General features: G+C 71.8%; 48 protein-coding genes, 2 rRNA genes and 1 pseudogene (2 of these 51 running past the window's edge). 11 read left to right on the top strand and 40 right to left on the bottom strand.

Features of this window, described 5'->3' with window-relative positions; all coding sequences use genetic code 11:
- The 3 genes from ACSU6L_RS29720 to ACSU6L_RS29710 all read right to left on the bottom strand — a co-directional run.
- Positions 1-903 carry the 5' portion of an FAD/NAD(P)-binding protein gene (locus tag ACSU6L_RS29720; protein ID WP_437061718.1) on the bottom strand. Its footprint begins 855 nt before the window's first position, so only the first 903 of its 1,758 coding nucleotides appear in the window; it begins with the start codon at positions 901-903; its stop codon lies off the left edge, out of view.
- Positions 900-1,748, bottom strand: a complete 849-nt coding sequence (locus ACSU6L_RS29715; protein ID WP_437061716.1) for an amino acid ABC transporter permease — start codon at positions 1,746-1,748, stop codon at positions 900-902. Before ACSU6L_RS29715 ends, ACSU6L_RS29720 begins: the two co-directional genes overlap by 4 nt.
- A 353-nt stretch (positions 1,749-2,101) precedes the next feature.
- A complete protein-coding gene (locus tag ACSU6L_RS29710; RefSeq protein ID WP_437061714.1) occupies positions 2,102-3,286 on the bottom strand; it encodes a DUF5685 family protein in 1,185 nt (394 codons plus the stop codon).
- Between the two features lie 291 nt (positions 3,287-3,577).
- On the opposite strand from ACSU6L_RS29710, the gene ACSU6L_RS29705 reads away from it, so the two are divergent.
- On the top strand, positions 3,578-4,015 hold the full coding sequence (locus ACSU6L_RS29705) for a cell division protein SepF (RefSeq protein ID WP_073942162.1): 438 nt from the start codon (positions 3,578-3,580) through the stop codon (positions 4,013-4,015).
- A gap of 39 nt (positions 4,016-4,054) precedes the next feature.
- Here the strand turns inward: ACSU6L_RS29705 and ACSU6L_RS29700 are convergent, their stop codons facing one another.
- Together ACSU6L_RS29700 and ACSU6L_RS29695 are read right to left on the bottom strand one after the other, a co-directional pair.
- On the bottom strand, positions 4,055-5,245 hold the full coding sequence (locus ACSU6L_RS29700; RefSeq protein WP_437061712.1) for an acyl-CoA dehydrogenase family protein: 1,191 nt from the start codon (positions 5,243-5,245) through the stop codon (positions 4,055-4,057).
- 123 nt (positions 5,246-5,368) lie between these two features.
- Positions 5,369-6,973 carry an MFS transporter gene (locus ACSU6L_RS29695; protein ID WP_437061710.1) on the bottom strand — a complete coding sequence of 535 codons (1,605 nt, stop codon included), beginning with the start codon at positions 6,971-6,973 and terminating at the stop codon, positions 5,369-5,371.
- 285 nt (positions 6,974-7,258) lie between these two features.
- On the opposite strand from ACSU6L_RS29695, the gene ACSU6L_RS29690 reads away from it, so the two are divergent.
- The gene (locus tag ACSU6L_RS29690; RefSeq protein ID WP_437061708.1) at positions 7,259-8,599 is read left to right on the top strand and encodes a mannosyltransferase family protein; all 1,341 of its coding nucleotides are present in this window, start codon (positions 7,259-7,261) and stop codon (positions 8,597-8,599) included.
- A gap of 239 nt (positions 8,600-8,838) precedes the next feature.
- The gene (locus tag ACSU6L_RS29685; RefSeq protein ID WP_437061706.1) at positions 8,839-9,858 is read left to right on the top strand and encodes a phosphatase PAP2 family protein; all 1,020 of its coding nucleotides are present in this window, start codon (positions 8,839-8,841) and stop codon (positions 9,856-9,858) included.
- Between the two features lie 53 nt (positions 9,859-9,911).
- Here the strand turns inward: ACSU6L_RS29685 and ACSU6L_RS29680 are convergent, their stop codons facing one another.
- Positions 9,912-10,127, bottom strand: coding sequence for an I78 family peptidase inhibitor (locus tag ACSU6L_RS29680; protein WP_073942167.1), 216 nt, complete (start codon positions 10,125-10,127; stop codon positions 9,912-9,914).
- Positions 10,128-10,490: 363 nt separating this feature from the next.
- On the opposite strand from ACSU6L_RS29680, the pseudogene ctaD reads away from it, so the two are divergent.
- A pseudogene (ctaD, locus tag ACSU6L_RS29675) lies at positions 10,491-12,167 on the top strand (aa3-type cytochrome oxidase subunit I); the annotation flags it as partial.
- Here the strand turns inward: ctaD and ACSU6L_RS29670 are convergent.
- The 3 genes from ACSU6L_RS29670 to ACSU6L_RS29660 form a co-directional block, all read right to left on the bottom strand.
- Complete coding sequence (locus ACSU6L_RS29670; protein WP_437061703.1) at positions 12,061-13,104, bottom strand: helix-turn-helix transcriptional regulator; 1,044 nt, start codon at positions 13,102-13,104, stop codon at positions 12,061-12,063. The pseudogene ctaD and the gene ACSU6L_RS29670 overlap by 107 nt on opposite strands.
- A 127-nt stretch (positions 13,105-13,231) precedes the next feature.
- The gene (locus tag ACSU6L_RS29665; protein WP_437061701.1) at positions 13,232-13,780 is read right to left on the bottom strand and encodes a transglycosylase family protein; all 549 of its coding nucleotides are present in this window, start codon (positions 13,778-13,780) and stop codon (positions 13,232-13,234) included.
- 113 nt (positions 13,781-13,893) lie between these two features.
- Positions 13,894-14,547, bottom strand: coding sequence for a transglycosylase family protein (locus ACSU6L_RS29660; RefSeq protein ID WP_437061699.1), 654 nt, complete (start codon positions 14,545-14,547; stop codon positions 13,894-13,896).
- Positions 14,548-15,098: 551 nt separating this feature from the next.
- Here ACSU6L_RS29660 and ACSU6L_RS29655 point away from each other — a divergent pair.
- Positions 15,099-15,881 carry a hypothetical protein gene (locus tag ACSU6L_RS29655; protein ID WP_437061697.1) on the top strand — a complete coding sequence of 261 codons (783 nt, stop codon included), beginning with the start codon at positions 15,099-15,101 and terminating at the stop codon, positions 15,879-15,881.
- An 82-nt stretch (positions 15,882-15,963) separates the two neighbouring features.
- On the top strand, positions 15,964-16,338 hold the full coding sequence (locus ACSU6L_RS29650) for a hypothetical protein (RefSeq protein WP_437061695.1): 375 nt from the start codon (positions 15,964-15,966) through the stop codon (positions 16,336-16,338).
- A gap of 71 nt (positions 16,339-16,409) precedes the next feature.
- Here the strand turns inward: ACSU6L_RS29650 and der are convergent, their stop codons facing one another.
- The 15 genes from der to ACSU6L_RS29575 form a co-directional block, all read right to left on the bottom strand.
- Entirely contained in the window at positions 16,410-17,894 is a 1,485-nt protein-coding gene (gene der, locus ACSU6L_RS29645) for a ribosome biogenesis GTPase Der (RefSeq protein WP_073942174.1), read from the bottom strand.
- Between the two features lie 80 nt (positions 17,895-17,974).
- Entirely contained in the window at positions 17,975-18,622 is a 648-nt protein-coding gene (locus ACSU6L_RS29640) for a lysophospholipid acyltransferase family protein (protein ID WP_437061693.1), read from the bottom strand.
- Positions 18,619-19,314 (bottom strand): (d)CMP kinase, encoded by a 696-nt coding sequence (gene cmk / locus ACSU6L_RS29635; RefSeq protein WP_437061691.1) that lies wholly within the window; start codon positions 19,312-19,314, stop codon positions 18,619-18,621. Before cmk ends, ACSU6L_RS29640 begins: the two co-directional genes overlap by 4 nt.
- A gap of 151 nt (positions 19,315-19,465) precedes the next feature.
- On the bottom strand, positions 19,466-20,551 hold the full coding sequence (locus ACSU6L_RS29630; protein ID WP_437061689.1) for a prephenate dehydrogenase: 1,086 nt from the start codon (positions 20,549-20,551) through the stop codon (positions 19,466-19,468).
- On the bottom strand, positions 20,548-20,910 hold the full coding sequence (gene aroH, locus ACSU6L_RS29625; protein ID WP_437061687.1) for a chorismate mutase: 363 nt from the start codon (positions 20,908-20,910) through the stop codon (positions 20,548-20,550). Before aroH ends, ACSU6L_RS29630 begins: the two co-directional genes overlap by 4 nt.
- A gap of 100 nt (positions 20,911-21,010) precedes the next feature.
- Entirely contained in the window at positions 21,011-22,030 is a 1,020-nt protein-coding gene (locus ACSU6L_RS29620; RefSeq protein WP_437061685.1) for an ADP-ribosylglycohydrolase family protein, read from the bottom strand.
- Between the two features lie 67 nt (positions 22,031-22,097).
- Positions 22,098-23,183: a pseudouridine synthase gene (locus ACSU6L_RS29615; protein ID WP_437061683.1), complete on the bottom strand. Its 1,086-nt coding sequence runs from the start codon at positions 23,181-23,183 to the stop codon at positions 22,098-22,100.
- The gene (scpB, locus tag ACSU6L_RS29610) at positions 23,183-23,821 is read right to left on the bottom strand and encodes an SMC-Scp complex subunit ScpB (protein WP_437061681.1); all 639 of its coding nucleotides are present in this window, start codon (positions 23,819-23,821) and stop codon (positions 23,183-23,185) included. The genes ACSU6L_RS29615 and scpB overlap by 1 nt, the downstream gene beginning before the upstream one ends.
- Entirely contained in the window at positions 23,821-24,891 is a 1,071-nt protein-coding gene (locus ACSU6L_RS29605; RefSeq protein ID WP_437061679.1) for a segregation and condensation protein A, read from the bottom strand. Before ACSU6L_RS29605 ends, scpB begins: the two co-directional genes overlap by 1 nt.
- An 18-nt stretch (positions 24,892-24,909) precedes the next feature.
- The gene (locus tag ACSU6L_RS29600) at positions 24,910-25,419 is read right to left on the bottom strand and encodes a hypothetical protein (protein WP_437061677.1); all 510 of its coding nucleotides are present in this window, start codon (positions 25,417-25,419) and stop codon (positions 24,910-24,912) included.
- Between the two features lie 41 nt (positions 25,420-25,460).
- The gene (locus ACSU6L_RS29595) at positions 25,461-26,597 is read right to left on the bottom strand and encodes a ParA family protein (protein WP_073942184.1); all 1,137 of its coding nucleotides are present in this window, start codon (positions 26,595-26,597) and stop codon (positions 25,461-25,463) included.
- Between the two features lie 402 nt (positions 26,598-26,999).
- Positions 27,000-28,115 (bottom strand): alanine dehydrogenase, encoded by a 1,116-nt coding sequence (gene ald / locus ACSU6L_RS29590; RefSeq protein WP_437065115.1) that lies wholly within the window; start codon positions 28,113-28,115, stop codon positions 27,000-27,002.
- Between the two features lie 138 nt (positions 28,116-28,253).
- Complete coding sequence (locus ACSU6L_RS29585) at positions 28,254-30,341, bottom strand: tetratricopeptide repeat protein (RefSeq protein ID WP_437061675.1); 2,088 nt, start codon at positions 30,339-30,341, stop codon at positions 28,254-28,256.
- 162 nt (positions 30,342-30,503) lie between these two features.
- Positions 30,504-31,130 (bottom strand): NUDIX domain-containing protein, encoded by a 627-nt coding sequence (locus ACSU6L_RS29580; RefSeq protein WP_437061673.1) that lies wholly within the window; start codon positions 31,128-31,130, stop codon positions 30,504-30,506.
- A gap of 150 nt (positions 31,131-31,280) precedes the next feature.
- Positions 31,281-32,930 (bottom strand): CTP synthase, encoded by a 1,650-nt coding sequence (locus tag ACSU6L_RS29575; protein ID WP_365517690.1) that lies wholly within the window; start codon positions 32,928-32,930, stop codon positions 31,281-31,283.
- A 496-nt stretch (positions 32,931-33,426) separates the two neighbouring features.
- Between ACSU6L_RS29575 and ACSU6L_RS29570 the strand changes: the two genes are divergently transcribed.
- Together ACSU6L_RS29570 and ACSU6L_RS29565 are read left to right on the top strand one after the other, a co-directional pair.
- The gene (locus ACSU6L_RS29570; protein ID WP_437061671.1) at positions 33,427-35,229 is read left to right on the top strand and encodes a glycoside hydrolase family 15 protein; all 1,803 of its coding nucleotides are present in this window, start codon (positions 33,427-33,429) and stop codon (positions 35,227-35,229) included.
- Positions 35,230-35,338: 109 nt separating this feature from the next.
- Positions 35,339-36,721, top strand: a complete 1,383-nt coding sequence (locus ACSU6L_RS29565) for an FAD-binding oxidoreductase (RefSeq protein ID WP_437061669.1) — start codon at positions 35,339-35,341, stop codon at positions 36,719-36,721.
- Between the two features lie 27 nt (positions 36,722-36,748).
- Here ACSU6L_RS29565 and ACSU6L_RS29560 read toward each other — a convergent pair whose 3' ends face one another.
- Positions 36,749-38,344 (bottom strand): flavin monoamine oxidase family protein, encoded by a 1,596-nt coding sequence (locus tag ACSU6L_RS29560; protein WP_437061667.1) that lies wholly within the window; start codon positions 38,342-38,344, stop codon positions 36,749-36,751.
- An 11-nt stretch (positions 38,345-38,355) separates the two neighbouring features.
- Entirely contained in the window at positions 38,356-39,909 is a 1,554-nt protein-coding gene (locus ACSU6L_RS29555) for an APC family permease (RefSeq protein WP_437061665.1), read from the bottom strand.
- A 222-nt stretch (positions 39,910-40,131) separates the two neighbouring features.
- Here ACSU6L_RS29555 and ACSU6L_RS29550 point away from each other — a divergent pair, with 222 nt between their 5' ends.
- Positions 40,132-41,763 carry a PucR family transcriptional regulator gene (locus ACSU6L_RS29550; RefSeq protein ID WP_437061663.1) on the top strand — a complete coding sequence of 544 codons (1,632 nt, stop codon included), beginning with the start codon at positions 40,132-40,134 and terminating at the stop codon, positions 41,761-41,763.
- On the opposite strand, the gene ACSU6L_RS29545 is transcribed toward ACSU6L_RS29550, so the two are convergent.
- From ACSU6L_RS29545 to ACSU6L_RS29520, 6 genes are all read right to left on the bottom strand, one after another.
- Positions 41,760-42,896, bottom strand: coding sequence for a glycosyltransferase family 4 protein (locus tag ACSU6L_RS29545; protein WP_437061661.1), 1,137 nt, complete (start codon positions 42,894-42,896; stop codon positions 41,760-41,762). The two genes, ACSU6L_RS29550 and ACSU6L_RS29545, sit on opposite strands and share 4 nt — an antisense overlap.
- Before the next feature lie 343 nt (positions 42,897-43,239).
- A complete protein-coding gene (locus ACSU6L_RS29540) occupies positions 43,240-44,001 on the bottom strand; it encodes a hypothetical protein (protein ID WP_437061659.1) in 762 nt (253 codons plus the stop codon).
- Between the two features lie 39 nt (positions 44,002-44,040).
- Entirely contained in the window at positions 44,041-45,762 is a 1,722-nt protein-coding gene (gene recN, locus ACSU6L_RS29535) for a DNA repair protein RecN (protein WP_437065114.1), read from the bottom strand.
- 174 nt (positions 45,763-45,936) lie between these two features.
- On the bottom strand, positions 45,937-46,842 hold the full coding sequence (locus ACSU6L_RS29530; protein ID WP_437061657.1) for an NAD kinase: 906 nt from the start codon (positions 46,840-46,842) through the stop codon (positions 45,937-45,939).
- Positions 46,839-47,654, bottom strand: coding sequence for a hemolysin (locus ACSU6L_RS29525; RefSeq protein ID WP_437061655.1), 816 nt, complete (start codon positions 47,652-47,654; stop codon positions 46,839-46,841). The genes ACSU6L_RS29530 and ACSU6L_RS29525 overlap by 4 nt, the downstream gene beginning before the upstream one ends.
- 7 nt (positions 47,655-47,661) lie before the next feature.
- A complete protein-coding gene (locus ACSU6L_RS29520) occupies positions 47,662-47,997 on the bottom strand; it encodes a hypothetical protein (RefSeq protein ID WP_437061653.1) in 336 nt (111 codons plus the stop codon).
- Positions 47,998-48,039: 42 nt separating this feature from the next.
- Here ACSU6L_RS29520 and ACSU6L_RS29515 point away from each other — a divergent pair, with 42 nt between their 5' ends.
- Positions 48,040-48,387 carry an SCP2 sterol-binding domain-containing protein gene (locus ACSU6L_RS29515; protein ID WP_437061651.1) on the top strand — a complete coding sequence of 116 codons (348 nt, stop codon included), beginning with the start codon at positions 48,040-48,042 and terminating at the stop codon, positions 48,385-48,387.
- Here ACSU6L_RS29515 and ACSU6L_RS29510 read toward each other — a convergent pair.
- The 4 genes from ACSU6L_RS29510 to ACSU6L_RS29495 form a co-directional block, all read right to left on the bottom strand.
- Positions 48,371-49,243, bottom strand: a complete 873-nt coding sequence (locus tag ACSU6L_RS29510) for an ABC transporter ATP-binding protein (protein WP_437061649.1) — start codon at positions 49,241-49,243, stop codon at positions 48,371-48,373. The genes ACSU6L_RS29515 and ACSU6L_RS29510 overlap by 17 nt on opposite strands.
- Positions 49,240-50,313, bottom strand: a complete 1,074-nt coding sequence (locus ACSU6L_RS29505; protein WP_437061647.1) for a FecCD family ABC transporter permease — start codon at positions 50,311-50,313, stop codon at positions 49,240-49,242. Before ACSU6L_RS29505 ends, ACSU6L_RS29510 begins: the two co-directional genes overlap by 4 nt.
- 8 nt (positions 50,314-50,321) lie before the next feature.
- Positions 50,322-51,365: a FecCD family ABC transporter permease gene (locus tag ACSU6L_RS29500; protein WP_437061645.1), complete on the bottom strand. Its 1,044-nt coding sequence runs from the start codon at positions 51,363-51,365 to the stop codon at positions 50,322-50,324.
- A gap of 157 nt (positions 51,366-51,522) precedes the next feature.
- Positions 51,523-52,551 carry an HAD-IIA family hydrolase gene (locus ACSU6L_RS29495; RefSeq protein WP_437061643.1) on the bottom strand — a complete coding sequence of 343 codons (1,029 nt, stop codon included), beginning with the start codon at positions 52,549-52,551 and terminating at the stop codon, positions 51,523-51,525.
- Between the two features lie 83 nt (positions 52,552-52,634).
- Here ACSU6L_RS29495 and ACSU6L_RS29490 point away from each other — a divergent pair, with 83 nt between their 5' ends.
- Positions 52,635-53,927, top strand: coding sequence for a DUF1015 domain-containing protein (locus ACSU6L_RS29490; RefSeq protein WP_437061641.1), 1,293 nt, complete (start codon positions 52,635-52,637; stop codon positions 53,925-53,927).
- Positions 53,928-54,027: 100 nt separating this feature from the next.
- On the opposite strand, the gene ACSU6L_RS29485 is transcribed toward ACSU6L_RS29490, so the two are convergent.
- The 4 genes from ACSU6L_RS29485 to ACSU6L_RS29470 form a co-directional block, all read right to left on the bottom strand.
- Entirely contained in the window at positions 54,028-54,759 is a 732-nt protein-coding gene (locus ACSU6L_RS29485) for a hypothetical protein (protein ID WP_437065113.1), read from the bottom strand.
- Entirely contained in the window at positions 54,651-55,799 is a 1,149-nt protein-coding gene (locus ACSU6L_RS29480; protein ID WP_437065112.1) for a hypothetical protein, read from the bottom strand. Before ACSU6L_RS29480 ends, ACSU6L_RS29485 begins: the two co-directional genes overlap by 109 nt.
- A 146-nt stretch (positions 55,800-55,945) precedes the next feature.
- A 5S ribosomal RNA gene (gene rrf, locus ACSU6L_RS29475) occupies positions 55,946-56,062 on the bottom strand.
- A 105-nt stretch (positions 56,063-56,167) separates the two neighbouring features.
- Positions 56,168-57,671 (bottom strand): 23S ribosomal RNA (locus ACSU6L_RS29470) (it continues 1,618 nt past the right edge of the window).

Raw genomic sequence — 57,671 nt, 5'->3', positions numbered from 1 at the left:
CTCCACCAGCGGCCACACGTCCCGCCGGAAGTCGATGCCGCCCGGCCGGGCGAGCAGCGCGTCGGCCTCGGCAGGGCCGAAGAACCGGGGCAGCGGCGGCGGGGCGCCGTCCAGGCCGTAGCCGAGCTTCGCGTGGTACGGCACTCCGCGCCGCGAACCCACGTACAGCACCGGCTCCTTGCCCGAGGGGACGTAGGTGTCCCCGTCGTACCGCCCGCCCCGCCCCTCGGTGAGCAGCACCATCAGGTCGACGAAGGCGAGCCCGAAGCCGCGCACGACGACGGGCTCGCCGGGCCGCAGCGGGCTCAGGTCGCTGTCGGCGGTGAAGTCCGGCGGCAGGTGGACGAGGTCGTGGGCGCGGGCGTACTCGCTCAAGTGGGTCTGCTCGGCGTCGGGTTCGGCGTCGAGGTGGCCGAGGGTGAGGATCACCAGGTCGGCGAGGAGGGGGCTCGGTCTGCCCTCGAGCCACACCCGCTGCCGGCCCTCGCGGGGTCCCGAGACCCGCAGGGCCCGGCACGGGTGGTGGTGCACGGCGACTCCGGGCGGCAGCGCGGCGACCGCACGTTCGTAGGCCCAGCGGAGGTAGGTGCCCTGGACCCGCCGGCCGACGAAGGCGTCGCCGGCGAGCCCGGCCCACTCGTGCAGGGTGGGTCCCTCCTGGACGGGTCCGGCCATCTCCACGGTGTCGTCGGTGAACACGGTGACGTCCTCGGCGCGGGAGTTCATCCACAGCAGGGGTGACTGCGCGGTGCGCCAGATCCGGCCGGGGCCCGGCGGGTACGGGTCGACGAGGTGGATGTCGAGGCCGGTGCCGGGCACGGAGCCGGCGGCGTTGGCGGCGATCCGCTCCAGGACCCCGGTCCCGCGCGGTCCCGCTCCGACGATCACCAGGGACGCTCTCATCGGGCGGTCTCCGCACCGCGCGCGTAGCGCTTCTCGACGTAGTACTGGCCCACGCTCAGCAGCGAGGTGACGACGGTGTACCAGACGGTGGCCACCATCAGCAGCGGGATGACCTGGTACGTCTGGTGGTAGACGAGCTGCGTCGAGTACAGCAGGTCCTGGACGGCGATGACGCTGACGATTGAGGTGCCCTTGAGGGTGCCGATCAGCATGTTCCCGGCGGGCGGCACGATGGAGCGCATCGCCTGCGGCAGCACGATCCGCCACCAGCGCCGCAGCCGGCTCAGCCCGAGCGCCTGCGCGGCCTCGATCTGCCCGGTGCCGACGGACAGGATCCCGCCGCGCACCACCTCGGCGGCGTACGCGGCCTCGTGCAGGGTCAGGCCGATGACCGCGACGGCGACCGGGCCGAGCAGGTCGACGGTCCGCACCCCGAGGATCTGCGGGTAGAGCGCCCCGATGTTGAACCACAGCAACAGCTGCACCAGGATCGGGATCGACCGGAACAGCCAGACGTATCCCCAGCTGACGGCTCTGAGCACGGGGTTGGCGGAGAGCCGGGCGGCGGCGAGCAGGGTGCCCAGCGCGAAGCCGAGCACCATCACCACCGCGGTCAGCCACAGGGTGAGCCACAGTCCGCGCAGCACCGCGGTCGAGGTGAAGTAGTCGGCGACGACTCCCCACTGGAAGGCGTCGTTGCGCAGCACCGAGTCGACGACGAGTCCGAGCAGTACGAGAACGCCCGCGGCGGCCGCCCACTGGCCGTACCGGCGCTGCGGGACGATGCGGTCGGTCTCGGCGGGGACGGGGGGCGCGGGGGCTTTGGCAAGGGTGTCGGAGGACATGGGAAGGCTCCGTGATGTGTGTGGAACACGGTGATGCCTTCACACGGGACGGCCAAGCCCCTCAGCAGGGCCGTCGGTCGAGAGTACGGGCCCGATCGGCCGGACTGTCAAGGCCGTCCGGATGGTGAGCGGGGAATCTCATTTTTCCGAGGCCTGGTTGACGGGTCGTCCGGACGCCTGTTCCACTTGGCCCATGCATCCGCAGCAGTGGCTGGTCACGCGCTCCCACATCGACTTCGGTCGAGTGTGGTCCTCTTCCTGTTGAGCCGACTCCCTGCTCGCCTTCCCTTTATCTCTTTCCTTCTTCTCCCTTTCCTGCCTTCACACGCGCGCTCACCCCTCCCCTCAGTGCGTCAGCCGCAGCCGCAGTCGCAGTCGCAGCCGTCGCAGCAGCCGTCCTCACCACAGCAGTTGCAGCACTCGCAGCAGTTGAAGCAGTCGCCGCATCCGCTGCAGTCGCAGTTGGCGCAGGGCCCCTGCCGGTGCTCCCTGCTCCACGGGTCCTCGTACTCACCGCAGCACAGCCGGCACGTACAGGCCAGCCCCAGCCACACCGCGCATCCCGCGAGCAGCCCCCGCCGGTCCCGGCGCGGCGGCTCCGGGGGCATCGGCGCGCCCGGTCCGCCGGGAGTGCCGGGCGGGGCGTAGGGCCCGGCCGCCTCCGGCCGGTGCCCGCAGGAGGAGGTGCCGAAGGCGCGGTCGACCGAGGCGGGCAGCTCGTGCACCAGCAGCCGGTGCGCCAGCCGCCCCTCGGTGAACTCGACCTCGCGCAGTGCCAGCCGGATGCCGTGCACGGCGTCGTCGGCGAGCCGCCGGGCCTCGGTGAGCGGGGTGCCGGTGGCGGTGAGCGGGTTCCAGGCGCCGGACGCGGCGTCAGCCTCCTTGTCCTGCACGGCGTCCAGCAGGTGCGCGAGCCGTCCGAAGAGACGTCCGGCCTCGGCCAGCGGCTCGGCGTTGCCCGGCCGCCCCGCCAGCACCGCGGTGTGCGCGAAGGCGGCGGCGGTGGCGGTCTCGGTCGGCTCGGTGACGGTCAGGATCGGGGTGCCCGGCCCGGCCAGCGCCTCGATGCCGAGCTGCCGGTCGACGGCGTCGACCAGGACGGCGGTGTCGAAGCCGACGGCCGATCCGGTGCGGGCGCCGGCCCGTCCCCAGCCGTCGGCGACCCGGCGGGCGGCGAGCGCCACCGGGCGGCGGGCCAGCAGTCCGTCGCCGTCGGCGACGTGGTCGCGGACCTTGGCGGAGGCGAGCACCAGCGACACGGCGGCGGCGAGCCGGGCGCCCTCACCCTGCGCGACGGAGGCGGTGCGCATCCCGCGCAACGGGCACGGCCCGGCCGTACGCCGCCAACGGCCGCCCTCCCGTTCGCCCTGAGCTTCTGTCAGAACCGAGACGAGCAGGCCGTCGTAGTTGGTGACGACCCGGGCGAACTGGCCGTGGTCGGCACGCAGAGCGAGGCAGAGACCGCACAGATGCGCCATCCACTCGGACTTGAGGCGTTCGCCGAGACGATGACTGCAGGGCCGGACTATTCCGAACAAGAGGCTCCCCCGTGGGCCGTGTGACGCGGATTCGGCCGCATCGTATCGGCCACTTTGTTCACCCGTACGCAGTGCCCGTCACCCGTCCGCCGGGAAGAATCATATTTCACTCACAGTCAGCAGCCGCATACGACGGGACCCTTGGGGTAACCGGCCTCTCGACGGATTCGCTGTGCACCAGTACCGTCACAAACCCCCCGCACGGCGTCTATCCACTTGGCGCGACATCCGCATCATGGACGACCATGGGGATGCGGAAAGGAAGAAAGACCGCTGCGAGAGGAGGCGTCCATGGGATCGGTGCGCAAGGCGAGTGCCTGGCTCGGCCTCGTCGACGACAACGATGACGAGCGCTATTACGACGACGAGTACTCCGAGGAGAACGAGTCCGGGGACGCCTGGGTCACGGACCCGCGGGTGAAGGTGGCCACGGACACGGCCGAGGAGCGGGGCCGCCGGATCGGCACGGTCACCCCGGACAGCTTCCGGGACGCACGGGTCATCGGCGAGCTGTTCCGGGACGGCGTCCCGGTGATCATGAACCTGACGGCGATGGAGCCCGCCGACGCCAAGCGCGTCGTCGACTTCGCGGCCGGCCTGATCTTCGGGCTGCGCGGCTCCATCGAGCGGGTCTCCACCCGCGTGTTCCTGCTGACCCCCTCCAACACGGAGATCGTGAGCGGCGACCCGGCCGCGCACCGCTCGGACGGTTTCTTCAACCAGAGCTGAGGCAGGGCCGCCCACCGGCCCCGCCTCGGCCCCACCGGCTCACCGGAAGGCGTCGAGCCCGGTGAGTGCCTTGCCCAGCACCAGCTGGTGCATCTCCACGGTGCCCTCGTAGGTGAGCACCGATTCCAGATTGGTCGCGTGCCGCATCACGGGATATTCGAGCGAGATCCCGTTGGCACCGAGGATCGTCCGGGCCGTACGGCAGATCTCGATGGCCTCCCGGACGTTGTTGAGCTTGCCGAAGCTGACCTGCTCGGGACGCAGGCGGCCGGCGTCCATCCGCCGCCCCAGATGATGGGCGAGCAGAATCCCCTTGTGCAGTTCCACCGCCATGTCGGCGAGCTTGGCCTGGGTGAGCTGGAAGCCACCGAGAGGCCGGCCGAACTGCTCACGCGTCCTGGCGTAGTCGACGGCGGTCTCGAAACAGCTCCGCGCCGCGCCCATCGCGCCCCACACGATGCCGTAGCGGGCGTGCGACAGACAGCTGAGCGGGCCGCGCAGCCCGGTCGCGCCGGGCAGCACCGCGTCGGCGGGCAGCCGTACGTCGTCCAGGACCAGTTCGCTGGTGACGCTGGCCCGCAGCGACCACTTGTGCTTGATCTCGGGCGCCGAGAACCCGGGGGTGTCGGTCGGCACGGCGAAGCCGCGGATGCCCTCGTCGGTCTGCGCCCAGACCACGGCGACCCCGGCGACGGAACCGTTGGTGATCCACATCTTGCGGCCGTTGAGCACCCAGTCGGTGCCGTCATTCTTGGCGTACGTCCGCATGGAGGCGGGGTCGGAGCCGTGGTCGGGCTCGGTGAGCCCGAAGCAGCCGATGACCTCGCCGGCGGCCATCCTGGGCAGCCAGGTCTGCTTCTGCTCCTCGCTGCCGAAGCGGTGGATGGCGTACATGGCCAGGGAGCCCTGCACGGAGACCAGAGAGCGGATGCCGGAGTCGGCGGCCTCCAGCTCCAGGCAGGCGAGGCCGTACTGCACGGCGCTCGCGCCCGCGCAGCCGTACCCGTCGAGGGACATGCCGAGCGCGCCGATCGCGCCGAGTTCCCGGGCCAGCTCGCGGATCTGCGGCAGCTCGCCCTTCTCGTACCACTCGGCGACGTACGGCAGCACCCGGTCCGCCGCCCAGCCGCGCACGGTGTCGCGGACGGCCAGGTCCTCGGGTTCGAGGAGGTCGTCGAGGCCGAGCGGGTCGGCGGGATCGAACGGCGGCAACTTCGCGGACGTGGACACGGGGCACCCTCCGGCGGCTCTGGAGCGGCGGCACCAGCTTTTAACTAGCACCGCTAGTCTCGGATTCAGGGCGACGCTACGACGCAGTCTCCCCCACGTCCACCCACCCGCCGTGCCGGACGCTCAGGCGGAGACCCGGGACTCCGCGACCTCGCGCGGCGCGGGCAGCTCCACCGGGCCCGTCGCCTCGCAGTGCATCACCCTCGGCAGCCGCAGCGCCATCACCGCGCCGAGCAGCAGCAGACCCGCGCTGACCAGCAACGTCACATGCAGTCCGTGAACGAAGCAGTCCCGGGCGGCGTTGCGCAGGGCCGTGCCCGCCTCGCCGCCGAGCCGCCCGGCCACGTCGTAGGCCTCGCCCAGGGAGTGGCCGGCCGCGGCCGACGCGGACGCCGGCACGCCCGGCACCGAGGTGAGGCCGGGCGCGTACGCCGCGTTCATCACGCTGCCGAGCAGCGCGATGCCGATGCCCGCGCCGAGCTGGTAGGAGGTCTCGCCGATCGCGGCCGCGCCGCCGGCCTGCTCCTGCGGGGCCTCGCTCAGCATGGACTCGTACGCCCCGAAGAGAGTGGTCTCCAGACCGAATCCGAGCAGCACGAAGCCGGACAGCATCAGCGCGGCGTTGTCCTCCCGGCCCAGCGCGGTCAGCAGCACCACCGCGGCCGCGGTCAGACAGAACCCGGAGACCACCATCCGGCGCGGCCCGAACCGGCGCAGCATCCGCGCCCCGAACAGGCCCGCCGCCATCGCCGCTATGGTCAGCGGCAGCAGCCGCAGCCCGGTCTGCAGCGGGGACAGCCCGAGTACGAGCTGGAGGTACTGCGCCGCGATCAGCTCCAGCCCGACCAGCGCGAGCATCGCCAGCACGATGCAGCCGACGGAGGTGCTGAACGCCGCGCGGGCGAACATCCCCAGGTCGACCAGCGGATACGCCCGCCGCCGCTGCCGCCGCACGAACAGCGCCAGCAGGGCGGCGCCGGCCAGCAGCGGCAGGACGGTGAACGGGCCCGTCACGTCCTGCCCGCCGCCGAGCCGCTTCACGCCGAGCACCACGCCGAACAGTCCGGCCGCCGCCATCAGCGCGCCGCCCACGTCCCACGGGCCGTTGCCGTCGCCCTTCGACTCGGGCAGCAGCAGCCGCCCCACCGGCAGGCTGACCAGCATCAACGGGATGTTGACGAGGAAGACCGAGCCCCACCAGAAGTGTTCCAGGAGAAACCCGCCGAGCAGCGGGCCGACGGCCGCGCCGACCGCGGCGACCGCGCTCCAGACGCCGATGGCGAGCGCCCGCTCCCGCCGGTCCGGGAAGACCTGGCGCAGGATCGACAGCGTCGCGGGCATGATCATCGCGCCGCCGACGCCGAGCAGCGCCCGGGCGGCGATCAGCACCTGGGCGTCGGGGGCGAAGGCGGCCAGCGCGGAGGCCACCCCGAACAGGGCGTACCCGAGGAGCAGGACGCGTCTGCGGCCCACCCGGTCGCCGAGCGTGCCGAACAGGATCAGCAGCGAGGCGCAGACCAGCGGGTAGGTGTCGACGATCCAGAGCAGTTCTATGCCGCCGGGCTTCAGATCCTCGGTGACGGCGGGCACCGCCACGTGCAGCACGGTGGCGTCGACGGCGACCAGCAGCAGGCTGACGCAGAGGACGACGAGGACGACCCAGCGGTTGGCACCGGCCCCGGCCGCCCGACGGCGCGTCCCGACCGCGGCCGTGGTCGTCCCGGACATGTACGTACCTCCCAGATGTTCCCTCGCATCGGCGGGCTCGCGGGGTTGGGGAATCCCCCACGACTCGGCCGGAGGAGCGGTGGTCTCCGGCCCGCGCAACGGATGGCGAGTGACACGTCAGCGTACGCGAGTCCATGCCGGAGTCACGTGGTGGAGCTCTCACACTTCCGGCGGATCCGGTGTGGCGTACACCACTCGCTGAACCGCTCCGTACACCACGTCCGTACTTCACGGAGCACGCCGGGCCCGGCCGCCCGGTTCCCCCTCCCGCCGATACTTGAGCCCGTGACCGACCTCGAAACGCGCCCCAGGCACCTCATAGGCCCCACGCGCCCGACCCTTCGCCGGGCGGCCCCGGCCCTCCTCGGGTACGCCGCCGTCCGCGCCCTGGGTCTGCTCGCGCTGGCCGTGTGGAGCGCCGCGCGCGACAAGAGCGCGTACACCCTGCTGACCGCCCGCTGGGACTCCCTCTGGTACGTCAGGGTCGCCGAGCTCGGTTACGGCTACGAGGTGCGCCTGCCGAACGGCGACATCCACTCCAACCTCGCCTTCTTCCCGCTGCTGCCCTGGCTGGAGCGGCTGCTGCACACGGTGACGCCGCTGTCGTACGCCGACGCGGGTTTCGTCGTCAGCCTGGTCGCCTCGCTCGCCGCGGCCTGGGGGGTCTTCGCGGTCGCCGACCATGTGTACGGCCGCCGGGCCGGGGTCTGCGCGGTGCTGCTGTGGGCGGTGCTGCCGGTCGGCATCGTGCAGTCGATGGCGTACAGCGAGTCCCTTTTCACCGCGCTCGCCGCGTGGTCCCTGTACACCGTCCTCACCGGCCGCTGGCTCACGGCGGGCACGCTGGCACTGCTGGCCGGGCTGACCCGGCCGGTGGGGCTCGCGGTGGTGGCGGCGGTGTGGACGGCGGGGGCGGTGTCCTTCATTACGGCGGGGGCGCGGTCCTCCATGACGGCTGGGGCGCGTTCTTTCGTGGCGGCCGGGGCGCCTTCCTTCCCGCGGCAGTGGCGGGGCCGGGGCGGCGTTGGGCCATCCGCGCGGCCGGGAAGCGCGGCGCCCATCCCCGGCGCGCGTGCCACCGCCCACGCCCCCTCCCCCGCCGACGGCCCCGGCGGGGAGGGCGCACAGGCGTGGCGACGCGCCCTCGGGATGCTGCTCGCGCCCCTGGGCGCCGCGGGCTATGTGCTGTGGGTCGGGCACCACACCGGCAAGGGCCCGCTCGGCTACCTGGACGTCCAGGCGGGCTGGCGCAACGGCTTCGACGGCGGCTACGCCTTCGCCCGCTTCGTCGCGGAGAAGTTCACGTCGCTCCCCTCGGCCCTGGCGGGCGCCGGACTGATCGTCGGGGTCGGGCTGGTGATCCGGCTGTACGTGATCTGCGTCCGGCAGCGCCAGCCGCTGCCGCTGCTGGTGTACACGGGGGTCGTCACCGCCCTCGCGCTGTGCGCGTCGAGCTACTTCGGCTCGAAGCCGCGCCTGCTGATGCCCGCCTTCCCGCTGCTGCTGCCGCTCGCGCTCGCCCTGGCCCGGCCGCGCACCTCCCGGGCGGTGCTGGTCACCGCGGGCGTCGCGGTGGTCTCGGCGGTGTACGGGGCGTTCTGGCTGAACGGCTCGGGACCGCCCTGACCGGCCGCGCGCGCCCGGTGAGCGCCCGGCGAATTCCGCGCCATGCGCCGGTGAACGAATTCATAAGGAGGCCAAAACCAGCCCCTGCGGAATGATCAAAACAATTGAAGGGAACACGTCCTGAGGATTGCGGAATCGCTGGAATAAACGTGTGCCTGAGAGCAATCCCACATCACATCGTCATTACAAACCCGGTGATTCGGCGGGGAAGTGAGCTCACTCGCTGTAACGTCGATTGGGTGCGTACCGAACCAAAGCCGACCCGGCTCGACCGGATCTTCGCCCGACTGGACCGCGAACCGCAGCGGCCGGTCCTCGACGTGCCGCGCATGACGCGGCACCGGGTGGTGCTCTTCGGCGCGACGCTCGCCTTCTACCTCACGATCGTCCTCGCCGTGGTGACCACCTCGTGGCTGGTCCGGCTGGACTGGCAGGCCATGCTCTTCCGGCCCTACCAGCAGTGGCCGGAGATCCACGCCTTCCTGGACTACTGGGTGGTCCTCGGCCAGCGCGGCCCGACGGCCGTGATGGTCGCGGCCTGGCTCGGCTGGCGCTGCTGGCGGCAGCACACCCTGCGCCCCCTGCTCGCCTTCGGCGCGGCGCTGCTGCTGCTGAACGTGACCGTGGGTGCAGTGAAGTACGGGCTGGGCCGCTCGGGGCCGCACTACGCGACCGAGCTCGGCTCCAACGAGATGTGGCACTGGTTCCAGGCCGGCAGCGACATATTTCCCTCCGGCCACACCGCGAACGCGGTGGTGACCTGGGGCATCCTCGCCTATCTGGCGTCCACGCCGCGCGCCCGCCGCTGGCTGTCGGCACTCTCGGCGGTGCTGTCGCTCAGCGTCGGCCTGACCACCGTCTACCTCGGTACGCACTGGCTGAGCGACGTCCTGCTGGGCTGGGCCGCGGGCCTGCTGGTGCTGCTGGCGCTGCCGTGGCTGGAGCCGACCATCGCCGCCGCCGAGGCCTGGCTGTTCACCCAGCGCGACTGGCTGCGCGCCCGCCGCCGCGGCGTGGTCCCGCTGCCCCAGCCGACGCCGCTCGCCCCGGCCGCGCAGGAGGAGCCGGTGCCGGTGCGGGAGACCGTCTCGCCGGCTGCCGCGCGCACCTCCCGGGCGTCGGGGCTGCTGGCCCCGGGCCCGCACACGGCCCGCTCGGAGCGCACCCCGGTCACCCCAGCCGGCAGCCGCCGTCCGCCGCACTCCGACCGCCTCCCCCGCGGTACGGCACCGGCCGCGCGCCCGGTGACGGGCGGCTGAGAGCACATGAGCGAGGCCCCGATCAGCACGATCGGGGCCTCACTCATGCGGTCTCAGCCCTTCCAGGCGCGCGCCACCCGGCCGTCCCTCACCTCGAAGTTCAGCCGCCCGACGCGGTACTCCATGGTGATGATCGCTCCCGGCGGCAGCGCGCGCACCGTCGGCCACCCCCGTTCGCGGGCGCGCCGCTCGGCCGCGTCCGCGTCGAGGCCGACGTAGGCGTCCGGGCTGTCCTGGGGTTCTGCGGAAGGTGTCGGAATCGGTGCCATGCCGCCACGCTAGGCGCTGTCCGGCGGCCGGGGAAGGGGAGGCCGGACACCCTGGGTCACTGATCCCCCTCCGGTCACACTTCTGTCACAGGATCACGACACGCGTTTCGGCCGCCGTGTCATCGACCGCCGTGCGGCGTGCACTCACTCGGACGAGCGGTTCGGTACGCCTTCCGCAGGTATTCGAACGAAATTCCCGCGTGTCGGCACGGCTCGCCGAATTGCCCGGCGGAAAGTTCCGGGAGGACTGTCCCCCGGGTCTCATTCCATTGCCATTCCGGGCGGGCGACGAGGGCCGATTCCGCACACGGAATACACGGTTCCGTCACAGAAACCCCGTACGAGCGAAGGGGCGAGCGAGGCATGGGGACGGAGACCGTACCGGCGGCGGCGCGACGGGTCGGGGCCGGGAGGCGCGGCCGGGTGGTCATCGACTGGCTGACCACCACCGACCACAAGAAGATCGGCCATCTCTACCTGATCACGTCGTTCGGGTTCTTCCTGATCGGCGGGGCGATGGCACTGGTGATGCGCGCCGAGCTGGCCCGGCCGGGGCTCCAGCTGGTCGGCAACCAGGAGTTCAACCAGCTCTTCACGCTGCACGGCACGATCATGCTGCTGCTGTTCGCGACCCCGACCTTCGCAGGCTTCGCCAACGAGCTGATGCCCCTGCAGATCGGCTCCCCGGACGTCGCCTTCCCCCGGCTGAACATGCTGTCGTACTGGCTGTTCCTGTTCGGCGGGCTGATCGTGCTCGGCTCGCTGGTCGTGCCGACCGGGCCCGCGGCCTTCGGCTGGTTCGCCTACGCGCCGCTGAACAGCCTGGAACGCTCGCCCGGGGTCGGCCCCGACCTGTGGATCATGGGACTGGCGCTGGCCGGGTTCGGCACGATCCTCGGCGCGGTCAACTTCATCACCACCATCATCGGGATGCGCGCCCCCGGCATGACGATGTTCCGGATGCCGATCTTCACCTGGAACACCCTGTTCACCTCGATCCTGATCCTGATGGCGTTCCCGGTGCTGGCAGCCACCCTGCTCTGTCTCGAGTCCGACCGGCGGTTCGGCTCGCACGTCTTCGACGCGGCGAACGGCGGCGCGCTGCTGTGGCAGCACCTGTTCTGGTTCTTCGGGCACCCCGAGGTGTACATCATCGCGCTGCCGTTCTTCGGGATCGTCACGGAGATCATCCCGGTCTTCAGCCGGAAACCGATCTTCGGCTACATGGCGCTGGTCGGCGCGACGATGGCGATCACCGGTCTGTCGGTGGTCGTGTGGGCGCACCACATGTTCGCGACCGGCGCGGTGCTCCTGCCGTTCTTCTCCTTCATGAGCTTCCTGATCGCGGTCCCGACAGGGGTGAAGTTCTTCAACTGGAGCGGGACCATGCTCAAGGGCTCGCTGTCCTTCGAGACGCCGATGCTGTGGTCGGCCGGCTTCCTGGTGACGTTCCTGCTCGGCGGGCTGACGGGAGTGATCCTGGCGTCGCCGCCGATGGACTTCCACGTCACCGACTCGTACTTCGTGGTGGCGCACTTCCACTACGTGGTCTTCGGCACCGTCGTCTTCGCGATCTTCGCCGGGTTCTTCTTCTGGTGGCCCAAGTTCACCGGGAAGCTGCTCGACGAACGGCTCGGCAAGATCCAGTTCTGGACGCTGTTCGTCGGCTTCCACGCCACGTTCCTGGTGCAGCACTGGCTGGGCGCGGAGGGCATGCCGCGCCGCTACCCCGACTATCTGGCCGCGGACGGCTTCACCGCCCTGAACACCATCTCGTCGATCGGCGCGTTCCTGCTGGGCCTGTCCACGCTGCCGTTCCTCTACAACGTCTGGAAGACCGCCAAGTACGGCACGAAGGTCGAGGTCGACGACCCTTGGGGATGGGGCCGCTCCCTGGAGTGGGCGACCTCCTGCCCGCCCCCGCGGCACAACTTCACGGCGCTGCCGCGGATCCACACGGATTCCCCGGCGTTCGACCTGCACCACCCGGAGTACGCGTCTCCGGCACCCCGGCACTCCGATCCAGCGCACGACCGAGGCGTTCCCGGGCATCCCTGAGCGCCTCGGTCAGCTCCGCCGGCTCCAGCACCTCGAACTCGAAGCCGAGCAGCAGCACGTGGATCACCATCACGTCCAGGCTCGCGGCCCCGGTGCGCAGCACACAGGCGTCCGGGCCGTCGGCCTCCAGTGTCCCGTCGGACGGCGAGATGTGCGCGGCCGCCTCCTCGACGGGCGCCAGCACCCGGATCACGGCCTGTGCGGCGTACGCGCGCGTGGAGACGCCCTGCGACACATAGGCGGCCAGGTCCTCGGCGGGCGGCGTGCGCGGGGTGAACCGGGGGCCGTGCGGGGGCTTCGGCGTGACGCGGTCGACGCGGAAGGTGCGCCAGTCGTCCCGGTCGAGGTCCCAGGCGACCAGGTACCAGCGCCGCTCGGAGCACACCAGGCGGTGCGGCTCGACGGTACGGCGGCTGCGGGCGCCCTCGTGGTCCGCGTACTCGAACCGCAGCCGCTCCGCGTCCCGGCACAGCGCCGCCAGTTCGGTCAGCACCGCCGGGTCCACGGCCGACGGCTGGGGGCCGCGCAGCATCGGCACGGTGAACGCGTTGAGCGCGCCCACCCGGTGACGCAGCCGCTGCGGCAGCACCTGCTCCAGCTTGGCGAGGGCCCGTACGGAGCTCTCCCCTATGCCCTCCACCCCCTGCCCGGCGGCCGTGCGCAGGCCGACGGCGACCGCGACGGCCTCGTCGTCGTCCAGCAGCAGCGGCGGCAGGGCGGCGCCCGCGCCCAGCTGGTAGCCGCCGCCGGTGCCGGGGCTGGCGTGCACGGGGTAGCCCAGCTCGCGCAGCCGGTCCACGTCCCGGCGGACCGTGCGCGGGGTGACACCGAGCCGTTCGGCGAGTTCGGCGCCGGACCATTCGCGGTGGGCCTGGAGGAGGGAGAGCAGCCGGAGCAGCCGGGCGGAGGTATCGAGCATGGGCTCGAGTATCCAGGGCTCGTACGCCGGGCGGGGGACAGAACAACGGGGAGCGGCGGCTCGCCGCCCGTCCCCGGTGGACGGGCGGCGAGCCGCGACGCCGGACCGGCCCCCGCGAGGACCCTGCCTAGGGCAGGGTGAGCATCTGACCGATCTTCAGCTGGTTGGGGTTGCCGCCGATCGTCGCCTTGTTGGCCTTGTAGAGGGCCTGCCAGCCGCCCTTGACGCCGTACTTGCGGGCGACCGCGGAGAGCGTGTCGCCACGTTTCACGATGTGCATCCGGCCTTTCAGGCCGTATCTCTTCGAACAGACCGGCCAGGCCTCCCAGCCCTGCACCGCCAGCACCTTCTGGGCCACGGCGATCTGCTCCTCGCGGGTGGCGAGGTCCGCGCGGGCGGCGTACTTCAGGCCGCCGTACGCCTCCCAGGTGGGCTGCCAGAACTGCAGGCCCCCGTAGTAGCCGTTTCCGGTGTTGATGTGCCAGTTGCCGCTGCTCTCGCAGTCGGCGACACAGCCCCAGGGCCACTTCTCCTTCGGGCAGTGCTGCGGCGCGTGGGTCGCGGCCTGCGGTCCGGAGGCCGGTGGCCGGGACGCGGCCTGGGCCATGGCGGGAACGGGCGCGGTCAGCACGGCGGCCGCCGCGGCCAGGGTGAGGGTCATCGGGGTGCGCAACATCGGCCCACGCTAAGCAGCACCCGGCGCCCGGCCCGGCGAGCCGCGCCCCACGCGCGCGGGGCCCCACCCGGTCGGCGGACCGGGTGGAGCCCCCGTTCGGCGGCGTCGGCGCGTCAGAGCCGCAGCCGCTGCCCCGGCACGATGACGTCGGGGTCCCCGCCGATGACGGCCTTGTTGGCGGCGTACAGCCGCTGCCACGTGGTCCCGTGCCGGCCGGCGATGGCGCTCAGCGTGTCGCCGTCGCGGACGGTGTAGTCGCCGCGGGAGGCGCCGCGGTCGGTGTGGCCCGCCGTGCGCGCCGGCGTCCCGGCGGGTTTCCCGGCAGGCTTCCCGGCGGGCTTCTCAGCGGGCTCGGCGGGAGCCGCCGCGGGTGCGGGCGCCTCGGGTGCGCTGCCGTACGCGCCGGCGCGTACCGAGCAGGTCGGCCACGCGCCCCACCCCTGGGCGCGCTGGACCTTGGTGGCGACCGCGATCTGCTGGTCCCTGGTGGCCCGGTCGGCGGTCGGCGCGTAGGCGGTGCCGCCGAAGGCGCGCCAGGTGCCGGCGGAGAACTGGAGTCCGCCGTAGTAGCCGTTCCCGGTGTTGATGTGCCAGTTGCCGCCGCTCTCGCACTGGGCGATGCGGTCCCACACTCCGCCGTCCGCCGCCTGGGCGGTGCCGGTCGCGGTCAGCAGCCCGAGCGGGGCGAGCAGGACCGCCCCGGCGAGAGCCGCCGTCGTACGCGTCTTACGGGCGCGGTCGCGGGTGGTATCGGCACATTCGGACATGTAATTCCCTCTCGACGGACCCGGGGTCCCCCAAGAGACGGGGCTCGCTTCCCGCGTGGGATCGCGGTCGGCGCGCTCCGCCCCCGTCCGCCGGTGCTGTGCACCGGGCCGGCGTGGTGCTGCTGCCGATCCGGCCGACGGACGTACCCGAGCGGTGCTCGTTGCACACGGCGGAGGAATCTAGGCACCGTGGCGGGCAGGTATCAACCAACTCCTCGTCCCCGCAGGCCAGTTCGAGGTTACCGAAGGTATCAGCGATTTTCGGACACCCCATTCATTCGCTGATTTCCGGATTTTTCGACCCGTCGTCCCGTAAACCTGTGACTCTCCTCACCGGCACAAGTCCCTTTCCTCGTCCGGGACTTGACGCTGAGTGTCCGATTCCGACGGCGAGGTGACCCTGAGCTTCGGATGGTTCGATTCGATTCGTCGTACTGCGTGACTCCCGCCACAGATCGGCCGTTGTCATCTTCATGAGCCCGGGACCGACCCGGACCACGGGCCGGGAGCCACCCGGCCTCGCCACGCACCGCATCCCGAGGGAGCCACCCGTGCCGCGCATGCTCGACGTCAGCGACGAGGTACGCGCCGAGATCGGCGACGAAGAAGCCGACCGGCTGCTCGCCGGAGACAACACCCCTGGCAGTTACGACTGCACGTCCTGCCGCACCCCGGGCGACTCCGAGCGCGAGCGCACCAGCACCGTGCTGTTCATCGGCGACGAGACCGCCGTGCTCGCCTTCGCCCACGCCGCCTGTCTGCCCTCCCAGGTCGTCCAGGTCACCGAGGAGCAGCTGCAGGGCGCCGTGAGGTCCATCAGCGGCGACACCACCGACCTGGGGCCCGACAAGGTCACGCCCGAGCAGGCCGTGCTCGGTGTGACCAGCGGACTCGTGCTCATCGCGGGCGAGTTGCACCCGGCGCTGGTCGTGGAGCCGACCGGACCGATCGTGCGCCCCGGCTCGACCGGCGTCGGCGACGACTTCCTGCCGCTGCTCATCGAGCAGGGGTTCATGCCGGTGACCGAGCTGAGCACGGTGCCGCCGGTGCTGCACGGATGGTCGGTGCTGCTGGCGATGGGCCAGCTGCACGCGGTGCTCCAGCCGTCGGCCAACGGGGGCCGGCCGGTCGCCTGGTGGCAGGCGCACCAGCCGCTTCAGGTCACGGAGGGCTGGCGGTCCGCCGCGAACAAGCACCAGCAGGTGCTGATGTTCGCCGCGCCGGTGGGGTCCATCGGACGGCAGCCCCGCGAGGACCTGCTGCGGGACGCGCTGGACAAGGCGGCGGCCAACGGCAAGCTGGTCGCGGGGACGCTGCCGCTCGCGGGGACCTGAGCGCCCCGCGCGCCGGGGGACCGCCCCGCGCGGCGGGGCGGTCCCCCGCATCTTCTGATGTGCCGGTGTCGTTTGGACATACGTGCACGCATACGACGCTCCCCGCCGCCAGTCCTATCCCTCGGTCCCTCCCCCACCGCGGTCGGCTCAGGATCAGAGCGGACCATCGCCCACGCCGATCTACGACAAGCTCTATGCCGAGTACGTCAAGTCGTTCCGCGCGCTTCCGGGCGACCGCAGCGGCGAGGAGAAGCTGGGGTTCACCGCCTTCGGGAGCATTCCGTACGGCGCGGGCTCACTCGGCGGTTCGCTGGGCGGCTCACTCGGCGGCTCCTACAGCGCCTACAGCGCCGGCGCGCCGAGCGCCCGGCACGGCGGCGGCGGACAGCAGCCGCAGTGGCAGCGCGTCGGGCAGATCCCGGCGGCCCTGCCACCGGGCCGGCGCGGCAGCCGTTGACCCGACGAAGCAGGACCCGACGAGAAGGGCGGCCCCGACCGGGACCGCCCTTCGTCACTTCTTCTCTCGCGTCACTTCTTCTTCGCGCCGCGCTTCTCGCGCACCCGCACCGAGATATGGATCGGCGTCCCCTCGAAGCCGAACTCCTCGCGCAGCCGGCGCTCGATGAAGCGGCGGTAGCCGGCCTCGATGAAGCCGGAGGCGAAGAGCACGAACCGCGGCGGCTTGGTGCCGGCCTGGGTGCCGAACAGGATGCGCGGCTGCTTGCCGCCCCGGATCGGGTGCGGGTGGGCGGCGACCAGCTCACCGAGGAAGGCGTTCAGCCGGCCCGTCGGCACCCGGGTCTCCCAGCCCGCGAGGGCGGTCTCGATCGCCGGAACCAGCTTCTCCATGTGCCGGCCGGTGCGCGCCGAGACATTGACCCGCGGCGCCCACGAGACCTGGCCCATCTCGGTCTCGATCTCCCGCTCCAGGTAGTAGCGGCGCTCCTCGTCGAGGGTGTCCCACTTGTTGTACGCGACGACGAGCGCGCGGCCCGCCTCCACGGCCATGGTGATGATCCGCTGGTCCTGCACCGAGATGGAGTCGGTGGCGTCGATCAGGACGACGGCGACCTCGGCCTTCTCGACGGCGGCGGCGGTGCGCAGCGAGGCGTAGTAGTCGGCGCCCTGCTGGAGGTGGACCCGCTTGCGGATGCCCGCCGTGTCGACGAACTTCCAGGTCTTGCCGCCCAGCTCGATCAGCTCGTCGACCGGGTCACGGGTGGTGCCCGCCAGCTCGTTGACGACGACGCGCTCCTCGCCCGCCACCTTGTTCAGCAGCGAGGACTTGCCGACGTTCGGGCGGCCGATCAGCGCGACGCGGCGGGGGCCGCCGATGCCGGCGCCGCCGAAGGTCTGCTCCGGCGCCTCGGGCAGCGCCTCCAGGACGGCGTCCAGCATGTCGCCGGTACCGCGGCCGTGCAGCGCCGAGACCGGGTGCGGCTCGCCGAGGCCCAGGGACCACAGGTAGGCCGCGTCGGCCTCGCCGCTCGGGCCGTCGACCTTGTTGGCGCACAGCACCACGGGCTTGCCGGCCTTGCGCAGCAGCCGTACGACGGCCTCGTCGGTGTCGGTGGCGCCGACCTTGGCGTCGACGACGAAGACCACGGCGTCGGCGGCCTCGATGGCGAACTCGGCCTGCGCGGCGACGGAGGCGTCGATGCCGAAGACGTCCTGCTCCCAGCCGCCGGTGTCGACGACCTTGAAGCGGCGGCCCGCCCACTCGGCCTCGTAGGTGACGCGGTCCCGGGTGACGCCCGGCCGGTCCTCGACGACCGCCTCGCGGCGGCCGATGATCCGGTTCACCAGGGTCGACTTGCCGACGTTGGGGCGGCCGACGACGGCGAGCACCGGCAGCGGGCCGTGCCCGGCCGCCTCGATGGCGCCCTCGACCTCCTCCAGGTCGAAGCCCTCTTCCGCGGCGAGCTCCATGAACTCCGCGTACTCGGCGTCGCCGAGCGCCCCGTGGTCGTGCTCGAAGCCGTCCGAGCCGCCGGGCTGGATCTGGTCGTTCATGAAGTCCGTACCTCGTCGTTCATTCGTGGTGATCGGTGGAGTGCCCCGGTTTCCCCGGTTGATCCACTACTCAGTGTCGCTCAGCGTCCGGTCAGACGCCTGGCGTTTTCCAGGTGCACCGTGAGGTGCTTCTGGATGCGTTCGGTCGCCTCGTCCAGCGCCTTGCGCGTGCGCCGCCCCGAGCCGTCGCCCGCCTCGAACGGGTCACCGAAGACCACGTCGACGCGGCTGCGCAGCGGGGGCAGCCCCTTGATGAACCGTCCGCGGCGCTCGGAACTTCCCAGCACGGCCACCGGGACGACCGGCGCCCCGCTGCGCACCGCGAAGTACGCGAGCCCGGCCCGCAGCGAGGCGAAGTCTCCCTCACCCCGCGTGCCCTCGGGGAATATCCCCAGCACCCCGCCGTTGTCCAGCACGCCCAGCGCCCGGGTGATCGCGGTGCGGTCGGTGGAGTCGCGGTCCACCTTCAGCTGGCCGATGCCGGTCAGGAAGGGGTCGAGCGGGCCGACGAACGCCTCCTTCTTGATCAGGAAGTGCGTCGGCCGGGGCGCGACACCCATGACCATCGGGCCGTCGATGTTGTGCGAGTGGTTGATCGCGAGGATCACCGGGCCGGTCGGCGGGACCTTCCAGGCGCCGAGCACCCGCGGTCGCCACAGCCCGTACATCAGGCCGACGCCGATGCGCCGCCCGACCTCGGCGCCCCGCGCCGACGGAGCCTCGGTCACTTCCCGGCCCGCTTCTCCTCGACGAGAGTGACGACGCACTCGATGACCTGCGGCAGCGTGAGCTCGGTGGTGTCCACCTCGACCGCGTCGTCGGCCTTGGCCAGCGGGGAGGTCTTACGGCTGGAGTCGGCCGCGTCCCGCTTGAGCAGGGCCTCGCGGGTGGCGTTGACGTCGGCGCCCTTCAGCTCACCGCTGCGGCGGGCGGCACGCGCCTCCGGGGAGGCGGTGAGGAAGATCTTCAGGTCGGCGTCCGGCAGGACCGTCGTGCCGATGTCGCGGCCCTCGACGACGATGCCGTTCTCGGCGGCGGCCGCGATGGACCGCTGGAGCTCGGTGATCCGGGTCCGCACCTCCGGGACCGCGCTGACGGCGCTGACCTTGGAGGTGACCTCCTGGGTGCGGATCGGGGCGGAGACGTCGGTGCCGTCGACGGTGATGGTCGGGCCCGTCGGGTCGGTGCCGGAGATGATCTCCGGCTTCCCGGCCACGGCGGCGATCGCCGTCGGGTCCTCGAGGTCGATACCGTTGGTCACCATCCACCACGTGATCGCCCGGTACTGGGCGCCGGTGTCCAGGTAGCTCAGGCCGAGCTTGGCGGCCACGGCCTTGGACGTGCTCGACTTGCCCGTGCCGGAGGGGCCGTCGATGGCGACGATCACTGCGGGGACGGTCCGGGCGGCGCCGTTTTCCACGGGGGGACACCTTCCTGGTGCGGGTGGCGGGGGTGGGGGCGGGTTGGTGCCCCCGACAAGGTTACTGGGTGCGCGTCACTCGTCCGGCCGCACCTGCCCGGCGCCGGCCGGGCGAACCCGGTCCGTGAGGCGTTTGCGGACGAGGTCCGGCCTACTGCCGGATCGCCCACCCCCGCTCCCGCAGCGCGGCGCTCAGCACCGGCACCGCCTTCGGCTCGACCATGAGCTGGACCAGGCCCGCCTGCTGACCCGTCGCGTGCTCGATCCGTACGTCCTCGACGTTGACCCCGGCCTGTCCCGCGTCCGCGAAGATGCGGGCCAGCTGGCCGGGCTGGTCGTCGATGAGGACGACCACGGTCTCGTAGACCCGCGGCGCGGACCCGTGCTTGCCGGGGACCCGCACCTGGCCCGCGTTGCCGCGCCGCAGCACGTCCTCGACGCCGGCGGTGCCCTCGCGGCGCCTGGCCTCGTCGGAGGACTCCAGGGCGCGCAGCGCGCGGACCGTCTCGTCGAGGTCGGCGGAGACGTCCGCGAGGAGGTCGGCGACCGGCCCGGGGTTGGCGGAGAGGATGTCGATCCACATCCGGGGGTCGGAGGCGGCGATCCGGGTCACGTCCCTGATGCCCTGCCCGCACAGCCGTACGGCGGACTCCTCGGCGTGCTCCAGGCGCGCGGCGACCAGGCTGGAGACCAGATGGGGCATGTGGGAGACGAGCGCGACGGCCCGGTCGTGGGCGTCGGCGTCCATGACGACGGGCACGGCCCGGCAGTGCGAGACCAGCTCCAGGGCGAGGTTCAGCACCTCGGTGTCGGTGTCCCGGGTGGGGGTGAGCACCCAGGGACGGCCCTCGAAGAGGTCGGCGGTGGCGGCGAGCGGCCCGGACTTCTCCCGGCCGGACATGGGGTGGGTGCCGATGTACGCCGACAGGTCGAGGCCGAGCGCCTCCAGTTCGCGTCGCGGGCCGCCCTTGACGCTGGCCACGTCGAGGTAGCCGCGCGCGAGCCCGCGCCGCATGGCGTCGGCGAGCACGGCGGCGACATGGGCGGGCGGCGCGGCGACAACCGCGAGGTCGACGGGTCCCTCGGGGGCCTCGTCGACGCCGGCGCCGAGCGCGGCCGCGGTGCGGGCCTGCTCGGGGTCGTGGTCGTCGAGGTGGACGGTGACGCCGCGCTGGGCGAGGGCCAGGGCGGCGGAGGTGCCGATGAGGCCGGTGCCGATGACGAGTGCGGTCCTCACTGGGCGATGTCCTTGCGCAGGGCGGCGGCGGCACCGAGGTAGACGTGGCTGATCTCGTTGCGGGCCCGGTCGGTCTCGATGTGGGCGAGGACGCGGACCACGCGCGGCATGGCGCCCTGGATGTCGAGCTCCTGGGCGCAGATCAGCGGGACGTCGACGATGCCGAGCTTGCGGGCGGCGGCCGCCGGGAAGTCGCTGTGCAGGTCCGGCGTGGCCGTGAACCAGATGCTGATCAGGTCGTCGGCGGTGAGGCCGTTCCGCTCCAGGATGGCGGTGAGCAGGGCTCCGACCTGCGCGTCCATGTGCTCGGCCTCGTCCCGCTCCAGCTGGACGGCCCCCCGGACCGCTCGTACCGCCACGGCGCTGCTCCTTGTTGATCGCGTTCCAGTTGTGCGTTCGTCCAGCCTAGTCAGCCCGGGTCCGCCGGTCGCGCACCGCCCGTGTCCTGAGACGGCCGGCTCAGGCGTCCCAGAGCGCGCCGAGGGCCAGCAGCTCGCCGCGGTACTCGATGCGGTCGGTCCAGTCCGCGGGCCAGGCGTCGGCACCGAGGTGGGCGCCCACGAAGGCGCCGGTGAGGCAGGCGATGGAGTCGGAGTCGCCGGAGGTGCAGGCGGCGCGGCGCAGCGCGGTGAGCGGTTCACCGACGAAGAGCAGGAAGCAGAGCAGTGCGGTGGCGAGGGCCTCCTCGGCGATCCAGCCGGCCCCGGTGGCGAGGCAGGGGTCGGTCTCCGGGGAGACGGTGCGCACGGCGTCCTGGAGCCGCGCGAGGACGCCCAGGCATTCGTCCCAGCCGCGGGCGATGAAGTGTTCGGGGCCGGGGTCGTCGCTGCGGGTCCACAGGTCGCCGAGCCACTGGTGGTGGTAGCGGGTGCGGTTGTCGTAGGCGTACGAGCGCAGCAGGCCGACGAGCCCGGTCGGTTCGGCGCCGCGGGCGAGCAGGTGGACGGCGTGCGCGGTGAGGTCGGAGGCGGCGAGGGCGGTGGGGTGGCCGTGGGTGAGGGCGGCCTGGAGCTGGGCGGCGCCCGCCCGCTGGTCGTCGTCGAGTCCGGGGGCGAGTCCGATCGGCGCGACCCGCATGTTGGCGCCGCACCCCTTGGAGCCGGTCTGGCTGGCGTCCTGCCAGGCCCGTCCCTCCTCCTTGAGCAGGTGGCAGGCGCGCAGGCAGGTGTTGCCGGGGGCGCGGTTGTTCTCCGGGGACTGGTACCAGTCCACGAACTCCTCACGCACGGGCCGCGCCAGCCGCTTCGGCGCGAGGGCGCCCCGGTCCATGGCGGTGCGCAGGCCGCGGCCGAGCGCGAGTGTCATCTGGGTGTCGTCGGTGACGATCGCGGGCCGGGGCAGGTCCATCTGCCGCCATGGGCCGTACTTGGCGAGGATCGACGGTACGTCGTTGAACTCGGTCGGAAAGCCGAGCGCGTCCCCGAGGGCGAGGCCCAGGAGCGCTCCGGTCGCTGCGCGTTTCGGCACGCGGATCACCATCCCCTTTATCGTCACTGTGACCATAAAGGGGATGGCGGACCACCCACAAGTGCTTTACGGATCTCCCTTAGAGATCGACTTCCTTCATCAGCATGCCGACCTCCGTGTTGGACAGCCGCCGCAGCCAGCCGGACTTCTGGTCGCCCAGGGTGATCGGACCGAAGGCGGTGCGCACCAGCTTCTCGACGGGGAAGCCCGCCTCGGCGAGCATGCGCCGCACGATGTGCTTGCGGCCCTCGTGCAGGGTCACCTCGACCAGGTAGTTCTTGCCGGTCTGCTCGACGACCCGGAAGTGGTCCGCGCGGGCGTAGCCGTCCTCCAGCTGGATGCCGTCCTTCAGCCGCTTGCCCAGGTCGCGCGGGATCGGCCCGACGATCGCGGCGAGGTAGGTCTTCTTCACGCCGTACCGGGGGTGGGTCAGCCGGTGCGCCAGCTCGCCGTGGTTGGTGAGCAGGATGACGCCCTCGGTCTCGGTGTCGAGACGCCCCACGTGGAACAGCCGGGTCTCACGGTTGGTGACGTAGTCGCCGAGGCACTGGCGTCCGTCCGGGTCCTCCATGGTGGAGACGACGCCGGCCGGCTTGTTCAGCGAGAAGAACTGGTACGACTGCGTGGCGACGGTCAGCCCGTCCACCCGGATCTCGTCCTTCTCGGGGTCGACCCGCATGCCCTGTTCGACGACGATCTCGCCGTTCACCTCGACCCGCGCCTGCTCGATCAGCTCCTCGCAGGCCCGGCGGGAGCCGTAGCCCGCGCGCGCGAGCACCTTCTGCAGGCGCTCGCCCTCCTGCTCGGCGCCGGGGAACGTCTTGGGCGGCTTGATGTCCTTCTTGCCCGCGTACCGCTCCCGGTTGCGCTCCTCGACCCGGGCCTCGTACTCACGCGAGCGGGCGGGTGCCGTACGGCCGCGCCCGCCACCGCCGCCGCGCTGCTGCTGGGACTGCTTGGGGCCGCCCTTGGCGCCACCGCGCGCGGAACCGCCGCGCCCGGACTTCGGGCCGTCCTGGGAGGCGCCGGGGCCCACGTCGTAGCGGCGCTCCTCGGGGCGGGGCTTGCGGGGGCGGCCCTGCCCCTGCTTCTGGTCCCTGTCGTTGCCGGCACCGCGGTGGTTGCCGCGCCCGCCGTGTCCGCCGTTCCTGCCGCTGCTTCGCATCAAAGTTCCGTCGTCGTCGTGATCGTCGTGTGTTCGTCGTCCGCGTCCGGCGCGTCCGGGTCGAACGACGGTACGCCTTCCTGGGTCTCGGCCTCGATCGCCTCCGCCTCGGGGAGGAAGGGCGCGAGCTCCGGGAGCTCGTCCAGACCGCGCAGGCCCATCCGCTCCAGGAAGTAGTTCGTCGTCGTGTACAGGATCGCACCTGTTTCGGGTTCCGTGCCCGCCTCCTCGACCAGACCGCGCTGGAGGAGGGTGCGCATCACGCCGTCGCAGTTGACCCCGCGCACGGCCGAGACCCGGCTGCGGCTGACCGGCTGCCGGTACGCCACCACCGCCAGCGTCTCCAGCGCCGCCTGGGTCAGGCGGGCCTGCTGCCCGTCCAGCACGAACCGCTCGACGGCGGGCGCGTACTCGGCGCGGGTGTAGAACCGCCAGCCGCCCGCGACGAACCGCAGCTCGAACCCGCGTCCCTGCATGGTGTACTCGTCGGCCAGCTCCCGCAACGCGTCCGCGACCTGCCGCCGGGGCCGCTCCAGGATCTTCGCCAGCTGCTCCTCGGTCGCGGGCTCGTCCACGACCATCAGCACGGCCTCCAGGGCGGGCTTGAGGCCGAGTGCGGCGACGGTCTCCTCGCTCATCAGGGCTTCTTCTCCTTCTCGGGCTCCTCGGGCGGCCGGTCGAACTCGTCGGTGACCCTCGGGGCGTCGTCCCCGTCCCCGCCGGTCCAGCGCACGAGCAGTTCCCCGAGCGCGGTCTCCTGCTCCAGCGCGACCGCCTTCTCCCGGTACAGCTCCAGCAGCGCGAGGAAGCGGGCGACGACGGTGAGGGTGTCGTCGGTGTCCCCGACCAGCGTGCGGAAGTTCGCCTCGCCCAGCTCCTTCAGCCGGGCGACGACGATCCCGGCCTGCTCCTGCACGCTGACCAGCGGGGCGTGGATGTGGTCGACGTACACCTGGGGCTTCGGCTTGGGCTGCATCGCCTTGACCGCGAGCTTCGCGAAGCCCTCCGCGCCGATGCTGATGACCACCTCGGGCAGCAGCTCGGCGTGCTGGGGCTCCAGGCCGACGGTACGGGGGTAGCGCCGGGCCTCGTCGTCGAGCCGCCCGTCGAAGATCTCCGCGATCCGTTTGTACGCGCGGTACTGCAGCAGCCGCGCGAACAGCAGGTCCCGGGCCTCCAGCAGCGCGAGATCGGCCTCGTCCTCGACCTCGGCGGCGGGCAGCAGCCGCGCGGCCTTCAGGTCGAGCAGGGTGGCGGCGACGACCAGGAACTCGGTCGTCTGGTCCAGGTCCCAGTCCGGGCCCATCGCCCGGATGTGCGCCATGAACTCGTCGGTCACCTTCGACAGCGCGACCTCGGTGACGTCCAGCTTGTGCTTGGAGATCAGCTGGAGCAGCAGATCGAAGGGGCCCTCGAAGTTGGCGAGCCGGACCTTGAAGACACCGTCGGCGGGTTCGTCGCAGTCGACGGGCTCGGCGGCTTCGACCGGCTCGGCAGGCTCGACGGCCTCGACCGGCTCGGCCCCGGTGACCGGAATCTCCGGTTCAGGCGCCTCGGCGGGAGCCTCTTTCGGACTTGCCTCTTTCGGACGGGCCTCCTCCGGACCCGCCTCCCGCGGTCCGGCCGGCGCCGCGCCCGGCCCCCTCCCCAGCGCACGCCGACGCCCGGCACGGCCGGAAGCGGGGACGGGAGAGTCGTACGAGGTCATAGCCCCCGCAGGCTACCGCTACCGCCCCCGCAGCCGCCGAACGAGGATGCTGGCGTCCCCCCGGGTCTCCAGATCCGCGAGCACGACGGCCACCGCCTCCCGCACGATCCGGCCCCGGTCGACGGCGAGCCCGTGCTCGCCGCGGAGCACGAGACGCGCGTGCTCCAGGTCCATCAGCTCCTCGGCGGAGACGTACACGGTGATCTTCTCGTCGTGCCGTTCGCGTCCGCTCGGCCGCCGCGTGGCCGACCGCCCCCGCTTGTTGCGGGGCGCCGCCGCGGCAGAACCTTCCTGCGCCGCCTGGCGCCGCCCGGAGCGCTCTCCGGAGGCCGTCCGGCTGCGGGACTCGCCCGCCTCGGCCGGCTCCGGCTCCGCGGCCACGTGCTCGGCACCGTCGCCGTCGCCGCCCTGCGCCGGCACGGCCTGCGGGGCGTCGTCCACGGACGCCGGGTCGCTCTCCCCCGCGGGAGCCGGCACCCGGGGCTCGCCGCCCGCGGGGCGCCGGGGAGTGGACGGCTGGAGCGCCATTCCCCCTGTCGTACGGAACAGTTCGTCGGCCCCCGGCAGACTCACTCGGCGTGACACCGGGCGAGCACCTCCCTGGCGAGCTGGCGGTAGGCGGCGGCACCGACGGAGTTGGAGGCGTACGTGGTGATCGGCTCACCGGCGACCGTGGTCTCCGGGAAGCGGACCGTGCGCCCGATGACCGTGTGGTAGACGTGGTCGTCGAACGCCTCGACGACCCGCGCGAGCACCTCTCGGCTGTGCACGGTGCGCGAGTCGTACATCGTGGCGAGGATCCCGTCGAGCTCCAGCTCCGGGTTGAGCCGCTCCTGGACCTTCTCGATGGTCTCGGTCAGCAGCGCCACACCGCGCAGGGCGAAGAACTCGCACTCCAGCGGCACGATCACCTTGTGGGCGGCCGTCAGCGCGTTGACCGTGAGCAGGCCGAGCGAGGGCTGACAGTCGATCACGATGTAGTCGTAGTCGGGCAGCAGCGGCTTCAGGGCGCGCTGGAGCGTCGACTCGCGGGCGACCTCGGAGACGAGCTGGACCTCGGCCGCCGACAGGTCGATGTTGCTGGGCAGCAGGTCCATGTTGGGGACCGCCGTCTTCAGCAGCACCTCGTCCGCCGCCATGCCCCGCTCCATGAGCAGGTTGTAGACGGTGAGGTCGAGTTCCATCGGGTTCACGCCGAGACCGACCGACAGCGCGCCCTGCGGGTCGAAGTCCACGAGCAGCACCCGGCGTCCGTACTCCGCGAGCGCGGCGCCGAGATTGATGGTCGACGTGGTCTTGCCGACGCCGCCCTTCTGGTTGCACATCGCGATGATCGTCGCGGGGCCGTGGTCGGTGAGCGGACCCGGGATCGGGAAGTACGGCAGCGGGCGTCCGGTCGGGCCGACGCGCTCACGGCGCTGGCGCGCCGCGTCGGGCGCGAGCGTGGCCGCGTACTCCGGGTCGGGTTCGTACTCGGCGTCGGGGTCGTAGAAGTGCCCGTCGGGCAGTTCCTCGTAGTCGGCGAAGTGGTTGTGGGGCGCGCCACTTCCGTCGCCGGCCATGGCGTTCACGTGATGGCCATCCATGCTCTGGGGTGCTGTCTGAGCCATGTGGGGGCTGGCTTGGCTCTGGTGGGCTGCGAAGGTGCGGACAGCGACGGAGCCGACAGCCTCTAGCCCCGCGGATCCCTGGGCCCGCGTAGGCATTCCTGGTTGACCACCCCCGGGAGAAAATGTCGACTCATTCACAAGTCGTCTTACCTCCTTGGTGACCAGGAAACTTCTAGACAAGGTCAGCGTGGCACCATGCCGACGGTTGGCGACTCTATGGCGTGTCGGGCGTCCGCAGCAACACAATCCGCCGGACCCGGCCCGATGTGTCGGCAATGAAACATCCCGCTGTCAAGGGCGTACGGCCGTCGCACAGCAGGATTCACCGGTGTGCGAATCGGTTAAAGGGATACGTTCGAGGCGAGTTGACCGAGCGTCGCAAAGTGACCATACACACACCCGGCCGGACCTTGTCGGGCAAGGTCCGGCCGGGTGTTCGGGGTTGACGACCCTTGTTGACGAATCGCCTTTTACCTATAGATGACTTGAACCGGACGGTCAGCCGAGCAGCGACTCGAGCTCGACGTGCTCCAGTCCGTGCGCCTCCGCGACCTCGCGGTAAACGACCTTGCCGTCATGGGTGTTGAGACCCTTGGCGAGCGCGGCGTCACGGCGCAGCGCCTCGACCCAGCCGTTGTTGGCCAGCGACACGATGTACGGCAGCGTGGCGTTGGTGAGGGCGTTGGTGGAGGTGTTCGGGACGGCGCCGGGCATGTTGGCGACGCAGTAGAAGACCGAGTTGTGGACCTTGAAGGTCGGCTCGGCGTGCGTGGTCGGGTGCGAGTCCTCGAAGCAGCCGCCCTGGTCGATCGCGATGTCGACAAGGACACTTCCCGGCTTCATCCGGGAGACCAGCTCGTTGGTGACGAGCTTCGGGGCCTTGGCACCCGGGATGAGGACGGCGCCGATGACGAGGTCGGCGTCGAGGACGGCCTTCTCCAGCTCGAAGGCGTTGGACATGATCGCCTTGACCTTCGTGCCGAAGATCCGGTCGGCCTCACGCAGCTTGTTGATGTCGCGGTCGAGCAGGGTCACGTCGAAGCCCATGCCGACGGCGATCTGGGTGGCGTTCCAGCCGGAGACACCACCGCCGATGACGACGGCCTTCGCCGGGGTGACACCCGGGACACCGCCGGGGAGCACACCGCGGCCGCCGGCGGCACGCATCAGGTGGTAGGCGCCGACCTGCGGGGCCAGGCGGCCCGCGACCTCGGACATCGGGGCGAGCAGCGGCAGGGCGCGGTTCGGCAGCTCGACCGTCTCGTAGGCGATGGCGGTGGTGCCGGACTCGATGAGGGCGTCCGTGCACTCCTTGGAGGCGGCCAGGTGCAGGTAGGTGAAGAGGGTCTGGTCCTTGCGGAGGCGGTGGTACTCCTCCGCGATGGGCTCCTTGACCTTCAGCAGCAGGTCGGCGCTGGCCCAGACCTCGTCGGCGGTGTCGAGGATCTGGGCACCGGCGGCGACGTACTCCTCGTCCGTGATCGAGGAGCCGGTGCCGGCGTTGCGCTCGATGACGACCTGGTGGCCGTTGCGCACCAGCTCGTGCACGCCGGCGGGGGTGATGGCCACCCGGAACTCGTTGTTCTTGACCTCGCGGGGGATGCCGACCTTCACGTCGATCACGGTCCTTGGCTCAGAGGGTGTAGTACGCGACATACCCGGATGTACAGGGCACACCGGGAGACACCGCAGGAGAACGTGCGGCAGAGCCAGTCTAATGAAGGTGTTCCCGCTGTCTAGCCTTTCATTGCATCAATCTTCAGCGGATGTACTGCGGATTTCGCAGGCGTTAGCTCGCTGTTCCGGCTGTGGATCTTCCGGATCGCCCTCCTGCTCGCTCTCTCGGAGCTCATCACCCAGCATGCGCTCGGCCGCGCTCCGGTGCAGTCCGGCCGCCGTGGGATCACCGAGATGGTCCAGCGTGTCGGCCAGCCGGAGGTACAGCGCGGCCTGCAGCCGCACGTCCTCCGCGCGGCGCGCCCACTCCACGGCCTCCTGGCAGGTACGCAGCGACTCCTCGGGCCGCCCCGCGTACTCCTGCACCCGGGCGAGTTCGCTCAACGCCCGCGCCTGCGCGGCGACATCGCCGAGCTTGCGGTATCCGGCCGCCGCCGCCCGCCAGCCGCGCAGCGCCTCGCCGTAGCGGCCCGCGTAGGTGTGGGCGGCGGCGATACGGCCGTAGAGCCGGGCGGCGTCCGCGCGCTCGTCACGGGCCAGGCGCTGGGCGAGGGCCCGGCCGTACCAGTCGGCGGCCCGGTCGTAGTCCCCCAGCTCCTCGTGGGCGCCGCCTACGGATTCCATCGCGCGGCCGGTCGCATACGGGTCGTTCGCCTCGCGTCCGGCGTCCAGCGCGGCCCGGTAGCGCGCCAGCGCGTCGGCGGTACGGCCGGTCCGGGCGTCCAGATCGGCCAGGTTCAGCAGGGCCGCCGCCTTCTCCCGGGGCAGGTTCCGGCGCTCGGCCACGTCCAGCACGAGCTGGTGGACGACGTACAGGTCGGGGGCCGCGGCCTGGGTGCCGAAGTGCGCGACCATCGCCCGCACCAGCTGGGACATCAGGCGCCGGGCGAGCGTGTCCAGGTCCCCGTCGGCGACGGCGGCGCGGGCCGCGGCGAGCAGGGCGGGCCGACGGATGCGCAGCCAGTCGGCGGCCGCCCGCGGGCTGGGGAAGCGCAGCGAGCGCGGCATGCCGAGCAGCTTCTCCCGGGCCTGCGGGCTGTCCGTCTCGGTGATCGCCCGGCACGACTGGAGCAGCCGCACCGTCCGCTCCAGCATCCGGGCCCGGGCCAGCTGGAGCTCGGCCGGCCGGTCCTCGGTCTCGGCGGCGCCGCGCAGCAGCGGGTGCAGGGAGCCCGGCACCTCGTACTGCGGCAGCGGCGAGTCCACCGCCCGCAGCAGGCCGAAGGCGGCCAGGTCGTCGAGGATGCCGCGGGCGGTGCTGACCGAGCAGCCGGCCAGCGCGGAGGCCGTGTGCGGGTCGACGTGTCCGGCGGGGGCGAGGGAGAGCAGTCGCAGTATCCGGGCGGTCGGGGCCGGCAGCGCGGCGTGCACGAGCCGGAAGACCCGGCTGAGCGGCGAGGCCGCGTTGTCCTCGGCGACCTCGGCACGCAGCTGCTTCCCGAGGTCGGCGACGGCCGCGTTGGGACTGGCGGCCAGCCAGCCGCCGGCCAGCACCAGCGCGCCGGGCTGGGCCTGGCACTCCTCGACCAGGCCCTCGGCGGCCCGCGGGTCGACGGTGATCCGCACCGAGCCGGTGAGCCGGGACAGCAGCTCGACCGCGGACTTGGTGTCCAGACCGCCCAGGGTGCAGGGGCGGACGTCGGCGATGCCGGTGAGCGGGCCCTGGGAGACGGCGACGACCAGGCAGTCCGGGGTGTCCGGCAGCAGGGCGTCGACCTGCTCGGCGTCCGCCGCGTCGTCCAGGAGCAGTACGGAACGCCGGTCGGCCAGGGCCGTGCGGAGTGCCGCCGTCAGGTCGTCCGCGTCGGCTCCGGCGGGGGCGGACAGCTCCAGCTCGGCGAGGAGGTCGCGGGCGGTGCGCTCGGTGGGGACGGGAGTACCGTCGGGTTCGCTGAGCCGGGCCCGCAGCACCCCGTCCGGGTAACGGTCGGCGACCTGGCGGACCAGTTCCTCGGCGAGCGCGGTCCGCCCGGAGCCGGGCCGGCCGGCGATCAGCAGGACCCGGGCGCGGGGGGCCTTGCGGCCGGCGAGGGTGTCGAGTCCGGCGCGCTCGATGTCGGCGCGCAGTTCCTTCAACTCCCGTGTGCGGCCCAGGAAGTCGTACTCCCGCGGCATGTGTCCCGTCAGCTCCACGCCGCCCGCGTCCACCGCCTGATCCGCCACGGGCCACACTCCCGTCCCACCGCACGTGCACAGCCCGCCGGGACTCCGGTGCGGGCGTCTCCAGAGCCTAGTTCACGCTCTGCGACGATCCCCGCGGAGCACGGCGGCGACATCCCCCGATCGGATCAGGCGATGGTCACACCGCGAGGGGCGGGCGTCGGATCAGGACGCGAAGGGCCGCGCCGGCCACGCCGCCTCGGCCGGGCGCAGCGCGTCCAAACCGTCCCCGGCGCGCGCGGCGACCAGCGACAGGACACCCACGACCAGGCAGTTGTTGTGCAGCTCGCCGGCGAGCACACCGCGCACCAGCTCGTCGACCGGGACCCGGGCCAGCTCCATGTCGGCCTCCTCGTCCTCGACCTCGAAGCGCTCGCCCTCGGCCGCGGACAGGCCCCGGGCGAGGAAGATCCGTACGGCCTCGTCGCAGCCGCCGGGCGTGGTGTAGACGTCGGTCAGCACCCGCCAGTCCTCGGCCTTGACGTGTGCCTCCTCGTACAGTTCCCGCTGGGCGGCGTGCAGCGGGTTCTCGCCGGGCACGTCGAGGAGTCCGGCCGGGATCTCCCACAGCTTCTGGCGCACGGGGTGCCGGTACTGGCGCAGCACCAGCACGTGGTCGGCGTCGTCGAGGGCGAGGACGGCGACCGAGCCGGGGTGGACCTGGTAGTCGCGGCGGACCACCGTGCCGTCGGGCATGACCACGTCGTCGGTGCGGACGGAGGTCTTGTTGCCCACGAAGGGGGTGTCCGTGGCGCGGATCTCCCACTCCTCGGGGGTGTCCTTGATCGTCATGCCCTGTCCTTCCGGAGGTGCAGAAAAAGACGTGCGGAAAAAGACGTGTGGAGAAACGTGTGGAGAGAGACGTGCGGAGACAGACGTTGCGGAAAAGCCGGGGCGCGCGTCCTCGCGGACCCGCACCCCGGCCACCGTACAACCGTCGGGTTACTTCGCCGTCTGCCGCTCGACGGCGGCCTTGACCAGGCCCGCGAACAGCGGGTGCGGGCGGGTCGGCCGCGAGCGCAGCTCCGGGTGGGCCTGGGTGGCGACCAGGTAAGGGTGGACCTCACGCGGGTACTCGACGTACTCCACCAGCTTGCCGTCCGGGGAGGTGCCGGAGAACTGGATGCCCGCCTTCTTCTCCAGCTCCGCGCGGTAGGCGTTGTTCACCTCGTAGCGGTGACGGTGCCGCTCCTCGACGTACTCCTTGCCGTCGTACACCTCGCGGACGATGGAGCCCTCGGCCAGCTTGGCCGGGTACATGCCGAGGCGCATCGTTCCGCCCATGTCGCCCTCGCCGGCCACGATGTCCAGCTGCTCCGCCATGGTGGAGATCACCGGGTGGGCGGTCGCCGGGTCGAACTCTGTGGAGTTGGCGTCCGCGATGCCGGCCAGGTTGCGCGCGGCCTCGATCACGATGCACTGCAGGCCGAGGCAGAGGCCGAGCAGCGGGATCTTGTTCTCGCGGGCGTACTGGATCGCGCCGACCTTGCCGGAGACACCGCGGTCGCCGAAGCCGCCGGGGATGCAGATCGCGTCCACGTCGGCGAGCTGCTCGGCGGCGCCGGCCGGGGTGCGGCAGTCGTCGGAGGTGACCCACTTGATCTTGACGCGGGTGCGGTTGGCGAAGCCGCCGGCGCGCAGCGCCTCGGTCACCGACAGGTAGGCGTCGGGCAGGTCGATGTACTTGCCGACCAGGGCCATGGTGATCTCGTGGGCGGGCTTGTGGACGCGCTCGAGCAGGTCGTCCCAGGTCGTCCAGTCCACGTCACGGAAGGGCAGGTCGAGCTTGCGGACGGCGTAGGCGTCCAGGCCCTCGGCGTGCACGACCTTCGGGATGTCGTAGATCGACGGGGCGTCGGGGCAGGCCACGACGGCGGCCTCGTCGACGTCGCACATCAGCGAGATCTTGCGCTTGATCGCCGTCGGCACCTCGCGGTCGCAGCGCAGCACGATCGCGTCCGGCTGGATGCCGATGTTGCGCAGCGCGGCGACGGAGTGCTGGGTCGGCTTGGTCTTCAGCTCGCCCGACGGGCCGATGTAGGGCAGAAGAGAGATGTGCACGACGAAGACGTTGTCCCGGCCGACCTCGTGGCGGACCTGGCGGACGGTCTCCAGGAACGGCAGCGACTCGATGTCGCCGACGGTGCCGCCCACCTCGGTGATGACGACGTCGACGTCCTCCGCGGCCATCCGGCGGATGCGGTGCTTGATCTCGTTGGTGATGTGCGGGATGACCTGGACGGTGTCGCCCAGGTACTCGCCACGCCGCTCCTTGGCGATCACCGTCGAGTAGACCTGACCGGTGGTGACATTGGCGGAGCCGTCGAGGTCGCGGTCAAGGAAACGCTCGTAGTGGCCGATGTCCAGGTCGGTCTCGGCACCGTCGTTGGTGACGAACACCTCACCGTGCTGGAAGGGGTTCATCGTGCCAGGGTCGACGTTGATGTACGGGTCGAGCTTCTGCATGACGACGCGCAGCCCGCGCGCCTTCAGCAGCATGCCGAGGCTGGAGGCGGTCAGGCCCTTGCCGAGCGAGGAGGCGACACCCCCGGTGACGAAGATGTGCTTGGTCGTCGTGGATTTGGACGGCATGGCCAAGAGGGTGCTCCCGTGGTCTCGGTCTGGGGGTGCGGTGCGGCTTTCCTGGAGGAGCCGTCGCTGCGGTTCGGGGGTTCTACGCCCACCGGTCCACGGGCTACCAGGGTATCAGCGCCTCGGCGCGATGGCTCCCGGCGACGCTCTGCGCACGGCCCGCCACGGACGTGAACCCATCACCCGTTCCTCACCCTCTGCTCACCCGTTCGGCGCAGTCGGGTTGCCCGGAGCGGCACGCACATCATCTACGTGCGTCGTATCCTGCTCGGACACTCGCTGCCGAGCGCGCCGGCCGAACGGCACCACCCCCGTCCGTAGGGAACCGGAACAACGAGAGCTCGTCAGATCGTTGAGTGACGACGGTCGCCCGGGCGCATCGGCTCGACGACGGTTTTGCCTCACAGCTCAACGACGCATTACAACGAACCCCTTGACCGCACTAGCGAAAGCCCCCTTGTCTGGGGCTACGTGGCCGTTCGACTGGAGTTAGCACGTGGCCGGGCGCATCGAAGACTACGCACTCATCGGAGACATGCAGACCGCTGCCCTGGTCTGCCGGGACGGCACAGTCGACTGGCTGTGCCTGCCCCGCTTCGACTCGCACGCCATCTTCGCCGGTCTGCTGGGCACCGAGGAGCACGGCTTCTGGCGGATCGGCCCGGCGCACGCGGCCGACGCCGAGCCCCCCGTCGCGGCCCGGCGCAGCTACCGCGGCGACTCGCTGATCCTCGAGTCCGAGTGGGACACCCTGCGCGGCACGGTCCGGGTGATCGACTTCATGCCCCCGCGTGACGGCGCGCCCCAGCTGATCCGGATCGTCGAGGGCGTCTCCGGCCGGGTCCCGATGCGTTCGGCGCTGCGGATGCGGTTCTCCTACGGCCGGATCGTGCCGTGGGTGCACAAGCACGACGCCCGTACGGTCGCCGTGGCCGGCCCGGACTCGGTGTGGCTCGACACCCATGTCGAGACCGAGGGCAAGGAGCTGACCACCTACTCCGAGTTCACGGTCTCGCCCGGCGAGCGGATCGCCTTCACCATCTCGTGGCAGCCCTCGCACAAGGAGGCGCCGCCCCTGCCGGAGCCGGAGCAGTCGCTGGAGGCGACGGAGGAGTTCTGGCGGGAGTGGGTCGAGCACTGTACGTACCACGGCCCCTACCGGGAGCCGGTGATCCGCTCCCTGATCACCCTGAAGGCGCTGACGTACGCCCCCACCGGCGGCATCGTCGCCGCCCCGACCACCTCCCTGCCGGAGGAGATCGGCGGCGTGCGCAACTGGGACTACCGCTACACCTGGCTGCGGGACGCGGCGATCACCCTGTCCTCGCTGCTGCGCACCGGCTACCGCGAGGAGGCCCGCGCCTGGCGCGAGTGGCTGCTGCGGGCGGTCGCCGGCGACCCCGAGAACCTGCAGATCATGTACGGCATCGCGGGCGAGCGCGAGCTGGGCGAGGCGGAACTGGACTGGCTGCCCGGTTACGAGAACTCCGCGCCGGTCCGGGTCGGCAACGGCGCCGCGCACCAGCTCCAGCTGGACGTGTACGGCGAGGTCACCGAGGCCCTGCACCTCGGCCACATGACCGGCCTGGCGCGCAGCGACTACGCCTCCCTGCTCCAGCTGAAGCTGATCAGCTACCTGGAGAAGCACTGGCACGAACCCGACGAGGGCATCTGGGAGGTGCGCGGCCCGCGCCGGCACTTCGTGCACTCCAAGGTCATGGCGTGGGTCGCCGTCGACCGCACGATCAAGCTCGTCGAGTCCGGCGACGCGGACGGCCCGCTGGAGCGCTGGAAGGAACTGCGCGACGAGATCCACCGCGAGGTGTGCGAGAAGGGCTACGACAAGGAGCGCAACACCTTCACCCAGTCGTACGGGTCGCGGGAGCTGGACGCGTCGCTGCTGCTCATCCCGCAGGTGGGCTTCCTGCCGCCGGACGACAAGCGGGTGATCGGCACGGTGGAGGCGATCCAGCGGGAGCTGTCCACCCCGGACGGCTTCATCCTGCGCTACCCGACGCAGGGCGAGAACGAGGGTGTCGACGGCCTGCCCGGCGACGAGGGCGCCTTCCTGGCCTGCTCGTTCTGGATGGCCGACGACCTCGCGATGATCGGCCGGGTCGACGAGGCCCGCAAGCTCTTCGAGAAGCTGCTCTCCCTGCGCAATGACCTCGGCCTGCTCGCCGAGGAGTGGGACCCCCGCCTGCAGCGCCAGGTCGGCAACTTCCCCCAGGCCTTCAGCCACGTGCCCCTGATCGACACGGCCCTGCGGCTGACGGCGTCGGGGGCGTACGGGGGCTGACGCGGCACGGAGCGGCGGCGCCCGAGTGTGCATCCGGCGCCGCGCCACCCGTGCCGGGCCCGCCTAGGCTGGAACCGGACGATTGCCCCTGCGGTGGAAGGGGGCGGCCATGGCTCCCCTCTCGAAGGCGGGCGCGGCGCTCGACGCGCTGCGTGAGGATCTGGCCGGCGAGGTGTTCGCCCCGGGGGACGCGGGCTACGACGAGGCCCGGCGCGTCTTCAACGGCATGATCGACCGCCGTCCGGCGGTGATCGCGCAGTGCGCGCACGAGGCCGACGTGGTGCGGGCCGTGCGGTTCGGCCGGGACCTGGACCTCAACATGGCGGTGCGCGGCGGCGGGCACAGCGTGGCCGGGATGGCGTCGAACGACAACGGCCTGGTCGTCGACCTGCGCCGGATGCACGGCGTGACCGTCCATCCGGGAGCCGAGGCGGTCCGTGTCGAGGGCGGCGCGACGATGAGCCACCTGGACCGGGCGACCGAGCCGTACGGCCTCGCCACCACCGGCGGACGGGCCTCGACGACCGGCGTCGGCGGGTTCGTGCTGGGCGGCGGCAGTGGCTGGCTGGACCGCTGCTGCGGGCTCGCCGTCGACAATCTGCTCGGCGTGGAGCTGGTCACCGCGGACGCCGAGCGGATCCACGCGGGCGCCGACGAGAACCCCGACCTGTTCTGGGCGCTGCACGGCGGCGGCGGCAACTTCGGCGTCGCCACCGCGCTCACCCTGAAGCTGTACGAGATCCCGGAGTTCGCCGTCGCCCTGCTGCTGTACCGGCCGGAGTCCGGCCGGGAGGCGGTACGCGTGTACCGGGACGTCATCGAGTCCGGCCCGCCGGAGGCGGGCGGTGGCGTGCTGTACATCACCGCTCCGCCGGCGGAGTTCGTGCCGCCGCACCTGGCCGGCACCCTGGTCTGCGCGGTGCTGCTGACGTACGCGGGCTCCGAGGACGACATGCGCGAGGTCGCCGGGCTGCTGCTGGCACTGCCGCACGAGGGGGAGCTCGTCGGGGCGATGCCGTACGCCGACGTCCAGTGCATGCTCGACGATCCCCCGGGGCTGCGGAACTACTGGTCGGCCGAGTACCTGACGGGCGCCCCGGACGACTTCGTGGACGTCTTCTGCCCGCTCGCGCTTCCCATGCCGGTGCCGAGCGGCAGCAAGCACGTCCTGTTCCCGCTGGGCGGGGCCGTCGCCGACGGCCCCGCCGAGTACCCGGTCCCGTACCGCGGCTCCCCCTGGGTGGTGCACCCCTTCGGTGCCTGGACGGACCCAGCCGACGACGAGCGCTGCGTCGGCTGGGTGCGTGACGTGCGCGGCCACGTCCGCCCGTGGAGCACCGGAGCGGTCTACCTCAACTTCATCGGCGACGAGGGTGCCGACCGCGTCCGGGCGGGCCTGGGGCCGGAGAACACCGCCCGGCTGGCCGAGCTGAAACGCCGCTACGACCCGGACAACGTGTTCCGCTTCAACCACAACATCAGGCCCGCCTGAGACACGGCCGCGCACCCCCGCCACGGGTCACGTCACCGCGTCGATCACCTCCCGCGCGGCCCGCTCCCCTTCGGTCGCGCCGCCCTCCATGAACCCCTGGAAGTCGTAGGAGCAGTGCTCGCCGCCGATGTGGACGTTGCCCTGCGCGGTGCCCTCATAGCCCGCGTACCGGTGCAGATAGCCCACCGGCCAGTACGAGTAGGCGCCCTGGGCGTAGGGGTTGAGGTGCCAGGCCGAGAGCTGCGCCCGGCCGGTCCAGGCGGCCGACGTGCCGGGGAAGAAGGCGTCGATGTCCCTGGTGTACTCCGCCGCCAGTCTCGCCACGTACGGATCGCTCTCGGAGGAGAACGGCCCGGCCGGCGTCAGCGACCTGGCCAGGCTGCCGCCGTGGTACTGGATGAGGATGCCGCCCGTGCCCGGCTGGACCTTGGTGGTGTCCCAGGTCTGCTGCACCCGGCCGTCGGTGAAGCAGTCGCCCGCCGAGACCCCCGGCCAGGCGCCCGTGCCGCGCCAGGGGCGGCTGGAGAACTGCATGTTGAGCTTGGTGCAGTGCCCCATACGGGCGTCGCGCAGCAGGCTGGTCATCCGGCTGTCGAACCCGGCCCTGCTCAGGTCGAGCCCCTTGAGCACCGGCAGCGGCACGCACAGCACCGTGTGGTCGGCGGTGACCGTGCGAGTGGCGCCCGCCTCGGTGAACGTCAGCGTCTGGGTGCCGTCGGCGTCGGCCCGTACCGCCTGGAGCGACCAGCCGTGCCGGATCGTCCCGTCGGGCAGGGAGCCCGCGATGGCGTGCGGCAGCCGGTCGTTGCCGCCGACGATGTGGTACCGCTCGTTGGACAGGCCCCAGATGTTGAAGTTGCCGGGATTGGTCTGGTAGCCCATCAGCAGCACCAGGGCCAGCGAGGACTGCTCGGTGGTGTCGGCGCCGTACTCGACGTTGTAGGCGACGTCGAAGAACCGGCCGAGCGGCGCGTCGTGGCCGCCGGGCACCCGTGACTCGATCCAGTCGTGGATCGACATGTCGTCCAGGGCCGTACCGGCCGCGGTCGTCCGGTTCCACCTCACCTCCCCGGCCTCCAGCAGATCGCGGTGGAGCGCCTGGTAGACGGCCTTGAAGTCCTCGTCGGCGTGCTCGCGCGGGTAGTACTCGCCGCCGAACCACAGGACTTCCTCGGCGCCGTTGGGCCCGCCGCCGAGGAAGTCCTCGACGGGCAGGGAGAAGCGGCGGCACAGCTCCAGCATCTTCTTGTGGCTGGTGTCGATCAGCTCACCGCCGATCTCTGAGATCTGGCCGTGCGCCCAGTGGTCGCGCTGGGTGTACATCCGGCCGCCGACCCGGTCCGGGTCGGCCTCGTAGACCGTGCAGGGGAGCCCCGCGTCATGGAGGGTGAGCGCCGCGGTCAGCCCGGCGATGCCGGCGCCGACGACGGCGATCCGTGGAGCGGACGCGGCGGCCACGGGAGCGGCGGTCGTGACGGAGGCCGTGGCGGCGAGGGCCGCCGCGCCCTTGAGGACGGACCGGCGCCGCAGCCGCGCCTCGGCGACGGGCAGACCCAGCGCACGGGCTGCGGCGTGGTCGGCGGTGAGGGAACGGAGGACGTGCAGGGCGTGCGTACGGGACACAGTGCTGCTCCTCAGACCGTGGCGGATGTTTCCTCGTTGTCGTCGATCTCGTCGGTGTCGTCGGTGTCGTCGGATTCTTCGGTCTCGTCGTCCGTGCGTTCGGCCGCGTCCTCCAGGACGATCCGGCCGATGATCTCGTAGCGCTGCGGCTGCCGGGCCTTCAGATACAGGCCGAGCCCGAGGCCGCCGAAGAAGACCAGCCCGACGATCCACGGGATGGCTTTGAAGAAGAGCGAGTCGGCCGCCGTGCCGGCCGCGGTGTCGAGGTTGGTCACCAGCAGCACCACCACCGCGATCATGCCGACGCCGCCGAGCAGCGGGGCGGTGAGGGTGCGGAACCAGTGCCGGTCCTCGGGGTGGTTCCTGCGGAAGTAGCCGATCACGGCGAACGAGCACAGCGTCTGCACGATCAGGATCGCCATCGTGCCGAGGATCGCCAACAGCGTGTAGAGGTGGATGTACGGGTCCTGCCCGGTCAGCCAGAAGGCCCCGACGAGCACGACCGCGACGACCGACTGGACGAACGAGGCGACGTACGGCGAGCCGTGCCGCGCGTGGGTGCGGCCCAGCGCCGGGTGCAGGAAGCCCTCGCGGCCGACGGCGTACAGATAGCGGGCCGCGCACTGGTGGAAGGCCATGCCGCAGGCGAAGGACCCGGTGATGAGCAGCCACTGGAAGGCGTCGACCGCCCAGGCGCCGATGTAGGCGTGCGCCGGGTCGAAGAACAGGTCGAGCGGGCTGGTCCCGGAGGAGACCTCGACCGAGCCCTTCAGCCCGTTGCCCGCGATGGTCATCCAGGAGACGTAGATGTAGAAGAGACCGACGCCGACGACGGAGATCAGCGTCGCGCGCGGGATGACCCGCTTGGGGTCGCGGGACTCCTCGCCGTACATCGCCGTCGACTCGAAGCCGACCCACGACCAGAACGCGAAGAACAGGCCGAGTCCGGCGGAGGTCCCGGTGAAGGCGTTCGCCGGGTTGACCGGCTCGACGGGGATGCCGTCCGGGCCGCCGCCGTTCAGCAGTACGGCGGTGGCGACCGCGAAGAGCACCGCGATCTCGGCGATCAGCATCACGCCGAGCGCCTTCGCGGTCAGGTTGATGTCGAAGTACGCCAGCACCGCCGTCACCAGCAGCATCGCGGCGGCGTACACGACCCACGGCAGGTCCACGCCGAGCTGGTCCTCGACGGTGGTCTGGGCGAAGTAGGAGAAGACGCCGACGATGGACGCCTCGAAGACGATGTACGCCAGTACCGCGAGCATCCCGGAGGCCATGCCGGTGATCCGGCCCAGGCCGTGCGAGATGTACCCGTAGAAGGCGCCCGCGGCGGTGATGCGGCGGGCCATGGCGACGTAGCCGACGGAGAACACCGTCAGGACGAGCGTGGCGAAGAGATAGCCGGCCGGCGCGCCGGTGCCGTTGCCGAAGCCGACCGCGATGGGCAGGTTGCCGGTCATCGCGGTGATCGGCGCGGCGGTCGCCACCGCCATGAACACCACGCCCACCAGGCCGACGGAATTCGCCTTGAGGCGATGCACCTCTCGCGTGGGTGTTTCTGCCATTCCCGCCCCTTTCCAAGGACCGTGACAACGAAATCCGAAGATCGCTCGGCTGTTCCCTGCGAATGCGACAGTTTCGCGGCAGAGTGACGCACGCCACAACAGACACGCGGTCGTGCAATCCGGCGCCCGGGGCGACGCATTGTCGGGCCCGGGCGCCCCGTGATCGCTCCCGTAACCGCCCGGAGATGTCGCCGGAACGCGCGCGCCGGTAGCGTCCGCTGCATGGACAGCCGATTCGACAGCACGGGCGCCGGGATCACCGTTCAACGGGCACTGGAACTGCCCGGTCTGCGCAGCGGGCTCCCCGAGGTGCTGGCAGGGGCGGAACGGCTGCAGCGCACCGTGCGCTGGGTCCACGCGGGCGAGGTGCCCAACATCGCCTCCCTGCTCAAGGGCGGCGAACTGCTGCTGACCACCGGGTACGGCCTCGGCACCCGTCCGGCCGAGCAGCGCGCGTTCGTGCGCACCCTCGCCGAACGCGGCATCGCGGCCCTGGTGGTGGAGCTGGGCCCGCGCTTCGCCAGGCTGCCCGCCGCCCTCGTCGAGACGGCCCGCGCGGCCGGGCTGCCGCTGGTCCAACTGCACCGCGAGGTGCCGTTCGTGACGGTCACCGAGGAGATCCACACCGAGATCGTCAACGGCCACTACGCCCTGCTCCAGCGCGCCGAGGAGGTGCACCGCCGCTGCACCGAGGCCCTGCTCGGCGGCGGCGGGGTCCCGCAGGTCCTCGGCATCCTCGCCGACTTCGGCGCCAACCCGGTCTTCCTGGAGACCTCCGACGGGCAACTGCTGTACGCCGCCGGCGCCGGCCCCGAGGGCGCCGACCCGCTCCAGGTGTGGGAGGGGCTGCGCGGCCCGCACAAGGACGCCCCGCCGCCCGCCGGTTCGGTGCTGGTGGACGTGCCGGGCGGCGGTCCCGGCACCGGCTCGGTCCGCGCCCGCCTGGTGCTGCTGCCGGTGCGCGGCCCGCTGGCGCCGGTCCACCGGATCGCCGCCGAACGCGCCGCCGGCATCCTCGCCGTCGTCCTGATGCAGGCCCGGCAGGAGGAGGAGCTGGCCGCGCGCGGGCGCGGCGACTTCCTCACCGACCTCGCCGAAGGCCGGATCGCCGCCGACGACGCCCCCGCCCAGGCCCGCGTCCTCGGCTTCAAGCCGGGCGCCGGCCCGCTGCTGCCGGTGGTGATGCGGCTCGGCGACGGGCTCTCCCCCGGCGGGGGCTGGGCGGTGCTGGCACGCGCGGTCGCCGAGGAACTGGCGTCGGTGGGCGTGCCGGTCCTGCTGGGCGTACGACCGGTGGAGGGCCGCGTCCCCCTGCTGCTGGGCCTGCGCTCGGAGTCGGAGCGCTCGGCGGTCGCCGACCGGGTCGCGGCGGCGCTGCGGGCCGGGGTGGAGCGGGCCGGGATGCAGCGGCCGGGCGCGCAGCCGCCGGTCGTGGTCGTCGGCGTGGCGGGCGGCTGGGCGGCGGCGTCGGCCGGGCTGCGGCACGCGGCGGAGACGGCGACCGCGGCCCAGGGTCTGACCGACCGCCCCTGGTACGACGCCCGCCGCCTCGACATCGACCTGCTGCTGTGGCGGCTGCGCGACCACCCCGACCTCGCGGCGTTCGTCGACCGGGCGATCGGCCCGGTCCGTGACCACGACCGCCGCTCCCGACCCCCGCTGCTGCCCACCCTGGAGACCTATCTGGCGCACGCGGGCCGCAAGGCGGAGACCGCCCGCGAACTCCATCTGAACCGGCAGACCCTCTACAACCGCCTCGCCCGCATCGGCGAGTTGCTGGGCACCGACCTCGACGACCCGCAGACAGTCCTGGCGTTGAGCCTGGCCCTGCGCGCCCGCCGGCACGTGGGTTAGATCATCGGCCGGGGCTGGGTCAACTCGTCGTACACACTGAGCACTTGGGCGACGGTCTCGTCCTCCGTCGGCCAGGTGGCCGCCTGCCGCACACCCCGCTCCCGCAGCAGTTCCCGCCGCTCCCGGTCCCCGAGCAGCCGTACGACGGCCGCCGCGAACGCCACCGCGTCCCCGGCCGGGACCAGTTCGGCCGCGTCCCCGACCAGCTCGGGGACCCCGCCGACGGCGGTGGCGACGAGCGGCACGCGGCCGTGCAGGGCCTCCTGCGCGAGCACCGACCGCGACTCCCGGCCGCCCGGCAGCAGCGCCAGATCGGCGGCGTCCAGCAGCGCGGCCACGTCGTCCCGCTGTCCGACCAGCCGCACCGGCAGTTCCTCGTCCTCGATCCGGCCCTGCAGCTCCGCCCGCAGCGGACCCTCGCCCGCCACGACGACCTGCGGCGCGGGATCCAGCTCCCGCCACCGCCGCGCGGCGTCCAGCAGCAGGTCGTAGCCGCGCTGCCGGTCCAGCGAGCCGACCGCCAGCAGCAACGGCCGCCCGATCGCGCCGAGTTCGGCCCGCACCTTGGACCGCTGCCGGTCCGGGTCACCGCGCTCCACCGCCGTACGCGGCCCCGGCAGGGACACGGCGGCCAGCCGCGCGTCCCGGGCGCCGGTGCGGCGGGCCCCGTCCACCAGGTCCGAGCTGGTGCCGAGCACGACGGCGGCGGCCTTCACCACGCGCCGCTCCAGCAGCCGCAGCAGCTGACCGCGCGCTCCCTCGGCGTGCGCCCGGTTGTGCCAGGTGACGACCAGCGGGATGTGTTTGCCGCTGAGCGCGAGCGCCGCGCGGAAGGAGGCGTGCAGCCCGTGCGCGTGCACCAGGTCGGCGTTCGCGCAGGCCGTCCGCAGCGCGGCCACGGAGACCGGATCACTGCTGCGCGGGATGTGCACGTGCTCGGCGCCGGCCCCGGTGAAGTCGTAGGTGTGATCGGCCTCGGTGGGGGCGCACACGGTGACCCGCACGCCCCGTGCGACGAGCCCCGCGGCCAGCGAGCGCACATGCGCGCTGCTGCCGGCGTTGCCTCCGCCCAGCACCTGCACGGTGCGCAGCGACGACTGGCCGTGCGGTGACGGGCTGCTCACGGGGGTCACGTGCCCGGGCTCCTGGTTCGGCGTCGGTCGGTCACGGCGGTCACGGAGAAACGTACAGAGGGATCGGGCGGAGGGGTGTACCGCGCGGGTCCTCCCCGTACTCCGCCAAGGATGCCAGCCCGTACGCCCGTTCCGGGAACCCCGCACACCCGAGCGCCGCCCGCGCCTGGACAACGCGCCATCTCACATCCCCCACACGAGTGAACCGGTCCTGCACGAGGGTGACCTGACGTCCCTCACCCGTGACCCGACCCCCACGCGTGTCCCATCACCCCGCACCCGAACCCCGCCGACTCACTCCCACGCGCCGCCGAACGCACTCCCCCGCTCCCCGGGTCCCGGTTCACGAGGTTGCGGCGCCCTCACCCGTTCCCCCGCCCGCGAAAGCGCTCACCCGCTGCCCGTGAACGGCCGCCGCCACCACCGCCGCCGCATGCGCGACCAGCCCGGCCCGCCCGCTCCCCGCGACGACCGCCGCCCCGAGCGCCGCGCCCAGCGCGTGCGCCCCGGCGTCCCCGATCATCGCCCGCTCCGCGAGGTCGTCCGGCAGCACGGCTCCCGCCGCCCCCATCACAGTGGCCGCCATCTCCGCGCCGGGCCCCTTCCGCAGCAGCCCCGGCAGCCCGAGAGCCAGCGCGGCTCCGGCGGCGCGCCCAGGCCGTACGTCCACCAGGTTCACGGCGTGCGCGGCCCCGGCGATCACCACCCCCGCCAGCACCTTGTCCACCGCCCGCTCCTTCATCAGCGCGCCCGCGAGCAGCCCGGCGGCGGAGATCCCGAGGAGCTTGACGGCACCGCTGGTGACCCGGCCGTCCCGGAGCGCGGACAGATGCGCGCGGAACCCGCGCCGCGGGTCACCCGCCCCGGCGAAGTCGTCGTACGCCCCGCACACCCCGGCGACCGCCACGGCGACCCCGGCGGCGGGCCGTATCCGCGCGACGCCGACGGCCGTGGCGAGAGCGGCGGCGGGACCGGCGTACAACTCGACGCTGCGGCCGGCGTAGTTCTCGCGCCGCCAGGCTTCCCGGCCACCGGGGGCGGTGGCGCGGAGGAGGGCGGTGGCGGCGCGAGTGAGGGCGGCGGACGGTCCGAGGGAAACGATCATCCGCCCACCCTAGGGGGCGTCTCGCCCCCTGGGCACCGGCTACCCGGCGTCGCCCCTGGCCGCCGCCAGCAGTTCCTCCGCGTGCGCCCGAGCGGTCTCGGAGTCCTCCTGCCCGGCCAGCATCCGGGACAGCTCCCGGACCCGCTCCTCGCCTTCCAGCACCTTCACGCCGGACCGGGTGACCGATCCGTCGTTGGTCTTCTCCACCAGCAACTGCCGGTCGGCGAAGGCGGCGACCTGCGGCAGGTGTGTCACGACGACCACCTGCGCGGTCTTCGCGAGCCGTGCCAGCCGCCGCCCGATCTCCACCGCGGCCTTGCCGCCGACGCCCGCGTCGACCTCGTCGAAGAGATACGTCGGCACGGGATCCGTCCCGGCGAACACCACCTCGACGGCCAGCATCACCCGGGACAGCTCACCGCCGGACGCCCCCTTGGCGATGGGCCGGGGCGGCGCCCCGGGGTGCGGGGCGAGCAGCAGCTCGACCTCGTCGGCACCGGACGGCCCGTACGCCACGGTCCGCCCGCCGACCTCGACGCCCTCCGGGTCCTCGGTCTGCCGGATGGCGAAGGACACCCGTGCGTGGGGCATGGCGAGCGAGCCCAGCTCGGCGGTCACGGCGGCGGCGAAGCGCTCGGCGGCCTCCGTCCGCGCGTCCGTCAGGGCCTGCGCGAGTCCGCCCAGTTCGGTCCGCAGCGCGTCCCGCTCGGCGGTCAGCTCCTCGATCCGCGAGTCGTCGCCGTCCAGCTCGGTCAGCCGCGCGGCACTCCGCTCGGCCCAGGCCAGCACCGCGCCGACGTCCTCGCCGTACTTCCGTGTCAGCGCGCTCAGCGCGGCCCGCCGCTCCTCGACGGCCGCGAGCCGCAGCGGGTCGGCGTCGAGGTCGTCGGCGTACCCCGCGAGTTCCCCGGCCACGTCACCCAGCAGGATCCCGATCTCCCCGATCCGCTCGGCGAGCGCGGCGAGCGCGGGATCGTGCGACCGTACGGCCTCCAGGGCCCGGTGGGCGCCCGCGACCAGGGTCGAGGCGTCGACCCCCTCGGGGTCCTCCGGGTTGCCCGCCAGCGCGGCGTGCGCGGCGGCGGCGGCGGACGCCAGTGCCTCGGCGTGCCCCAGCCGCTCGGCCTCCGCCGCCAGCTCGGCGTCCTCCCCGGCGCGCGGCTCCACGGCGGCGATCTCGTCGAGGCCGTAGCGCAGCATGTCGGCCTCCTGGGCCCGCTCACGCGCGCGCGTGGTGATCTCTTCGAGCTCCGCGGAGACGGCCCGCAGCCGCCGGTAGGCCTCGCTGTACTTGGCGAGCGGCACGGTCACCGTGTCCCCGGCGTACCGGTCGAGCGCCTGCCGCTGCCGGGACAGCTTCAGCAGCCCCTGCTGGTCGGTCTGCCCGTGCACGGCGACCAGCTCGTCGGCCAGCTCGGCCAGCAGCCCCACCGGCACGGAACGCCCGCCCAGATGGGCCCGCGACCGCCCTTCGGCGGAGACGGTACGGCTGATCAGCAGCGCCCCGTCGTCGAGCTCGGCGCCGGCCTCCTCGGCCCGCACGGCCACGGAGGCGTCCGCCCGCAGGGCGATCCGCCCCTCCACGACGGCCTTGTCGGCCCCGATCCGCACCAGCGCCGGGTCCGCGCGCCCACCGAGCAGCAGGCCCAGGCTGGTGACCACCATGGTCTTGCCCGCACCCGTCTCACCGGTGACCGCGGTGAACCCGGGCGACAGCTCGACGACGGCGTCATCGATGACACCGAGCGACCGTATCCGCATCTCCTCCAACACGGACACGACCTTACGAGGTCCGGGTCCGTGAGTGCGACCACCCCACCCCTGTCACCCACGTGAGCGGGCCCACCTCAGGGGCGCAGGGAACCGCGCGACCAGCCACGACGAACCCGCACCCGCCGACGACGAAGAACCACCCTCTCGGATGGCGCACGACGACTAGTGCGGCGCCCCCCGCCACCCGGACACCGGCAACGCGAACTTGGCCACCAGCCGGTCGGTGAACGACGCGTGATGCAGCCGGGCCAGCCGCACCGGCACGGCCCCCCGCCGCACCTCCACCCGCGCTCCCGGCGGCAGCTCCACGGTCCGCCGCCCGTCGCACCACAGCACGCCCGGCGGAATGTGCGGCAGCACCTCCACCGCGAGCACGGAATCCGGCGAGGTCACCAGCGGCTTCGCGAACAACGCGTGCGCGGAGATCGGCACCATCAGCAGCGCCTCCACCTCGGGCCACACCACGGGCCCGCCCGCGGAGAACGCGTACGCCGTCGACCCGGTCGGCGTCGACAGCACGATCCCGTCACAGCCGAACCCCGTGACCGGCCGCCCGTCGATCTCCAGCACCACCTCGAGCAGCTTCTCCGCGCCGGCCTTCTGCACGGCGGCCTCGTTGAGCGCCCAGTCGGTGTGCACGATGTCGCCGTTGCTGTGCACGACGACGTCGACGGTCATCCGCTCCTCGACCTCGTACGCCCTGGTCACGACCCGGTCGACGACCTTGTCGAGGTCGTCCCGCTCGGCCTCCGCGAGGAACCCGACCCGCCCGAGGTTGACCCCGAGCATCGGCACACCGGACGCCCGCGCGAACTCGGCCCCGCGCAGCAGCGTGCCGTCGCCGCCCAGCACGATCAGCAGCTCGCACCCGTCGAGGCACTGCGGAGTCGCCTCGCCGACCAGCTCCACCTCGTCCGGCAGCGGCAGGTCCCGCGCCTCCGCCTCCAGGACCCGCACCCCGATCCCGGACCTCAGGAGCCCTTTCACCACGAGCTCGGCGCTGCGAATGGCTGCCGGACGCCCGGTGTGGGCCAGCAGGAAAACAGTACGAGCTCGGTTCGGTGTCAACGCGGCCCCTCCGCCACTGCACGGTCAACGTCGGCCGGGTCCAGCTCGGGAGCACCGGCCCGCAGCCACAGAAAGTACTCGACATTGCCGGAAGGACCGGGCAGCGGACTGGCGGTGACACCCTTCACCCCGAGCCCCAGCTCCCACGCCTTCTCGGCCACTCCTCGCACGGCCTCCGCCCGCAGTTGCGGACTCCGTACGACTCCCCCGCTGCCCAGCCGCTCCTTCCCCACCTCGAACTGCGGCTTCACCATCATCACCAGGTCGGCGTCCGGCCGCACGCACCGCACCAGGGCGGGCAGCACCAGTCCGAGCGGGATGAAGGACAGATCCCCGACGACCAGGTCCACAGGTTCTCCGTCGATCGCCTCGAGCGTCAACTCCCGTACGTTCGTACGGTCCTTGACGGTGACGCGTTCATCGCTCTGCAAAGTCCAGGCCAGCTGCCCGTAACCGACGTCGACGGCGACGACGTGTGCCGCGCCCGCCCGCAGCAGCACATCCGTGAACCCCCCGGTGGACGCGCCGGCGTCCAGCGCCCGCCGCCCCTCGACGACCAGCCCCTGCGGCACGAACGCCTGCAGCGCCCCGGCGAGCTTGTGACCGCCCCGGGAGACGTACTCGGGGTCGTTGTCGTCGGCGGTGACCACGATGGCCGCCGCGGTCTCCACCTGAGTGGCGGGCTTGGTCGCGACGGTCTTGCCGACGGAGACCCGCCCGGCGGCGATCAGCTGGCTGGCGTGCTCGCGCGAGCGCGCGAGCTTCCGGCGGACCAGCTCCGCGTCGAGACGGCGGCGTGCGACTCCTGCCACGTTCGGTTCAGCTCCTATTGCCGTACGTCGAGGGGGGCGCCGGAGGTCCCGGGCGGGCGTCGAGCGCGGTGAGCGCGTCGCGCAGCCCCCGGTATACATCCTCGTACACCTCGACGTGCCCGTCCGTGGCGAGGTGGTCGGCGTCGGCCAGCCGGTCCAGCGCGGCATCGACGTCGGCGTTGCCGGTGGGCGTGCGCGGCACCTCCAGCGGGGCCGGGGCGGCGAGGTCGTACGCCGGGTCGTACGCGGGCTCGTCCACCGCCCCGCCCACCGGCTCGTCCGCCGGTCGCTCCGGTCCGTCCGGCACGTCTCCCTCGTCCGGCACGGCTGCTGCGTCGTTCATGCCCCGACGCTACCCCGAAGCCCTGGGGTAACGTCGACCTCGATGGCCACGATCGAGGAGTGCCGCAGCGCACTCGACAAGCTCTCGGACAGCATGCAGCGCGCCGAAGGGAACGTCCGCGAGGCGGCGGCCCTGGACCGCTCGGTGAGCTGCCACATCAAGGACCTGGACGTCACCTTCGTCGGCCGCATGAGCGGTGGCCGGATCGAGGTGCGGGACACCGTGCAGGGCCCGCCCCCCGAGAAGGCGCAGATCCGGCTCGCGATGACCGGGGACGACCTGGTGGCGCTGGTCGACGGCGAGCTGCACTTCGCCAGGGCGTGGGGTTCGGGCCGGGTGAAACTGGAAGCGAGCCTGGCCGACCTGTTCCGGCTCAGGAAGCTTCTGTAGCCGCCACCTTCGCCAGCTCCTCGCGGGCCCCGGCGCGTGCCTTGCGCGCGGCCGGCACCACCAGCGGGGTCCCGGTCTCCGGGTCGTCGATGACCTGGCAGCGCAGCCCGAAGACCTGCTCCACCAGCTCGGCGGTGACGATGTCGTTCGGCGCGCCCTGGGCGATGACCTCGCCGCCGCGCAGCGCGATGAGGTGCGTGGCGTACCGGGCGGCGTGGTTGAGGTCGTGCAGCACGGCGACGAGCGTGCGGCCCTGCTCCTCGTGCAGCTCGGCGCAGAGGTCCAGGACGTCGATCTGGTGCTGGATGTCGAGGTAGGTGGTCGGCTCGTCGAGCAGCAGCAGCGGCGTCTGCTGGGCGAGCGCCATCGCGATCCACACGCGCTGCCGCTGACCGCCGGACAGCTCGTCGACGTAGCGGTCGGCGAGTTCGGCGACCCCGGTCTGCGCCATGGACTCCTGGACGACCCGCTCGTCCTCGGTCGACCACTGCCGCAGCAGGCCCTGGTGCGGGTACCGGCCGCGGCCGACCAGGTCGGCGACGGTGATGCCGTCCGGCGCGATCGACGACTGCGGCAGCAGGCCGAGGGTGCGGGCGACCTTCTTCGCGGGCATCGACTGGATGACCTGACCGTCGAGCAGCACCCGGCCCTGGCTCGGCTTCAGCATCCGCGACAGCGCCCGCAGCAGGGTGGACTTGCCGCACGCGTTCGGGCCGACGATCACGGTGAAGGAGTTGTCGGGGATCTCCACCGAGAGCTGCTCGGCGATGACCCGCTGGTCGTAGGCGAGGGTGACGTTCTCGGCGGACAGTCGGTTCACGGTGCTCCTTCGGTTGTTCATCGGACGGTCGCTCATATCCGGCCCGCCCGGCGCTCGGCGACCAGCAGCCACAGCAGGTAGCCGCCGCCGACCACTCCGGTGACCACGCCGACGGGCAGCTGGTCCGCGCCGAAGATCCGCTGCGAGACCCAGTCGGCGGTGACCAGGAGAGCGGCCCCCATGCACAGTGACGGCAGCAGGTTCGGCCCGGGCGAGCGGGTCAGCCGACGGGCGAGCTGCGGCGCGGTGAGCGCCACGAAGCTGACCGGTCCGGCCGCGGCGGTGGCGGCCGCGGTGAGCAGCACGGCGGACACCATCAGCAACATCCGTACGCGCTCCACGCGCACGCCGAGGGCGTTGGATACGTCGTCGCCCATCTCCATCATCCGCAGCCCGCGTCCGTTGGCGAGGACGAGCGGGAGGAGCACGGCGCACAGCGCGAGCAACGGCCACACCTGCGCCCAGTCGCGGCCGCTGAGGGAGCCGGTCATCCAGACGACGGCGCGGGAGGCGTCGACGAGGTCGGCCTTGGTGATCAGGTAACCGTTGACGGCCGTGACGATCGCGGACACACCGATACCGACCAGAACGAGCCGATAGCCGTGCACGCCCCGCTTCCAGGCGAGCAGATAGATGGCCATACCGGTCACCAGGCCGCCCACCAGGGCACCCATGGTGACCTCGGTGGCGCTGCCGGAGAACAGCACGATCATCACGAGCGCGCCGGCCGTCGCCCCCTGCCCGAGACCGAGGATGTCCGGACTGCCCAGCGGGTTGCGGGAGATGGCCTGGAACAGCGCGCCGCCGAGCCCCAGCGACGCACCCACCAGCAGACCGACCAGGACCCGCGGCAGCCGCAGCTCGTTGACGATGAACTCCTGCCCGGGGTCGCCGTCGCCCATCAGCGTCCGGACCACGTCGGCGGCCGGGATCGGGAAGTCGCCGGTGCCGATCAGCACGACGCTCGCGGCGAGCGCGGCGACCAGCAGCAGCACGACGACCGTGACGGCCCGGACGTCCAGCCGCACGGACAGCCCGCCGGGGGTCCGCAGCGCGCGGGTCGCCCGAGCGGGCTTCGCCGCAGTGCCTTCTCCGGTGGTCTTCACCGCGGTCCTCACAGCTGGGCCGTCCTTCGCCGTCGTACGAGAAAGATGAAGACCGGGCCGCCCAGGATCGCGGTGACGATCCCGACCTGGATCTCCGCGGGCCGGGCGACGACCCGGCCGATGACATCGGCGCCGAGCAGCAGCACCGGCGACAGGACGGCCGCGTACGGCAGGATCCAGCGCAGGTCCGGGCCGGTGAAGGAGCGCACCACGTGCGGCACCATCAGCCCGACGAACACGATCGGCCCGCACGCGGCGGTCGCGGAACCGCACAGCACGGTCGCGGCGAGCATGGCCAGCACCCGGGTGCGGTTGAGGTTGGCGCCGAGCGCCTTGGCGGTGTCGTCACCCATGGCCATGGCGTTCAGCGGCCGGGCCAGGCCCAGCGCGAGCACCATGCCGGCCACCATGAACGGCAGTACCTGGAGGATGCTCTCGTTGGTCGCCGAGGTCAGCGAACCCACGGTCCAGAAGCGCATCACACCCAGCGCCGCCTCGTCCAGGATCATCATGGCCTGCAGATAGCCGTAGAGGGCCGCGCTGATGGCGGTGCCGGCGAGCGCGAGCCGCACCGGTGTGGCGCCCCGGCTGCCACCGAGGAACCAGACCAGCGCACCGACCGCGGCCGCGCCGCAGAACGCGAACCACACATAGCCGCTGAGGCTGGTGACGCCGAGGAAGGTGGTCGCGGTGACGACGGCCGCGGAGGCACCGGCGTTGATGCCGAGCAGTCCGGGATCGGCCAGCGGGTTGCGTGTCAGCGCCTGCAGGACGGCACCGGCCAGACCGAGCGCGGCTCCGGCGAGCAGACCGAGGACGGTCCGCGACAGCCGGTCCGCGACGACGATGTCGCCATAGGTCCCCGAGTCCTCGAACAGGCCGTGCCAGACCTGCTCCAGAGACAGCCCTCGGGCACCGATCGCGATACTCGCCAGCGCGACGGCCGCGAGAATCGCCACGGAGACGAGCAGCCCAACGGCCCGTATCGCCCGTCGGTTCGGGGGCGCGGGAGCGGTCACCGCGCGCTCTTCGGGAGGACTCTCAACCAACACGCGGTTAGGTTAGCCTACCCTCCTACCCAATCAAGATCCAGAACAGCGCCACCAGCGGTTCCGTAACCGGCGTGACCGCGGGCAGTCGTGCCGCCGGGGCGGCACGGGAGGGTCACGACGGGCGGGGCACCACGGGCGGGCACCGTGGGCGGGCGGGTCACAACCCCAACCGAGCCAGCGCCTTGCCCCCGTCCAGCTCGCAGACCCCGTCCCCCGCGACGGTCCAGGCCACCGCGCACAACGCCCGCAACCCGTCCAACGCCGTGCCCTCCCCCTCCAACTCCAGCCGCTCACGCCCGGCCACAGCCGTCCACCCGCCGCACCGGAACCCCTCCCCGGCTTCGACGACCTCCGGCTGCCCGACGAGCAACCCCCGCAGATCCGCGTCCACATACGTCGGCCGATGCCGCGGCTCCGCCGCCAGCAACCGCGCCCCGTCGGTCACCCCGGTCAGCACCAGCAGCGAGTCCACACCCCCGTTGAACGCCCCCTCGATGTCCGTGTCCAGCCGGTCCCCCACCACCAGCGGCCGCTCGGCCCCGGTCCGCAGAATCGTCTCCCGGTGCATCGGGGGCAACGGCTTCCCCGCCACCTGCGGCTCCGCACCGGTCGCGATCCGCACGACCTCCACCGCGGCCCCGTTCCCCGGCGCGATCCCCCGCGCACCGGGAATGGTCAGATCGGTGTTGGACGCGAACCACGGCACTCCCCGCGCGATCGCGTAACAGGCCTCGGCGAACCGCCCCCACGGAAGCTCCGGCCCGCCATATCCCTGCACCACCGCCGCCGGCTCGTCCTCCGCCGACTCCACCGGCACGAGGCCCTGCTCCCGCAGCGCCACCCGCAGCCCCTCACCGCCGATCACCAGCACCCGCGCCCCCGCGGGCACCTGCTCGGCGATCAGCCGCGCCACGGCCTGCGCGGAGGTGATGACGTCCGACGCCTCCGCCGCTATGCCCAGCTCGGTGAGGTGCTCGGCCACGGCGTCCGGGGTGCGCAGCGCGTTGTTGGTGACGTAGGCCAGGTGCATCCCGCCCGCCCGGGCCGCCGCCAGCGACTCGACCGCGTGCACGATCGCGTTCCCCCCGGCGTACACCACGCCGTCCAGGTCGAGCAGAGCCGTGTCGTACACCTCGCTCAGCGCCCGCGCACTGCCCGCGGGCCTCGTCCTGACGCTCTGGCTCATTCCACCGCTCCTCGTCCGCCTACGCTCGTGCTCCCCGTTCCCCCGATCATCCCCCATGGCACTGACACACGTACGATGCCGGGATGAACCTTGCGGGTCACTCGGAAGCAATGGCGCCCCGAGGCCTGGAACTCACCCCGTTCCGAGGCCTGCGCTACGACCCCGACCGGGTCGGCAGTCTGGCGGCCGTGACATCCCCGCCGTACGACGTCGTCGTACGCCCCGACGGCCTGCACCACCTGGAGGCCGCGGACCCCCACAACATCGTCCGCCTCATACTTCCCCAGGCGGCCACCCCCACCGAGCGCAACGCACAGGCCGCCGACACCCTGCGCCGCTGGCTCGCCGAGGGCGTGCTGACCGCCGACGCCGAGCCCGGCTTCTACGTCTACGAACAGCACGACGGCGCCGGCCTCCTGCAACGCGGCGTCATAGGCGCCCTGCGCGTCTCGGAGCCCTCCGAGTGCGTGGTCCTGCCGCACGAGGACGTCATGCCGCACGTCGTCGCCGACCGCGCCGCCCTGATGCGCGCCACCCAGGCCAACCTCGAACCGCTCCTGCTGACCTACCGGGGCAACGGCTCGGCGACCGACACCTCGGCCGTCATCGAACGCATAGCCGAGCTCCCGCCCGTGCTGTCCACCACCACCGAGGACGGCTTCCACCACCGCCTGTGGGCCGTCACCGACCCCTCCGACGTGGCCGGCATCCAGTCCGACCTGGCCCGCCACCAGGCCCTCATCGCCGACGGCCACCACCGCTGGGCCACCTACCGCAGGCTCCGCGCTGAGCACGCCTCCCCGAGCCCCTGGGACTACGGCCTGGTCCTCCTGGTCGACACGGCCCGCTACCCGCTCCGCGTCCGCGCCATCCACCGCCTGCTGCACGGCCTGCCCGTCCCGGACGCCCTGGCGGCCCTCGACGGCCGGTTCCGCGTACGACGCCTGGACGCCACCCTCACCGAGGCCCTCACGGCTCTGGGCGACGCCACGGACGACGGCAACGCCTTTCTCCTCGCCGGCGACGGCGCCTTCCACTTGATCGACCGCCCGGACCCGGCCCTGCTCGCCCGCACGGTCCCCGCCGACCGCCCCGAGGCCTGGCGCTCCCTGGACGCCACCGTCCTCCACGCCACCCTCCTCGACCACGTGTGGGACATCCCCGAGGACTCCCCGGCCCACATCGCCTACATCCACGACGCGGCCGCCACCGTCGCCAAGGCGGAACACGACGGCGGTACGGCCGTCCTGATGCACCCGGTCCGCGAGGAAGTCGTCCGCGACCTCGCCCGCCAGGGCGTCACCATGCCCCGCAAGTCCACGTCCTTCGGCCCCAAGCCGGCGTCCGGCCTGGTCCTGCGCGCCCTGGACCACTGAGGCAGGGATACGGAGGCAGGGCAATACGAAGGCAGGGCATCGAAAGGCAGGACAAACGAAAAGGGGCGGGACCGCAGTCCCGCCCCTTCAGTCACATCCGTCAGTCCTGACGGTCGTCCTCGTCCTTGTCGGCGTCGCTCTGAGCCGCGTCCTCGTCCAGCGCGTCCACGAACTCGACACCGTCCAGCTCGGCGAGCCGGTCCGACGCGTCCGTGCTGCCGTCCCGGTCCGCCTCGACGGCCTTCGCGAACCAGTCCCGCGCCTCACGCTCCCGCCCTGCCGCGAGCAGCGCGTCGGCGTAGGCGTACCGCAGCCGCGCGGTCCACGGGTGCACGGCGTTGGAGGCCAGCTCCGGGCTCTGGAGCGTCACGATGGCCGCGTCCAGCTGCCCCATGTCCCGCCGGGCACCGGCCGCGACGAGCCGCATCTCCACCTGGCCGGCCTTGTCCAGCTTGTGCACCTCGGGCGCACCGGCCATGTCCAGCGCCTTCTCCGGCCGCCCGAGCCCGCGCTCGCAGTCGGCCATCACCGGCCACAGCTCCACGGACCCGGTCATCCGCCGCGCCGCCCGGAACTCCGCCAGCGCCTCGCTGTACTTCTGGTTCGCGTACGCCGCGAACCCGGCGGCCTCCCGCACCGCGGCGACCCGCGACGCCAGCCGCAGTGCCACCTTGGAGTAGCCGTACGCCGCCTCGGGGTCCTCGTCGATCAGCCGGGCGACCATCACCAGGTTCCGTGCAACATCGTCCGCGAGCGTCTTCGGCAGGCTCTGCAGCTCCTGGCGCACGTCCTTGTCGATCTCGTCGCCGGTGACCTCCTCGGGGATCGGCAGCCGCTTGATCGGCTCACGGTCACGGTCCCGGTCGCGGTCGCGCTCATCACGGAAGCGCCCACCGCCACGCCGGTCGTCGTCACCGCGGCCACGGAAGCCACCGGGCCGACCACCGCGGTCGTCACGACGCGGCCCACGGCCCCCACGGTCGTCCCGCCCACGAAACCCACCACGGTCCCCGCGCTCACCACGGTCGTCCCGCCCACGGAAGCCACCACGGTCGCCGTCACGGCGGTCATCACGGCGGTCATCGCGCCGGTCGTCACGCCGGTCGTCACGGCGCTCGTCCCGCCGGTCGTCCCGACGGAACCCGCCGCGGTCCCCGCGATGCTCGTTCCGCCGGTCGTCCCGACGGAACCCGCCGCGGTCCCCGCGATGCTCGTCCCGCCGGTCGTCACGGCGCTCGTCACGGCGCTCGTCACGCCGGTCGTCCCGACGGAAGCCACCGCGGTCCCCGCGGTGGTCATCCCGGCGGTCGTCACGGCGGAACCCGCGGTCGCGGTCGTCACCGCGCCGGTCGTCGCGGCGGTCATCACGCCGGTCGTCGCGCCGGCCGTAGCCGCCGCCTCCACGGTTGTCGTCGCGCCGGAACCCACCACGGTCGCCGCGCTCGTCACCTCGGCGGCCGTAGCCGCCGCCACCGCGGCTGTCGTCACGCCGGAAGGCGGGACGGTCCCCGCGGTCGTCCCGGCGGAACCCGCGGTCACGATCCCGGTCGTCCCGACGCGGCCCACGGTCACGGTCACGGTCGCGGTCGTCCCGCTGGTATGACGGCCGGTACCCGCGATCCCCGTCACGGCGGTCATCACGCCGGTCATCACGCCGATCATCACGGCGGTCATCACGGCGACCGTAACCGCCGCCACCACGACTGTCGTCGCGACGGAAGCCACCACGGTCACCGCGATCGCCGCGCTCACCACGGTCGCCACGGTCACCGTCACGACGGCCGTAGCCGCCCCGGTCACGGTCACGGTCGTTGCGGTCACCACCGCGACGGAAGCCACCGCGGTCGCTACGATCGCCGCGATCCCCACCATCCCTGCGCCGCTGGTCGCGCTCCGGACGGTCGTCGGGAGAGTTGGTGGACATCGGTGACTCCTGTCTTCGGTACCGCAAGCATTGTAAAAACAAAAGGACCCCTGGTCCCAGCTGAACGCTGGTGACCAGGGGTCCTCCAAAGATTGTTCGGCGGCGTCCTACTCTCCCACAGGGTCCCCCCTGCAGTACCATCGGCGCTGTGAGGCTTAGCTTCCGGGTTCGGAATGTAACCGGGCGTTTCCCTCACGCTATGACCACCGAAACCCTAATGGTTTCGAGCGAACAAGCACACTCTTCTATTATGCGTTCAGCTCAAAAGCCGGCAACGGTCGTTGCCTCAGAACTAACACAGTGGACGCGAGCAACTGAGGACAAGCCCTCGGCCTATTAGTACCGGTCAACTCCACCAGTTACCTGGCTTCCATATCCGGCCTATCAACCCAGTCGTCTACTGGGAGCCTTACCCCATCAAGTGGGTGGGAGTCCTCATCTCGAAGCAGGCTTCCCGCTTAGATGCTTTCAGCGGTTATCCCTCCCGAACGTAGCCAACCAGCCATGCCCTTGGCAGAACAACTGGCACACCAGAGGTTCGTCCGTCCCGGTCCTCTCGTACTAGGGACAGCCCTTCTCAAGACTCCTACGCGCACAGCGGATAGGGACCGAACTGTCTCACGACGTTCTAAACCCAGCTCGCGTACCGCTTTAATGGGCGAACAGCCCAACCCTTGGGACCGACTCCAGCCCCAGGATGCGACGAGCCGACATCGAGGTGCCAAACCATCCCGTCGATATGGACTCTTGGGGAAGATCAGCCTGTTATCCCCGGGGTACCTTTTATCCGTTGAGCGACGGCGCTTCCACAAGCCACCGCCGGATCACTAGTCCCGACTTTCGTCCCTGCTCGACCCGTCGGTCTCACAGTCAAGCTCCCTTGTGCACTTACACTCAACACCTGATTGCCAACCAGGCTGAGGGAACCTTTGGGCGCCTCCGTTACCCTTTAGGAGGCAACCGCCCCAGTTAAACTACCCATCAGACACTGTCCCTGATCCGGATCACGGACCCAGGTTAGACATCCAGCACGACCAGAGTGGTATTTCAACGACGACTCCACGAACACTGGCGTGCCCGCTTCAAAGTCTCCCACCTATCCTACACAAGCCGAACCGAACACCAATATCAAACTGTAGTAAAGGTCCCGGGGTCTTTCCGTCCTGCTGCGCGAAACGAGCATCTTTACTCGTAGTGCAATTTCACCGGGCCTATGGTTGAGACAGTCGAGAAGTCGTTACGCCATTCGTGCAGGTCGGAACTTACCCGACAAGGAATTTCGCTACCTTAGGATGGTTATAGTTACCACCGCCGTTTACTGGCGCTTAAGTTCTCAGCTTCGCCAGGACGAATCCTAGCTAACCGGTCCCCTTAACGTTCCAGCACCGGGCAGGCGTCAGTCCGTATACATCGCCTTACGGCTTCGCACGGACCTGTGTTTTTAGTAAACAGTCGCTTCTCGCTGGTCTCTGCGGCCACCCCCAGCTCACCGAGTAAATCGGATCACCGGGTGTGGCCCCCCTTCTCCCGAAGTTACGGGGGCATTTTGCCGAGTTCCTTAACCATAGTTCACCCGAACGCCTCGGTATTCTCTACCTGACCACCTGAGTCGGTTTAGGGTACGGGCCGCCATGAAACTCGCTAGAGGCTTTTCTCGACAGCATAGGATCATCCACTTCACCACAATCGGCTCGGCATCAGGTCTCACCCTGCATGAGTGGCGGATTTGCCTACCACTCGGGCTACACCCTTACCCCGGGACAACCACCGCCCGGGATGGACTACCTTCCTGCGTCACCCCATCACTCACCTACTACCAA

Source organism: Streptomyces sp. enrichment culture (assembly GCF_964272855.1).
In the GTDB taxonomy this organism is placed as follows: domain Bacteria; phylum Actinomycetota; class Actinomycetes; order Streptomycetales; family Streptomycetaceae; genus Streptomyces.
This window is presented reverse-complemented; position numbering and strand designations above follow the sequence as displayed.

What these genes read in the sequence shown, in the direction of transcription:
- ACSU6L_RS29715 (WP_437061716.1), bottom strand. Translation starts at nt 1,748, where the DNA reads ATGTCCTCCGACACCCTTGCCAAAGCCCCCGCGCCCCCCGTCCCCGCC.
- ACSU6L_RS29705 (WP_073942162.1), top strand. Translation starts at nt 3,578, where the DNA reads ATGGGATCGGTGCGCAAGGCGAGTGCCTGGCTCGGCCTCGTCGACGAC.
- ACSU6L_RS29695 (WP_437061710.1), bottom strand. Translation starts at nt 6,973, where the DNA reads ATGTCCGGGACGACCACGGCCGCGGTCGGGACGCGCCGTCGGGCGGCC.
- ACSU6L_RS29680 (WP_073942167.1), bottom strand. Translation starts at nt 10,127, where the DNA reads ATGGCACCGATTCCGACACCTTCCGCAGAACCCCAGGACAGCCCGGAC.
- ACSU6L_RS29670 (WP_437061703.1), bottom strand. Translation starts at nt 13,104, where the DNA reads ATGCTCGATACCTCCGCCCGGCTGCTCCGGCTGCTCTCCCTCCTCCAG.
- ACSU6L_RS29665 (WP_437061701.1), bottom strand. Translation starts at nt 13,780, where the DNA reads ATGTTGCGCACCCCGATGACCCTCACCCTGGCCGCGGCGGCCGCCGTG.
- ACSU6L_RS29660 (WP_437061699.1), bottom strand. Translation starts at nt 14,547, where the DNA reads ATGTCCGAATGTGCCGATACCACCCGCGACCGCGCCCGTAAGACGCGT.
- der (WP_073942174.1), bottom strand. Translation starts at nt 17,894, where the DNA reads ATGAACGACCAGATCCAGCCCGGCGGCTCGGACGGCTTCGAGCACGAC.
- ACSU6L_RS29620 (WP_437061685.1), bottom strand. Translation starts at nt 22,030, where the DNA reads ATGGTGATCCGCGTGCCGAAACGCGCAGCGACCGGAGCGCTCCTGGGC.
- ACSU6L_RS29615 (WP_437061683.1), bottom strand. Translation starts at nt 23,183, where the DNA reads ATGCGAAGCAGCGGCAGGAACGGCGGACACGGCGGGCGCGGCAACCAC.
- scpB (WP_437061681.1), bottom strand. Translation starts at nt 23,821, where the DNA reads ATGAGCGAGGAGACCGTCGCCGCACTCGGCCTCAAGCCCGCCCTGGAG.
- ACSU6L_RS29605 (WP_437061679.1), bottom strand. Translation starts at nt 24,891, where the DNA reads ATGACCTCGTACGACTCTCCCGTCCCCGCTTCCGGCCGTGCCGGGCGT.
- ACSU6L_RS29600 (WP_437061677.1), bottom strand. Translation starts at nt 25,419, where the DNA reads ATGGCGCTCCAGCCGTCCACTCCCCGGCGCCCCGCGGGCGGCGAGCCC.
- ACSU6L_RS29595 (WP_073942184.1), bottom strand. Translation starts at nt 26,597, where the DNA reads ATGCCTACGCGGGCCCAGGGATCCGCGGGGCTAGAGGCTGTCGGCTCC.
- ACSU6L_RS29580 (WP_437061673.1), bottom strand. Translation starts at nt 31,130, where the DNA reads ATGACGATCAAGGACACCCCCGAGGAGTGGGAGATCCGCGCCACGGAC.
- ACSU6L_RS29575 (WP_365517690.1), bottom strand. Translation starts at nt 32,930, where the DNA reads ATGCCGTCCAAATCCACGACGACCAAGCACATCTTCGTCACCGGGGGT.
- ACSU6L_RS29565 (WP_437061669.1), top strand. Translation starts at nt 35,339, where the DNA reads ATGGCTCCCCTCTCGAAGGCGGGCGCGGCGCTCGACGCGCTGCGTGAG.
- ACSU6L_RS29555 (WP_437061665.1), bottom strand. Translation starts at nt 39,909, where the DNA reads ATGGCAGAAACACCCACGCGAGAGGTGCATCGCCTCAAGGCGAATTCC.
- ACSU6L_RS29550 (WP_437061663.1), top strand. Translation starts at nt 40,132, where the DNA reads ATGGACAGCCGATTCGACAGCACGGGCGCCGGGATCACCGTTCAACGG.
- ACSU6L_RS29540 (WP_437061659.1), bottom strand. Translation starts at nt 44,001, where the DNA reads ATGATCGTTTCCCTCGGACCGTCCGCCGCCCTCACTCGCGCCGCCACC.
- recN (WP_437065114.1), bottom strand. Translation starts at nt 45,762, where the DNA reads ATGCGGATACGGTCGCTCGGTGTCATCGATGACGCCGTCGTCGAGCTG.
- ACSU6L_RS29520 (WP_437061653.1), bottom strand. Translation starts at nt 47,997, where the DNA reads ATGAACGACGCAGCAGCCGTGCCGGACGAGGGAGACGTGCCGGACGGA.
- ACSU6L_RS29515 (WP_437061651.1), top strand. Translation starts at nt 48,040, where the DNA reads ATGGCCACGATCGAGGAGTGCCGCAGCGCACTCGACAAGCTCTCGGAC.
- ACSU6L_RS29510 (WP_437061649.1), bottom strand. Translation starts at nt 49,243, where the DNA reads ATGAGCGACCGTCCGATGAACAACCGAAGGAGCACCGTGAACCGACTG.
- ACSU6L_RS29495 (WP_437061643.1), bottom strand. Translation starts at nt 52,551, where the DNA reads ATGAGCCAGAGCGTCAGGACGAGGCCCGCGGGCAGTGCGCGGGCGCTG.
- ACSU6L_RS29490 (WP_437061641.1), top strand. Translation starts at nt 52,635, where the DNA reads ATGAACCTTGCGGGTCACTCGGAAGCAATGGCGCCCCGAGGCCTGGAA.
- ACSU6L_RS29480 (WP_437065112.1), bottom strand. Translation starts at nt 55,799, where the DNA reads ATGGTGGGGATCGCGGCGATCGTAGCGACCGCGGTGGCTTCCGTCGCG.